Source organism: Streptomyces sp. NPDC058678, from assembly GCF_042714835.1.
Lineage (GTDB): Bacteria > Actinomycetota > Actinomycetes > Streptomycetales > Streptomycetaceae > Streptomyces.
Map to the genome: position 1 here is coordinate 1 of NZ_JBHXSG010000058.1, position 53,531 is coordinate 53,531.

At 72.1% G+C, this 53,531-nt stretch carries 62 protein-coding genes, 1 pseudogene and 1 riboswitch (1 of these 64 running past the window's edge); of the genes and pseudogenes, 32 read left to right on the top strand and 31 right to left on the bottom strand.

What is annotated here, in order from left to right:
• Positions 1 to 189 precede the first annotated feature (189 nt).
• Together ACFWWR_RS37010 and ACFWWR_RS37015 are read left to right on the top strand one after the other, a co-directional pair.
• Positions 190 to 972, top strand: coding sequence for an SGNH/GDSL hydrolase family protein (locus ACFWWR_RS37010; protein ID WP_383867101.1), 783 nt, complete (start codon positions 190 to 192; stop codon positions 970 to 972).
• A 96-nt stretch (positions 973 to 1,068) separates the two neighbouring features.
• Complete coding sequence (locus tag ACFWWR_RS37015; RefSeq protein WP_383867103.1) at positions 1,069 to 1,215, top strand: hypothetical protein; 147 nt, start codon at positions 1,069 to 1,071, stop codon at positions 1,213 to 1,215.
• Between the two features lie 136 nt (positions 1,216 to 1,351).
• Here the strand turns inward: ACFWWR_RS37015 and ACFWWR_RS37020 are convergent, their stop codons facing one another.
• Entirely contained in the window at positions 1,352 to 2,539 is a 1,188-nt protein-coding gene (locus ACFWWR_RS37020) for a tyrosine-type recombinase/integrase (RefSeq protein WP_384307970.1), read from the bottom strand.
• Positions 2,540 to 2,567: 28 nt separating this feature from the next.
• The gene (locus ACFWWR_RS37025) at positions 2,568 to 3,233 is read right to left on the bottom strand and encodes a helix-turn-helix domain-containing protein (protein ID WP_384307973.1); all 666 of its coding nucleotides are present in this window, start codon (positions 3,231 to 3,233) and stop codon (positions 2,568 to 2,570) included.
• A gap of 179 nt (positions 3,234 to 3,412) precedes the next feature.
• Between ACFWWR_RS37025 and ACFWWR_RS37030 the strand changes: the two genes are divergently transcribed.
• The 13 genes from ACFWWR_RS37030 (at position 3,413) to cutA (ending at position 10,484) form a co-directional block, all read left to right on the top strand.
• Complete coding sequence (locus tag ACFWWR_RS37030; RefSeq protein ID WP_384307975.1) at positions 3,413 to 3,613, top strand: DNA-binding protein; 201 nt, start codon at positions 3,413 to 3,415, stop codon at positions 3,611 to 3,613.
• 127 nt (positions 3,614 to 3,740) lie between these two features.
• On the top strand, positions 3,741 to 3,998 hold the full coding sequence (locus tag ACFWWR_RS37035; protein ID WP_384307978.1) for a hypothetical protein: 258 nt from the start codon (positions 3,741 to 3,743) through the stop codon (positions 3,996 to 3,998).
• 93 nt (positions 3,999 to 4,091) lie between these two features.
• Positions 4,092 to 4,886 (top strand): hypothetical protein, encoded by a 795-nt coding sequence (locus ACFWWR_RS37040; protein WP_384307980.1) that lies wholly within the window; start codon positions 4,092 to 4,094, stop codon positions 4,884 to 4,886.
• Positions 4,886 to 5,722 carry an ATP-binding protein gene (locus tag ACFWWR_RS37045; RefSeq protein WP_384307983.1) on the top strand — a complete coding sequence of 279 codons (837 nt, stop codon included), beginning with the start codon at positions 4,886 to 4,888 and terminating at the stop codon, positions 5,720 to 5,722. Before ACFWWR_RS37040 ends, ACFWWR_RS37045 begins: the two co-directional genes overlap by 1 nt.
• Positions 5,722 to 6,066: a hypothetical protein gene (locus ACFWWR_RS37050; RefSeq protein WP_384307986.1), complete on the top strand. Its 345-nt coding sequence runs from the start codon at positions 5,722 to 5,724 to the stop codon at positions 6,064 to 6,066. The genes ACFWWR_RS37045 and ACFWWR_RS37050 overlap by 1 nt, the downstream gene beginning before the upstream one ends.
• A gap of 82 nt (positions 6,067 to 6,148) precedes the next feature.
• Complete coding sequence (locus tag ACFWWR_RS37055; protein ID WP_384307988.1) at positions 6,149 to 6,532, top strand: hypothetical protein; 384 nt, start codon at positions 6,149 to 6,151, stop codon at positions 6,530 to 6,532.
• On the top strand, positions 6,519 to 6,971 hold the full coding sequence (locus tag ACFWWR_RS37060; RefSeq protein WP_384307991.1) for a hypothetical protein: 453 nt from the start codon (positions 6,519 to 6,521) through the stop codon (positions 6,969 to 6,971). The genes ACFWWR_RS37055 and ACFWWR_RS37060 overlap by 14 nt, the downstream gene beginning before the upstream one ends.
• Entirely contained in the window at positions 6,935 to 7,621 is a 687-nt protein-coding gene (locus ACFWWR_RS37065; RefSeq protein ID WP_384307994.1) for a hypothetical protein, read from the top strand. The genes ACFWWR_RS37060 and ACFWWR_RS37065 overlap by 37 nt, the downstream gene beginning before the upstream one ends.
• A gap of 2 nt (positions 7,622 to 7,623) precedes the next feature.
• Positions 7,624 to 8,310, top strand: coding sequence for a hypothetical protein (locus tag ACFWWR_RS37070; protein ID WP_384307997.1), 687 nt, complete (start codon positions 7,624 to 7,626; stop codon positions 8,308 to 8,310).
• 97 nt (positions 8,311 to 8,407) lie between these two features.
• Complete coding sequence (locus tag ACFWWR_RS37075) at positions 8,408 to 8,878, top strand: hypothetical protein (protein WP_384308000.1); 471 nt, start codon at positions 8,408 to 8,410, stop codon at positions 8,876 to 8,878.
• Between the two features lie 58 nt (positions 8,879 to 8,936).
• A complete protein-coding gene (locus tag ACFWWR_RS37080) occupies positions 8,937 to 9,455 on the top strand; it encodes an HNH endonuclease (RefSeq protein WP_384308003.1) in 519 nt (172 codons plus the stop codon).
• A gap of 100 nt (positions 9,456 to 9,555) precedes the next feature.
• Positions 9,556 to 10,086 carry a hypothetical protein gene (locus tag ACFWWR_RS37085; protein WP_384308006.1) on the top strand — a complete coding sequence of 177 codons (531 nt, stop codon included), beginning with the start codon at positions 9,556 to 9,558 and terminating at the stop codon, positions 10,084 to 10,086.
• A gap of 71 nt (positions 10,087 to 10,157) precedes the next feature.
• A complete protein-coding gene (gene cutA / locus ACFWWR_RS37090; protein WP_384308009.1) occupies positions 10,158 to 10,484 on the top strand; it encodes a divalent-cation tolerance protein CutA in 327 nt (108 codons plus the stop codon).
• 1 nt (position 10,485) lies between these two features.
• On the opposite strand, the gene ACFWWR_RS37095 is transcribed toward cutA, so the two are convergent.
• The gene (locus ACFWWR_RS37095; protein ID WP_384308012.1) at positions 10,486 to 11,784 is read right to left on the bottom strand and encodes an XRE family transcriptional regulator; all 1,299 of its coding nucleotides are present in this window, start codon (positions 11,782 to 11,784) and stop codon (positions 10,486 to 10,488) included.
• Between the two features lie 171 nt (positions 11,785 to 11,955).
• Between ACFWWR_RS37095 and ACFWWR_RS37100 the strand changes: the two genes are divergently transcribed.
• Positions 11,956 to 12,360 (top strand): DUF6415 family natural product biosynthesis protein, encoded by a 405-nt coding sequence (locus tag ACFWWR_RS37100; RefSeq protein WP_384308014.1) that lies wholly within the window; start codon positions 11,956 to 11,958, stop codon positions 12,358 to 12,360.
• Positions 12,361 to 13,004: 644 nt separating this feature from the next.
• On the opposite strand, the gene ACFWWR_RS37105 is transcribed toward ACFWWR_RS37100, so the two are convergent.
• The 5 genes from ACFWWR_RS37105 to ACFWWR_RS37125 are packed head-to-tail and all read right to left on the bottom strand — an operon-like array spanning position 13,005 to position 15,179.
• Positions 13,005 to 13,358 (bottom strand): hypothetical protein, encoded by a 354-nt coding sequence (locus tag ACFWWR_RS37105; protein ID WP_384308017.1) that lies wholly within the window; start codon positions 13,356 to 13,358, stop codon positions 13,005 to 13,007.
• The gene (locus ACFWWR_RS37110) at positions 13,358 to 13,870 is read right to left on the bottom strand and encodes a hypothetical protein (RefSeq protein ID WP_384308020.1); all 513 of its coding nucleotides are present in this window, start codon (positions 13,868 to 13,870) and stop codon (positions 13,358 to 13,360) included. The genes ACFWWR_RS37105 and ACFWWR_RS37110 overlap by 1 nt, the downstream gene beginning before the upstream one ends.
• 9 nt (positions 13,871 to 13,879) lie before the next feature.
• Positions 13,880 to 14,026, bottom strand: a complete 147-nt coding sequence (locus ACFWWR_RS37115) for a hypothetical protein (protein ID WP_384308023.1) — start codon at positions 14,024 to 14,026, stop codon at positions 13,880 to 13,882.
• Positions 14,023 to 14,817 carry a hypothetical protein gene (locus ACFWWR_RS37120; protein WP_384308026.1) on the bottom strand — a complete coding sequence of 265 codons (795 nt, stop codon included), beginning with the start codon at positions 14,815 to 14,817 and terminating at the stop codon, positions 14,023 to 14,025. The genes ACFWWR_RS37115 and ACFWWR_RS37120 overlap by 4 nt, the downstream gene beginning before the upstream one ends.
• A complete protein-coding gene (locus ACFWWR_RS37125) occupies positions 14,814 to 15,179 on the bottom strand; it encodes a DUF6907 domain-containing protein (protein ID WP_384308029.1) in 366 nt (121 codons plus the stop codon). The genes ACFWWR_RS37120 and ACFWWR_RS37125 overlap by 4 nt, the downstream gene beginning before the upstream one ends.
• A gap of 199 nt (positions 15,180 to 15,378) precedes the next feature.
• Here ACFWWR_RS37125 and purB point away from each other — a divergent pair, with 199 nt between their 5' ends.
• Positions 15,379 to 16,821: an adenylosuccinate lyase gene (gene purB, locus ACFWWR_RS37130; protein ID WP_383867104.1), complete on the top strand. Its 1,443-nt coding sequence runs from the start codon at positions 15,379 to 15,381 to the stop codon at positions 16,819 to 16,821.
• Complete coding sequence (gene mug, locus ACFWWR_RS37135) at positions 16,818 to 17,366, top strand: G/U mismatch-specific DNA glycosylase (RefSeq protein ID WP_384308060.1); 549 nt, start codon at positions 16,818 to 16,820, stop codon at positions 17,364 to 17,366. The genes purB and mug overlap by 4 nt, the downstream gene beginning before the upstream one ends.
• A 4-nt stretch (positions 17,367 to 17,370) precedes the next feature.
• On the opposite strand, the gene ACFWWR_RS37140 is transcribed toward mug, so the two are convergent.
• From ACFWWR_RS37140 to ACFWWR_RS37150, 3 genes are read right to left on the bottom strand one after another with little or no spacing between them, the layout of a single operon-like run.
• A complete protein-coding gene (locus ACFWWR_RS37140) occupies positions 17,371 to 17,817 on the bottom strand; it encodes a hypothetical protein (RefSeq protein WP_384308032.1) in 447 nt (148 codons plus the stop codon).
• 57 nt (positions 17,818 to 17,874) lie between these two features.
• The gene (locus ACFWWR_RS37145) at positions 17,875 to 18,600 is read right to left on the bottom strand and encodes an ABC transporter permease (RefSeq protein WP_384308035.1); all 726 of its coding nucleotides are present in this window, start codon (positions 18,598 to 18,600) and stop codon (positions 17,875 to 17,877) included.
• A 1-nt stretch (position 18,601) separates the two neighbouring features.
• Positions 18,602 to 19,537, bottom strand: coding sequence for an ABC transporter ATP-binding protein (locus ACFWWR_RS37150; protein WP_384308038.1), 936 nt, complete (start codon positions 19,535 to 19,537; stop codon positions 18,602 to 18,604).
• A gap of 108 nt (positions 19,538 to 19,645) precedes the next feature.
• On the opposite strand from ACFWWR_RS37150, the gene ACFWWR_RS37155 reads away from it, so the two are divergent.
• The 3 genes from ACFWWR_RS37155 (at position 19,646) to ACFWWR_RS37165 (ending at position 23,088) form a co-directional block, all read left to right on the top strand.
• Positions 19,646 to 20,815 (top strand): sensor histidine kinase, encoded by a 1,170-nt coding sequence (locus tag ACFWWR_RS37155; RefSeq protein ID WP_384308040.1) that lies wholly within the window; start codon positions 19,646 to 19,648, stop codon positions 20,813 to 20,815.
• A gap of 14 nt (positions 20,816 to 20,829) precedes the next feature.
• Positions 20,830 to 21,492, top strand: a complete 663-nt coding sequence (locus ACFWWR_RS37160; protein WP_383867114.1) for a response regulator — start codon at positions 20,830 to 20,832, stop codon at positions 21,490 to 21,492.
• A 438-nt stretch (positions 21,493 to 21,930) separates the two neighbouring features.
• Positions 21,931 to 23,088, top strand: a complete 1,158-nt coding sequence (locus ACFWWR_RS37165) for an ROK family protein (RefSeq protein ID WP_383867116.1) — start codon at positions 21,931 to 21,933, stop codon at positions 23,086 to 23,088.
• Between the two features lie 76 nt (positions 23,089 to 23,164).
• Here ACFWWR_RS37165 and ACFWWR_RS37170 read toward each other — a convergent pair whose 3' ends face one another.
• Positions 23,165 to 23,926, bottom strand: coding sequence for a GntR family transcriptional regulator (locus tag ACFWWR_RS37170; protein WP_383867118.1), 762 nt, complete (start codon positions 23,924 to 23,926; stop codon positions 23,165 to 23,167).
• A 193-nt stretch (positions 23,927 to 24,119) separates the two neighbouring features.
• The gene (locus ACFWWR_RS37175) at positions 24,120 to 25,004 is read right to left on the bottom strand and encodes an RNA polymerase sigma-70 factor (protein ID WP_383867119.1); all 885 of its coding nucleotides are present in this window, start codon (positions 25,002 to 25,004) and stop codon (positions 24,120 to 24,122) included.
• A 152-nt stretch (positions 25,005 to 25,156) separates the two neighbouring features.
• Between ACFWWR_RS37175 and ACFWWR_RS37180 the strand changes: the two genes are divergently transcribed.
• From ACFWWR_RS37180 to ACFWWR_RS37190, 3 genes are all read left to right on the top strand, one after another.
• Complete coding sequence (locus ACFWWR_RS37180) at positions 25,157 to 25,987, top strand: alpha/beta fold hydrolase (RefSeq protein ID WP_383867121.1); 831 nt, start codon at positions 25,157 to 25,159, stop codon at positions 25,985 to 25,987.
• Positions 25,988 to 26,274: 287 nt separating this feature from the next.
• Positions 26,275 to 27,849, top strand: a complete 1,575-nt coding sequence (locus ACFWWR_RS37185) for an alkaline phosphatase D family protein (RefSeq protein WP_383867123.1) — start codon at positions 26,275 to 26,277, stop codon at positions 27,847 to 27,849.
• A 129-nt stretch (positions 27,850 to 27,978) separates the two neighbouring features.
• Positions 27,979 to 29,433: a GNAT family N-acetyltransferase gene (locus tag ACFWWR_RS37190; protein ID WP_384308043.1), complete on the top strand. Its 1,455-nt coding sequence runs from the start codon at positions 27,979 to 27,981 to the stop codon at positions 29,431 to 29,433.
• Here the strand turns inward: ACFWWR_RS37190 and ACFWWR_RS37195 are convergent.
• The gene (locus ACFWWR_RS37195) at positions 29,430 to 30,647 is read right to left on the bottom strand and encodes a trans-sulfuration enzyme family protein (protein WP_383867127.1); all 1,218 of its coding nucleotides are present in this window, start codon (positions 30,645 to 30,647) and stop codon (positions 29,430 to 29,432) included. The genes ACFWWR_RS37190 and ACFWWR_RS37195 overlap by 4 nt on opposite strands.
• 59 nt (positions 30,648 to 30,706) lie before the next feature.
• Here ACFWWR_RS37195 and ACFWWR_RS37200 point away from each other — a divergent pair, with 59 nt between their 5' ends.
• Positions 30,707 to 31,201 carry an Lrp/AsnC family transcriptional regulator gene (locus tag ACFWWR_RS37200; RefSeq protein ID WP_383867128.1) on the top strand — a complete coding sequence of 165 codons (495 nt, stop codon included), beginning with the start codon at positions 30,707 to 30,709 and terminating at the stop codon, positions 31,199 to 31,201.
• 33 nt (positions 31,202 to 31,234) lie between these two features.
• Positions 31,235 to 32,926: a DUF885 domain-containing protein gene (locus ACFWWR_RS37205; RefSeq protein ID WP_383867130.1), complete on the top strand. Its 1,692-nt coding sequence runs from the start codon at positions 31,235 to 31,237 to the stop codon at positions 32,924 to 32,926.
• A gap of 137 nt (positions 32,927 to 33,063) precedes the next feature.
• Here the strand turns inward: ACFWWR_RS37205 and ACFWWR_RS37210 are convergent, their stop codons facing one another.
• Both ACFWWR_RS37210 and ACFWWR_RS37215 read right to left on the bottom strand, forming a co-directional pair.
• Complete coding sequence (locus ACFWWR_RS37210) at positions 33,064 to 33,579, bottom strand: immunity 21 family protein (RefSeq protein ID WP_384308045.1); 516 nt, start codon at positions 33,577 to 33,579, stop codon at positions 33,064 to 33,066.
• 43 nt (positions 33,580 to 33,622) lie between these two features.
• Positions 33,623 to 34,111: a rhodanese-like domain-containing protein gene (locus tag ACFWWR_RS37215; protein ID WP_383867134.1), complete on the bottom strand. Its 489-nt coding sequence runs from the start codon at positions 34,109 to 34,111 to the stop codon at positions 33,623 to 33,625.
• Positions 34,112 to 34,236: 125 nt separating this feature from the next.
• Between ACFWWR_RS37215 and ACFWWR_RS37220 the strand changes: the two genes are divergently transcribed.
• A complete protein-coding gene (locus ACFWWR_RS37220; protein WP_383867136.1) occupies positions 34,237 to 34,683 on the top strand; it encodes an Lrp/AsnC family transcriptional regulator in 447 nt (148 codons plus the stop codon).
• On the opposite strand, the gene ACFWWR_RS37225 is transcribed toward ACFWWR_RS37220, so the two are convergent.
• The 4 genes from ACFWWR_RS37225 to ACFWWR_RS37240 form a co-directional block, all read right to left on the bottom strand.
• On the bottom strand, positions 34,644 to 34,964 hold the full coding sequence (locus ACFWWR_RS37225) for a hypothetical protein (RefSeq protein ID WP_384308047.1): 321 nt from the start codon (positions 34,962 to 34,964) through the stop codon (positions 34,644 to 34,646). The two genes, ACFWWR_RS37220 and ACFWWR_RS37225, sit on opposite strands and share 40 nt — an antisense overlap.
• Before the next feature lie 46 nt (positions 34,965 to 35,010).
• A complete protein-coding gene (locus ACFWWR_RS37230; protein ID WP_383867140.1) occupies positions 35,011 to 38,154 on the bottom strand; it encodes an AAA family ATPase in 3,144 nt (1,047 codons plus the stop codon).
• Complete coding sequence (locus ACFWWR_RS37235) at positions 38,151 to 39,317, bottom strand: exonuclease SbcCD subunit D (protein ID WP_383867142.1); 1,167 nt, start codon at positions 39,315 to 39,317, stop codon at positions 38,151 to 38,153. Before ACFWWR_RS37235 ends, ACFWWR_RS37230 begins: the two co-directional genes overlap by 4 nt.
• A 558-nt stretch (positions 39,318 to 39,875) precedes the next feature.
• Positions 39,876 to 40,319, bottom strand: coding sequence for a hypothetical protein (locus ACFWWR_RS37240; RefSeq protein WP_383867144.1), 444 nt, complete (start codon positions 40,317 to 40,319; stop codon positions 39,876 to 39,878).
• A gap of 9 nt (positions 40,320 to 40,328) precedes the next feature.
• Between ACFWWR_RS37240 and ACFWWR_RS37245 the strand changes: the two are divergent.
• Positions 40,329 to 41,200 (top strand): annotated as a pseudogene (locus ACFWWR_RS37245) (helix-turn-helix transcriptional regulator).
• A gap of 21 nt (positions 41,201 to 41,221) precedes the next feature.
• Here the strand turns inward: ACFWWR_RS37245 and ACFWWR_RS37250 are convergent.
• The 7 genes from ACFWWR_RS37250 to ACFWWR_RS37280 form a co-directional block, all read right to left on the bottom strand.
• Entirely contained in the window at positions 41,222 to 42,202 is a 981-nt protein-coding gene (locus ACFWWR_RS37250; RefSeq protein WP_383867146.1) for an NADPH:quinone reductase, read from the bottom strand.
• A gap of 88 nt (positions 42,203 to 42,290) precedes the next feature.
• Positions 42,291 to 42,917 carry a YigZ family protein gene (locus ACFWWR_RS37255; RefSeq protein WP_383867147.1) on the bottom strand — a complete coding sequence of 209 codons (627 nt, stop codon included), beginning with the start codon at positions 42,915 to 42,917 and terminating at the stop codon, positions 42,291 to 42,293.
• 52 nt (positions 42,918 to 42,969) lie between these two features.
• The gene (locus ACFWWR_RS37260) at positions 42,970 to 43,512 is read right to left on the bottom strand and encodes a SixA phosphatase family protein (protein WP_383867149.1); all 543 of its coding nucleotides are present in this window, start codon (positions 43,510 to 43,512) and stop codon (positions 42,970 to 42,972) included.
• Complete coding sequence (locus ACFWWR_RS37265) at positions 43,509 to 44,231, bottom strand: hypothetical protein (RefSeq protein ID WP_383867151.1); 723 nt, start codon at positions 44,229 to 44,231, stop codon at positions 43,509 to 43,511. The genes ACFWWR_RS37260 and ACFWWR_RS37265 overlap by 4 nt, the downstream gene beginning before the upstream one ends.
• Positions 44,232 to 44,286: 55 nt before the next feature.
• A complete protein-coding gene (locus ACFWWR_RS37270; protein WP_383867153.1) occupies positions 44,287 to 45,105 on the bottom strand; it encodes an ABC transporter ATP-binding protein in 819 nt (272 codons plus the stop codon).
• Positions 45,102 to 46,115, bottom strand: a complete 1,014-nt coding sequence (locus ACFWWR_RS37275) for a FecCD family ABC transporter permease (protein WP_384308050.1) — start codon at positions 46,113 to 46,115, stop codon at positions 45,102 to 45,104. Before ACFWWR_RS37275 ends, ACFWWR_RS37270 begins: the two co-directional genes overlap by 4 nt.
• Entirely contained in the window at positions 46,112 to 47,128 is a 1,017-nt protein-coding gene (locus tag ACFWWR_RS37280; protein ID WP_383867156.1) for an ABC transporter substrate-binding protein, read from the bottom strand. Before ACFWWR_RS37280 ends, ACFWWR_RS37275 begins: the two co-directional genes overlap by 4 nt.
• A gap of 68 nt (positions 47,129 to 47,196) precedes the next feature.
• A riboswitch (cobalamin riboswitch) is annotated at positions 47,197 to 47,387 on the bottom strand.
• A 75-nt stretch (positions 47,388 to 47,462) separates the two neighbouring features.
• On the opposite strand from ACFWWR_RS37280, the gene ACFWWR_RS37285 reads away from it, so the two are divergent.
• Both ACFWWR_RS37285 and ACFWWR_RS37290 read left to right on the top strand, forming a co-directional pair.
• Positions 47,463 to 47,870, top strand: coding sequence for a CoA-binding protein (locus ACFWWR_RS37285; protein ID WP_383867158.1), 408 nt, complete (start codon positions 47,463 to 47,465; stop codon positions 47,868 to 47,870).
• 407 nt (positions 47,871 to 48,277) lie between these two features.
• The gene (locus ACFWWR_RS37290) at positions 48,278 to 49,495 is read left to right on the top strand and encodes a 4-hydroxybenzoate 3-monooxygenase (RefSeq protein ID WP_383867159.1); all 1,218 of its coding nucleotides are present in this window, start codon (positions 48,278 to 48,280) and stop codon (positions 49,493 to 49,495) included.
• 19 nt (positions 49,496 to 49,514) lie between these two features.
• On the opposite strand, the gene ACFWWR_RS37295 is transcribed toward ACFWWR_RS37290, so the two are convergent.
• The gene (locus ACFWWR_RS37295; RefSeq protein ID WP_383867161.1) at positions 49,515 to 49,874 is read right to left on the bottom strand and encodes an ArsR/SmtB family transcription factor; all 360 of its coding nucleotides are present in this window, start codon (positions 49,872 to 49,874) and stop codon (positions 49,515 to 49,517) included.
• A gap of 61 nt (positions 49,875 to 49,935) precedes the next feature.
• On the opposite strand from ACFWWR_RS37295, the gene ACFWWR_RS37300 reads away from it, so the two are divergent.
• Positions 49,936 to 51,084, top strand: coding sequence for a cation diffusion facilitator family transporter (locus ACFWWR_RS37300; RefSeq protein WP_384308053.1), 1,149 nt, complete (start codon positions 49,936 to 49,938; stop codon positions 51,082 to 51,084).
• Positions 51,085 to 51,087: 3 nt separating this feature from the next.
• Here the strand turns inward: ACFWWR_RS37300 and ACFWWR_RS37305 are convergent, their stop codons facing one another.
• Positions 51,088 to 51,645, bottom strand: coding sequence for a YbaK/EbsC family protein (locus ACFWWR_RS37305; protein WP_383867165.1), 558 nt, complete (start codon positions 51,643 to 51,645; stop codon positions 51,088 to 51,090).
• A 32-nt stretch (positions 51,646 to 51,677) separates the two neighbouring features.
• Positions 51,678 to 52,250, bottom strand: coding sequence for a helix-turn-helix domain-containing protein (locus tag ACFWWR_RS37310; protein ID WP_383867167.1), 573 nt, complete (start codon positions 52,248 to 52,250; stop codon positions 51,678 to 51,680).
• A 105-nt stretch (positions 52,251 to 52,355) separates the two neighbouring features.
• Here ACFWWR_RS37310 and ACFWWR_RS37315 point away from each other — a divergent pair, with 105 nt between their 5' ends.
• The gene (locus ACFWWR_RS37315) at positions 52,356 to 53,213 is read left to right on the top strand and encodes an EamA family transporter (protein ID WP_383867169.1); all 858 of its coding nucleotides are present in this window, start codon (positions 52,356 to 52,358) and stop codon (positions 53,211 to 53,213) included.
• Positions 53,214 to 53,221: 8 nt separating this feature from the next.
• Here the strand turns inward: ACFWWR_RS37315 and ACFWWR_RS37320 are convergent, their stop codons facing one another.
• Positions 53,222 to 53,531: the end of an acyltransferase gene (locus ACFWWR_RS37320; protein WP_383867171.1), read on the bottom strand. The gene runs 446 nt beyond the window's last position; only the last 310 of its 756 coding nucleotides appear in the window; its start codon lies beyond the right edge, outside the window; its stop codon occupies positions 53,222 to 53,224.

Consider the following 53,531-nt stretch of genomic DNA (forward strand, 5'->3'; position numbering starts at 1 on the left):
GCGGGTGCGGCGTCTGGGGGAGTGTGCGGTTGCGGGGGCAGCGGGCCTGAGCCGGTGCCGCGGCAGCGGGCCTGAGCCGGTGCCGCGGCAGCGGGCCTGAGCCGTTCTGTCGACCGGCGTGACCGGTGAGGTGGGGCGTCAGGGCCGACCGACCGACGGGTATGGACCCGGGTTACCATCGCTGACGCCATGCAGACGAACCCCACACACACCAGCCTGGTCGCGGTCGGCGACTCCTTCACCGAGGGCATGTCGGACCTGCTGCCGGACGGCACCTACCGGGGCTGGGCCGACCTGCTCGCCGGGCGGATGGCCGCCCACTCCCCCGGCTTCCGGTACGCCAACCTCGCGGTGCGCGGCAAGCTGATCGGGCAGATCGTCGCCGAGCAGATCGACGTGGCGGCGGCCATGCAGGCCGACGTGGTCACGCTGGTCGGCGGGCTCAACGACACGCTCCGCCCCAAGTGCGACATGGGGCGGGTCCGCGCCCTGCTGACGGAGGCCGTGGAGCGGCTCGCCCCGTCCTGCAAGCAGCTGGTGCTGATGCGCAGCCCGGGGCGCCAGGGCCCGGTCCTGGAGCGTTTCCGGCCGCGCATGGAGGAGCTGTTCGAGTGCGTCGACGCTCTCGCCGACAAGCACGGCGCTCTGGTCGTCGACCTGTACGGGGCGCCCTCGCTGGGCGACCCGCGGATGTGGGACGTGGACCGGCTGCACCTGACAGCGGAGGGCCACCGCCGGGTCGCCGAGGCGGTCTGGCAGTCGCTCGGCCACGAGCCCGAGGACACCGAGTGGCGCACTCCGCTGCCGCTCACCCTGCCGCCGGGCTGGGCCGCCCGACGGGCCGAGGACGTCCGGTTCGCCCGGCAGTACCTGCTGCCGTGGATCGGCCGCCGGCTGACGGGCCGCTCCTCGGGCGACGGACTGCCGCCGAAACGTCCGGACCTGCGGCCGTACGAGCGGTCGGCGGAGTAGCCCGCCCTGACCGGCGGGTGATCAACATCAGGTGCCGGACCCGCGAGTACGGCGCCGGCTCCGGCGAAGGGGCGGGACGGCACGAGGGCGGCGGTCGTGGCGAAGTACCGGGCCAGTCTGCTGGAGTGGCCGGAGCTCCTGGACCTGGTGCCGTCGTGGCGCCACAAGGCGCCGGCCTGCCGGTGTGCGCCGGAGTCGGACCACGTGGAGGGGCCGGCCGACCTCGTCGCGGCGCTCTCGTAGGTTCCGACGAACACACCCGCGGCGCTGGCCTGCAGGAATCGCCAGTAGAATCCGTACACTGTTCTACGTCGTTGCAGATATCCGCTGGTCAGCGGCCCTGTGAGTGATCTCCGGGGAGATCGTTTCTCACAAAATCTCACACAGGGGCTTTTCGATCACCCCCGTGGAAGCTGTCCCAAGCGGTCGCCGCAGCCCTCATGTCCTCGACATCGACCGTGACGTACTTCCGCTTGGTGAAGCTCGCGTTCGTGTGGCCGGCCCACGCGGCGAGGACGACATCAGGGACGCCGTTCACCGCGAGGTACGACAAGCACGAGTGCCGTGCGTCGTACAGCCGAACCCGCCGCATCTCCAGCTCGCGCATGAGCCGGTACGCGTGCTCGCGCAGATGCCGCGTGTTCCTCGGCATCCCGAGCTGGTCGACGACGACGTACCCGGAGTCGGTGTAGCCCTCGCCCGCGGCGAGCTTCTCCCGGGCCTGGACAGCGCGGAACTTCTTCAGGGCCTCCAGCACCGGGCCGGGCAGCGGCAGGACGCGTTCCCCCGCCTCGGTCTTGGTGTCCTTCTCCAGCACCTGCACGTTGCCGATCATCGTGCGGGTGTTGGCGGTCTCCAGCGTGGCCAGCTTCAGGTCAACGTCCGTCCAGCGGAAACCGACGACCTCGGCCGGCCGTAGGCCCATGAGGCTGAGCAGCAGCGGAGCGTACAGGCGGTCGCGCTCGATGCCCGCGATGAAGCGCTGCACCTCCGCTGCGGTCCACGGCTTGACCCTCGGCCGCTCGCGCTTGTCGGTCTTCTTGTCGGCGAGGCTGACCCGCACGAACTGCGCGGGACTCTCCGGGATCAGCTTGCGGACGGCTGCGCGCTTCAACGCCTCCCGGAGCCGGGTCAGGACGCCCTCAGCGGTCGACACGGCGAGGCGGGTGCCAGCCGTGCCGCCCTTGCGGCGGCCCTTGGTGACGATGTCGTCGATGCAGTCCTGCACCTGGTCCTCGGTGAGCTCCTGGAGCCGGACGTGCCCGATGCGGTCGCGGACGTGGACGAGGGCGAGACGGTACGTGCGGATCGTCGTCTCCTCGACGTCGCGCCGCTTGTACTCCAGCCACTGGTCAAGCCACTCCCCTACCGTGATCTTGCTGGGCAGGATGAGCGTGCCAGCGGAACGCTGGTGCTGGATGCGGCTGCACTCGGCCTTGACCTCGGTCTTGGTGTCGCGCGTGATGGTGATCTGCACCCGCTTGCCGTTCTCGTCGTGACCAGCGTCGACCACCGTGCGGTAGCGGACCTTGCCGCTCTGCAACGTGACCTTCTTGATCTCCGGCATACCTCCCCCTCTCCGACGGCGTGTACCTTCAGCCGTCCGCCGCCGGGCGCGCCTGCTGTTGCTCTTCCTTCCATCGGCGAGCCTCACGGGAGAGTTCGGAATGCTCCTTTGCGGCACGGTCCACCTCAGCGGACAGGCGGTCGAGCCAGGTCCGCACGGCGTCCAGGCGGTCACTGAACTCTTCATCAAGACGCTCGGTGCTGACTTCAGAGATGCCAATCAAGCGGTACACCTCGTCGTGCAGCACGTCGACGGCGCGCCCCGCAGGCTTCCGCTTGACGTAGCGCTGCTCCTGCGAGTGGCTGAGCAGTTCGTACGCCTCCTGCTTCTCCTGACTCGCCTTCTCCCCCGGCCGTTCTGGGAGAGCGTGCACCCCGGTAGCCCAGTCCCAAGCCTCGGCAAGAGTGGCGGTGACGCCGTCGGTCAAGGGGATGTACGGGTTTCCGTTCCCTCGAGGAGGGAGTAGGAGGGCGAGCGGGCTGACGTTCAGCGCGAGGGCGAACGCCACCAGGTCATCCACGTCGATGCGCCGTTCACCCCGCTCGACCTTGCTGACCACCGTGGCCAACAGGGGCCGGCCTGCCTTGCGGAGCCGGTCAGACACGTCCTTCTGCTTCAACTGGCGAGCCTTGCGCACCCGCTCGATGTTCCGAGCCACCTGAGCGGAGGTCGGTCCAGACTCCGAAATCGCCATGACATGGATTCTGCACCACGTACTAGCGAACGTCCAGCGGACTGCGCTACATTCTCCAAGACGGAGAATTCATTGCATAGATTGTGGATTCCCCGCCATGTCATAGCGACTTGATGAGACCCCGGAGGTCAACGTGAGACAGCCACGCACCGGTGGAGACGGTGATTCGTTTGATCGCTATGAGTGAGACACCCACCCTGAACGAGATCCGCAGTTGGCCAGCCACGGTCGACGTCACCACCGCGGCCCGCGCCATGGGCATCAGCAGGGCACAGCTCTACCGCCTGATCGCGACGGGCCAGGCACCGGTAAAGGTCCTCGACTTCGGCGCCAAGCGCGTCGTCACCGCGTCGCTCGTCCGGCTGCTCGAAGCCGCATGAGAACAGCCCCCAGCAGGCGCGCCAACGCCTGTAGCCGGGGGCCGGAAGCCACCAGCCATCCATCCCTGAACAGCCGAACGGCGGCGCGGGCCGTGAACCCGTTGCGCCGCCGTCGAAGGAGCTTCGTATGCAGAGTGCCACGATTCCCGCCGAGATCGCCACCGCGCGCACCGGTCGAGTGCCGTTCGCCGTCCAGGCCGTCGCCGCCGTGAGCGACCCCGTCGACCAGCTGGACGCCAGCACCCCCGCGGACCCGTTCGACGCCGCCCTCGACGCGATCGCCGCGGTCTTCGCCGCCTCCACGGACACCGACGGCGACTGGCTCGCCCTCCGCAGCGCGGTCAACCTCTACGCCGGCCGGGACGCCCGCACCGGCGAGAAATGACGACGCTCCGCACGTGACCCACCGTTCCGCCCCGGGAGCCCCCAGCAGCGCGCTGGGGGCCTCCGGAGTACCCGCACCAACGAGGGGCGCCTGATGCCTGGCCGATTTGAGTACGAGCGCGCGATCCGGCGCAGCGACCTGCCGCCGCCATCGCGCCATCTCGCACTCACCATCGCCACCTGGGCCGACATGGACACAGGCGTCATCCCCGACCGCTTCCAGCCCTCCTTGGGCACGCTGGTGGTCGCAACGGGCCTTGACCGTAAGACGGTTCGTCGCCACCTTGATCGACTGGAAGACGAGAAATGGGTTCGCCGCGACCGCCCGGACGCCGTCAAAGCCCGGACGGAGCACGAGCGTACGCACTACGCCTTGCTCATCCCGCCGGAGGCTAGGGGCACAGAGCCCCCAGCCTCAGATGGACCTAGGGGCACAGAGCCCCCAGACCTAGGGGATGAGGGCTCCCAGGCTGGAGGCACAGAGCCCCCAGGCAAGGGGCGCACGTCTCCCAGCCCTAGGGGCGGAGAGCCCCCCAAGAGTTCCAGTGCAGTCCCGAAGTCCCGTGAGTCCCAAAAGTCCCGTAAGGGTCCGGCGAAGCCGAACCCGCACCAGGTCGCTGACGATCTGACCGCCGCTTTCTGGGACCACCACAAGAGCCGCTGTACGCAGTCGTTCATCGCCGTACGCACGGTCATCCGCACCGCCATCGGCAACGGCATCGACCGTGACGACCTCGCGCACGCCCTGGACCGCGTCGCCAAGGAAGGCCGCCCCGTCTCCGGAGGCACTCTTCAAGTCGCCCTCCAGCCCCAGCAGACCACCGGGCCGAAGCCTCGCAACGAGCGCCGCCCGGACTCCGACTACCACGACGAAGGGCAACGATTCTGATGCCCCAGACCGACAACATCCCGACCCTGGAGCAGATTCAAGCGGCCATCGACCAGGCCGCGAACGACCCCCACGCCAGACCTACCCCACCGCGCCCCGAGCCGACCTCTCGCCGCGAGCCCCGCACCGTCGACGGCACCGGCGCCATGGAGCGCTTCCGCGAAGCCCTCGCCGCCCGCGGCCTCGACATGCCCGCCGGCCCCATCGACGACGACCCCACCCCCGACGAGCCCGGGCACCCGGAATACCACCGTCGCCAGCGCGCCACCGTCGCCCTGGCGCGACTGGAGACCGCGACCCCCAAGCGGTACCGCCAGGCCGCCGTCACCCACCCCGACGTCATCGCCTGGGCAGACCGAGCCATCGCCGACTTCGACACTGCCGGTGCCTTGCTGCTTTTCGGCGACGTCGGCACCGGCAAGACGCACCAGGCGTACGGCGCCCTCCGCCGCATCGCCGAAGCAGGCCTGCCCCACTTCCAGCTGATTGCCACCACGGCGGCCGACATGCACGGCGATCTACGCGTCCACCCCGGCGACCCTCATCACGACATCGAGCAGCAACTACGCCGCTACTGCCGCGTCCCTCTGCTCTTCCTCGACGACATCGACGTCTTCAAGGAGTCCGAGACCACCGAGCAGAACATGTTCCGGCTGTTCAACGACCGGTACAACGAGCAGCGGCCGCTGATCATGACCAGCAACCTCCTGGTGCGCGACGCCCACGGCGGCCGCGATCTCGCCGGAGTCCTCGGCGAACGCCTCACCTCTCGGCTCGCACAGATCGCCACCGTCGTGCCCATCAGCGGGCCCGACCTCCGCCGGGAGTTCCGGTGATGGACAACTGCCCCCGCTGCTGCGCCAGCACCGACCCCCAGGACCCGGCAGACGAGCCTCAGCGGTACATCTGCCGGTCCTGCGGCCACTACTGGACCACCAGCCGTAACCACACCGTGTGGGCGCCCCCAGCAGACGCCTACGCCACCTACGACGACCCCGACGCCTGGGAAGCCAACGACCCGTACGACACCTACGACCCCCACTGGGACGACTGGAACAACCAGGACCAGGCCCCCGACCAACCCGCCACCGACAACGACCTCATCGCCGCCATCCTCGCCCGCGAAAACCACACCACCTACACCGTCGAACGCGCCGACAACCCCCAACTCCCCCACTGACCAGACAGGCACCGGAGAACCGGTTCCCCGGGGTCGTGCTCATGACGCGCTCGCGCGCGACACCCCCACACAGGAGTCCCACATGTCCGACACCCCCACCGATCAGCCCGAACACTCCAAGCGCGGGGACGGCTTCCCCGGCCGGGACGACTGGAACCAGGTGCATGACCGGTTCCGCCGCCAGGTCTCCCGCCTGGCCCGCGACCCGGACCCCGAGACGGCTGCCGAGGCCGGCCGGATCGTGCACCGCGCGACGCAGATGCTGGCCTCGCTCACCACGAGGGCCGCCGAGGCGCAGGAGAAGGCCGACCAGGAGCGCGCACAGTTGGAGCGGGATAAGGCCCGTCTCGCGCGCCAGCTGCGCCGCGCGGGCAGCTCGGGCCGGCCGTTGTCTCCTGGCTTGCTCCAGCTGCTCGAGGGCGGAGCACGTCCGGAGCGGGCCGGGACGCCTGATGACGTCGCCTGAGCTGCACCAGGGGCCGCCTCCGGCCGTGATCGCCGCCGGGGGCGTCTTCCTGCCCGCCGACGTCTGCCACCCCCTGTGGCTCGTCCTGCGCAAGCACGTCGCGCACCGCCAGGCCGACGGCGTCCGCGTACGCCCCGAAGTCGCCGCCGCCATGGACGCGTTGCGCCTCGCCGCCCTCACACACATGTCCGCGCCCGGACACCCCGGACGGACATTCACGGACATCAGGCCACAGTCGGAACGCGATCTGATCAGCACTGAACAGCTCGCCGTCCGGCTCGGCGTGACTGAACGTCACGCCCGTCGCCTGGCTGAACAGGCAGGCGTCACCCCGGCCGCGCGCAACGCGTGGCACCCGGACGACGCCCAGTACCTCGTGAACAGCCGCAGGAAGGCCGACGGATGCCCGCCACGACCACGGAGCCACCCGACCCGCTGACGATGACCGACGCCGAGGTAGACGCCCTCGCCGCCGATGCTCGGCAAGCCGCTGACGAAGCCGCCCGCGCCCTGGCCGACGCCCTGGAAGTCCCCTCCAGCGTCAGCCCTGCCCGCCTCGCCGAACTGCGGGCAGTGGCCGAGCACTCCGCGCTCCTGGTCCCGGACGCCGAGCAGCGGCAGGCCACTGTCCGCGAGGCCCGCAGGCAGGCCCGGCGCGAGGAGATCAAGGCGCAGATCCGCGCCGAGGCCGCCGCCGATCTCGACGGAGCCGAGCAGCTCATCGCCGCCTACGACGCGTACGAGGCCGCAACGCGCGGCCTGTGCGAGGCCGTACAGGCCCACAACGCCCGCATCACCAAGTGGGGCCGGCAGATGGCCGCCGCTGGCATTCGCCCCATCCACGGCGAGGGCCGCGCACCCGACGCCCTCACGCACATGGTCGGCGGCGAGAACGTCACGATCGGCCACAAGGTCTACCGGCGCATGCGCGCTGGCACCCTGCTCGCCGCCGTCCTGCACCGCGTGCTCGCGGCCTACCCGCGCGAGATGCGCAAGTACAACGTCGACCAGGAGCTCGCCCACGACGGCGACCTGACCGACTCCAACGGCCGCGTGAACGTGCGCGCCCTGATCCAGAGGGACGCGTGACCATGACCATCCCCGCCCCGATGCCACACCCCAACGAAGACGTCGACCACCTCGCCGCGCGCACCTCGAAGACGACGTTCGTGGAGCAGGCCGACCCGATCCGCAGCAACCATGACGCATCCGCCCGCTGGAAGGCCCAGCAGGTATCCGACCTGTACGACGTGCACGTACGGGAGATCACGGAGGCGTACGAGCGGCTGACCGCCCGCCGCCGCGAACGCCTCGCTCACCTGGAGTCCCTGGTACCGGTCGGGGCAGGCATCGCCGAGGACGCCACCCCCGCGGACAAGGCCGTGTTGATGACCGCTTTCCGGGTCGCGTGGAAGGAGGCGCAGGCGACGGACCGCGCGGGCCGCATGCGGATGCTCGCCGAGGCCGAACGCTTCGGTGACGACGCGCAGCGCCGAGCGGTCCTCACGTTCGCCGTTGACCACGGTGAGGTGGACACCGTCCGCGCATGGACCGACTTCCACCTCGAGGAGAAGGGCATGGTCGACGAGGCGCAGTCGCTGCGCGAGGTCCTCGCCGGACGCGGTCCGAATCGTGGCTTTGAGCGGCAGGACTTCACGCCTGTGCCGAAGCCGCAGGAGGCGTACGACTGGCCGCTCATCGCGGACGACCCCCAGGCGCAACCGCGGGATACCGGACGCGAAGTGCGGCCCGGCGTCATCGAGTACGGCCGGCGCTGACCTGCCCCCGCCTGACAGATGCCCGGCACCCTCACCAGGGGCCGGGCATCTGTGTGTTCTATCGGCCAAATGGGTCACCAGCAGGCAAGGTGGGTGCATGAGAGAACTACCAGAGGATGATCAGCCGAGCGGCCAGGGCCTTGTGCCCGGCGATGACGAGGCCGCGATGGCGGACGCGGGGGATCTCAGCGACCCGCACAATCCGATGGCTGTCGCGTTCGCGTTCTACAACGCCGTGATGGACGATGGCGGCCCCGACATCAACGCCCTGCACCAGATATGCACCCCCGAGTCGTGGGGTGCGTGGGGTGACTTCACGCGGATCCGAGACATGATCGGCGAGCGAGGTCTAGCTACCCGCGCCGACGCCCCGGCGCTCGGCGAGCCGGACGTCCGGTACGCGAAGGTCGTAGCGCTCCCCGATCCGAACCAGACGGTGAGGTCGGACGGGTACGTGCCGGTGGGCGCGCACATCATCACCATGCAGTGGCGCCCGTCCGACGGCTACTGGCGCGTGCACGGCTTCGGCGACTACATCCGCCCAGAGGACCTACCGCCCGCCCGGTGAGAATCCCGGCGCGCCCGGCACTGATACGCGAAGGCCGGGCGCGCTGTACCGTGCGCCCGTGACACAGCAAAGACCTCCGGTGCCGGCGGCCCTGGCCCGAGCCGTCAAGGAAGAGGCGGGATTCGCGTGCGCCATCCCCACATGCCGGATGACCCCGGTGGAGATTGCCCACATCGAGTCGTGGTCGACGGTTCGGCAGCACACCTTCGACAACCTCATCGCGCTCTGCCCGAACCACCACACGCGCTATGACGTTGAGAAGCGCATTCCGAGAGCCTCCATGCTCAACTACAAGACGAACCTCGCCCTGCTGAACGGCAGGTACAGCACCCTGGAACGACGGCTGATCGAGCAAGCTGTCGACTGGCCGCCCAATACTGAGATCCCGATCCACATCGGCGTGCGCATCCTGATCAGCCGTTTCCTCGACGATGGCTTGTTGGCGGAAGCCGATGATCTCCAGTACCAGATCACCGGGTTCGAAGGCGGCATCAAGACCACCGAGCTCTACCGCTTCACGGAGAAGGGACGCGAGTTCGTCCGCCGCTGGAAGGACGCCGAGCCCCTCACGGACTGACGGCCGCCCACGTTCGGCCACTGTTTGCGGATTCCTCGAGCATGGTCGTAGCCTCCCGCTCCACCTCACCAGATATGCGGGGTGGAAAGGGAGAATTGGCATGGCAAGCACCGGTGATCCGTGGTGGCAAGACTGGCTCAAGTTTGTGCCCGGCTGGCTCGCATTCCTCGCAACCATCTACGCCCTCGTACGCGCGGGCATCAACCGCCGCCACCACCTGTCGATCGGACCGGATGCCGATGCGGTCCGCGAGCAGCTCACTGAGTGCCGCCGACTGTTCGGGGAGGTCGTAGCGACGGGGCGTCGCTCCGATTGGTTCCTCAAGGATGAGCGCAGAGACATTGCCGAGCGCCTCCGCGACCTGGCTGTACGCCGTACGGACAGACAGCTCAGAGCCGCTTTGGAGACAGTGGCCGAAACGTGGGACAAGTCTTTCGCCATGGCGCCGGGAACTACGGGAACCATCGGGCGCTGGTCAGACCAAGAACCGACGCCGCGAGAGAGGCAGAGGCGCGCTGAAGAGCAGCAGAGGTTCGAAGAGCAGGCGGACGTCGCCCGGGAAGGGGTCCAGCACGTCAGCGCTGCGCTGGCCCGTCTCAACGAATTGGAGCGGCATACGACGGGGCGGTAGTGCCGGCGCCCGGCATCCCTCCTCGAGGAGCCGGGCGCTGCCGCGTGTGCCAGGTAGCTAGGCTCGCGGGCATGACTGACTTCGTGCAGGTATCCACGGCAACCCCCACCCGCGACCAAGCCGTTGAGCTCGCCCGCTCCGTCGTCGCCGAACGGCTCGCCGCCGGCGCCCAGATCATCGGCCCCGTCACCTCCGCGTTCTGGCACGACGGCGAGTTCGGCACGGGCGAGGAATGGCAGCTGCTGCTGAAGACCACCCGGACCCGCTACCCGGAGTTGGAAGCCCACCTGTTGAAGCACCACCCCTGGCAGAACCCGGAGATCGCCGCCGTACCGATCCAGGCCGGATCGAAAGGCTGCCTCGACTGGATCACCGCGAACACCACCCCCGCCGAGTAGCTCAGCTGCGGGCCATCTCCAAGACCTCCGCGACTGCGGGCAGCGCCTGGTGCGCACCGAGCCGCTGGAGAACCGGCGCGAGCCGCTCCCGGGGCCGTACCGACGCCACCCCAGTGGAGAGGTTGAGCGCACGGCCCGTGACGGCTGCCGCCTGCTCGACCTCCCCCGCAGTCAGGTAGGAGTCTGCGAGCCACGACAGGTACAACGCCTTGTCCCGAGCGTGCGAGTCGTCGTACCGGCCCAGCGCGGCCTCAAGGACGGGCACCGCGCGGAGCGGGAGGCGGAGTTCCGTCCAGCACCGCCCGGACATGATCTGCAACTCGGTCTCGTCGACCCACGCCGCCCAATCCGGCTGAGGCTCGCCGTCGGCCTCGGCGAGCGCCCCATGAGCGGCTTCCAGGGCACGTTCCGTCTCGTCGGCCTGGCCCGCCACCGCGTGCGCCCACGCGAGCCGCTCGTACAGCAGCGCACGAACCCCCGGCGCAGCGTCCGGGCCGACGGTCGCGCACGACCGGGCGGCGGTCTGCACTGCGTCCTGCCGGGCCTGCCGGTCACCCCGTAGTCCCTGATACGCCAGGAAGGCGAGCGCGTTCCCGGCGAGCTCTGCATCCCCCGCATCCACCGCGGCTTTGCGGCTCGCCTCATACAGGCCGCGCGCCTCGGCATGCCGGCCACCGTCGAACGCCGCCCAACCGGCCTGCTGCGCCTGCTCGGCGAGCACCGACAGCAGCCCGCGCCCTGTCTCCTCCGCGTACGCGCGGTGGCGCAGTAGCGACCTGGTGGCCTGGTACTCGCCGAGGTAAGTGCGGTAGGTGTCGCCGCCGCCGAGGACGTCGTCGAGGCGCCGCAGACGAGCCGTGCGCTGCCGCAGCTTCTCGGGGAGGTCGCTACCGACCTGGCCGCCCGTCGAGGGGCGGGAGAGCTCGGGGAGACCGACGGCGAGGCTCGCCGCCGCGGAGGCCTTGAGGAACTCCCGGCGAGGTGCAGCGCCGGCCGACCCGTCGCGGGGTGTCTCCCACGGTCGCGGGGCGAGCCCCACCATGTGGCCGGGGATCCGGAACGTGTCGGCGATACAGACGATCTTCTCGAACGTCGTCACCCTGCCGTTGCCCTTGGCCAGCGTCCCCACGCGCTCCGGCTTGATGCCACACTCCGCCGCGATCATCGAGTAGCTGATGCCCGCCTCGGAGCGGGCGACGTAAAACACGGTGCCGAAGTCATGGGTGGCGAGCGCGGCTCTCACGTCGGGGCGCTCAAGCAGCTCGCGGGGGAGCGCGGTTGGCGGTTCGTGACCGGTCATGAGGTGCCCCGTCGCGCTTGGTGATGGCGTGGTCTGACAGTGAGGGTACCCACGATGGGTACCCCTCGGCGGGAAGTCAGAAGCCGTATGCGCTCGCAAGGTTGAGCCTTCAGACCCCGGCGAGGTGGTGGCCTCCCGGGGCGTGGCCAACGCTTCGAGGGAGCGCCAACAGTGACCACTTCTACCACCCACCCGCCAGCCGCCGAAGAGCAGAACCACGCACCACCGGACATCGAGACGATGCGCGCAACCGCGCTCCGCCTACTCGGCCCGGACGACGGGCCGGACGTCCTCCCGCCGGCCGCCGACGAGCTGGACACGCTGACGCTTGCACTGCGCGGGCACTTGGAGCTCCTCGGCCCTGAGGTCGAACGGATGGCTGGTCGGCTCGACAGAGAGAGCATCCCCCGCTACTGCGCCCTGGCCTGCGTGGGCGAGGCGCGCGGGAAACTACGTGCCCGGCCCGGCCGGGGCCCGCACGGGCCGGTCGCCTACGCCCGCCGCCTGGCCCGCGTCCTCAACGCCCTGTGCGACCATCACGAGAAGCTGCCCCAGTCCGGGGGCAGCCGTGGCTGACCTGCCGGTACCGCCCCCTTTCATGTGGGCCTGCCTCCGCTGCACCCACCTTCTCGTCGACTTGGCCGACGCGTTCGGCATGCTCGCCTTCTCTGACCTGTATGAGGGGGCTCTCCGGTGCCAGATGATGTTGGCCAGTCACATCGCCCATGAACATCTCGCCGAGGTACCCGAGCCACACGAGGACTGCGAGCGCTGCGGCTTCTACCGGAAATGCGCTGGCAGTCAGGGCATCGACGATTTATGGGCGGAGCATCGCGCAAGGGACCTGTTCCTCCCGGCGTCTGTTGCCCGCCGTATGTAGCCCTCATAGCCCCCGCTACCGGATCGCACGTCGACCGCACCGGTAGCGGGATGACGGCCGCTCCGACGCCCCGTATCGGGCGGCCAAACGGGGCCCGCCGCCGACGCCCGAGTCTCCGCGCCGGCGGCGGGTCACCCCAAGCGCGCGGGCAGCGTGATTGTGCGTCCGCTGCCTCCGCAAGGCGCTCGCCCAAGTTGGCTGAGCGCCGCCGCCCCGCCCTCCTCCCGGAAGGCGGGGCGGTCCCGTTTCACAGCGGCCTAGTCCTGCGGGTGGCCGCAGTCCTTCACCCACCATCCGCAGACCTTGCAGTAGTCGTAGGTCGCGGCGATCAGGCGACGGATCATGCCTCGTTCACCTCCCCGGCGAGGTGGACGTGCGTGTGGTTCGGCCGGTCAGGGAGAACGAAGCTGTAGAACAACATCCCCTTCTGGGCCTCGATGCGGGCAGGCTCGTGACCTGCGCATTCACGACAGGAGGGGTGCTCCACCTCCGGTGGGGGAGCGGGGTTAGCTGTACGGCGCACGGACCGCCACAGCAGCACCACGCCGACCACCCACAGAGTGAGCACACCGGCCACGTCGGAGGCCGCGAACACCGCCGCGGCAGCCGTCCCGCCGAGCACCACGAGCACGCACGCCCCTGCCGCCCGGCTCGACTCCTCCGGCTCCTCGGCCGGCGCCCTCTTGCGGCCCATCAGACGGCCGCGTACAGGGTGTTGCCGCACCAGTTCGCCGCCTGCGCGAGCGGCACCGCAGCGAACCCCGCCACGCCCGCCGAGGTGCCCAGGCAGATTCCGCACCAGGCGCCGAGCTTCAGGGTCTTCGAGTTCTCCTCGCTGGCCTTCTTCACCGCCGCGATGAACACGGCCGTGGCGATGAGCACGAGGGCCGCCCCGGGGCCGGACAGGGGGATGAAGGTCTTCGCCCCGGCCTGCTGGCCGACGGACTCGCCGACACCCCAGACGAGGGCCGCGTCGCCGAGCCAGTTGGACAGGCCCAGGATGCTGCTGGACGCGATGCCGATCAGGCCGCCGATACCGAGGGTGGTCAGGCACCCGTACGCCCAAGAGGTGAGGAACGGGAGCAGCTTGGACGCGTGCTTGACGGGGTCCTTCATCAGCTGCTTGCGGCCGGGCCACCAGCTCATGAGCTGGTAGCCGAGGATGCACAGGCCGACGGTCACGCCGCCGAAGGTGACGTAGTTCAAGGTGTGTCCTCAGCGGAGGATGGCCACGCCGAGCGCGGCGAGGGTGAGCATGAGGGCGACGGTCCCGGAGATCTTGGGGACGTCGTGGAGCGCGACAGCGCACAGGCCGAAGAGGCCGAGCAGGGCGGACAGCCCGAACAGCACGGGGAGGATCACGAGCCCTCGCGGGCCGTCCGGAGGAGGCGCCGGCCGTATCCGTCGGACACGCCGAGCCTGGTTCCGATCTCGGTTCCGGTCAGTTCCGGTTCCTGGCGGAGCCACTCGCGTACGACGCCGACACGGGCCGCGAAGGTCGTGTTGCTGCTGTCGATCGTCTCGATGTCAGCGGCGCCGGTTCCGGTGGGCGGAACTGTGGGCGGAACTGGTTCCGGTGCTGGCTCCGCCACGGGCTCGAAGCCGGTCGGCAGCGTCTCGAACCACTCAGAGAACGGCACGTCAGGGCCGGGTCCGGCCTCGGTTCCGCTGGTTCCGCCCGCGAGTTCCGCCACTGGCGTCCACGGGTCGAGGACGGGGCCCACGGGGGCCGCGTCGACCTGCTCGGGTGCCCGCTGCACGGTGATCGGTTCCGCCAGTTCCGCCGGGGCGGAACTCGGCTCCGGTGCCAGTTCCGCTGACCGCTCAGCAGCCGCAAGTTTGCCGAGCCGGTGGACGCGCAGCAGCACGAACGGGGCGATCGCGGACACCGCGACGACGAGGAGCACCGACACAGGTAGTAGGCCAACCTCGACGAGGTGGCTCGCCGCGTTCACCGCGATCAGCACGGCGACGACGAGGGGGACGTCCCGGCCGGCCCTGAGCGCGGCCACGGCGTAGATGTCCAGCGCGGCCGGCACGCCCGCCGCGACGTAGGTACCGAAGCCGCAGGCGACCGCAAGGGAGTACTCCGCGGAGGCGAGGACGACGAGGACCGCGACCAAAGCGGCCCACAGGAGCGGGTCTCGGTTCACTGGCCACCGCCGAGGATCGCAGTCAGCTGGTCGGCGATGCTGCGCAGCTGGTCCGCGCCCGTGTCCATGGCGGCCGCCAGGTCGTACAGGTCGCTCGGGTTAAGGCCGGACAGTCCGGGCTCGTAGTCGAGGTGGACGGAGGCGCGGGGCTCGCTGGCGCCGATGGTGGCGTAGGGGGCCTGGAAGAGGACGGCGGTCCCGACGCGCAGACCTTCGAAGGCGAGCGAGGTCTCCGGGCTGATGTGGGTGAGGTCTGCTCGGCTGCCGGGGCGGTGGCCATCGTGGCCAGCACACCAAGCGGGCTCGGCGAGCGTCACCGGACCATAGTCAAGAGTGGGCAGGGTGACGGTACGGTTCGGCACAGGTCTGTCTCCTGGTCAGTTCAGGGGTCCGGACTCAGGCCCTGGCCGGTGGTTGAGTCACCGAGCCGGGGCCGCCCCGTCTCACACGACGTCTCACAGACGAGACGACCCGGGACGGGGGCAGTGCGACTGACCTTGGATTTCTGAGACCACAGAGACGGGTCGGAGGGGCCAGATACAGCCGGTATGCTCCGTACACGTGACTTCCGCTGCCGCCAAGCCCCGCATCCCGAACGTCCTCGCCGGACGTTACGCCTCGACCGAGCTCGCCACGCTCTGGTCGCCCGAGCAGAAGGTGAGGCTGGAGCGTCAGCTCTGGCTCGCCGTGCTGCGGGCCCAGAAGGACCTCGGGATCGAGGTGCCGGACGCAGCGATCGCCGATTACGAGCGTGTCCTGGACCAGGTCGACCTGGCCTCGATCGCCGAGCGCGAGAAGGTCACGCGGCACGACGTGAAGGCGCGGATCGAGGAGTTCAACGACCTCGCCGGGCACGAGCAGGTGCACAAGGGCATGACATCGCGCGACCTGACCGAGAACGTGGAGCAGCTGCAGATCCGGCTGTCGCTGGAGCTGGTGCGCGACCGTGCGGTGGCCGTGCTGGCGCGGCTCGGGAAGCTGGCGGGCGAGTACGGCGAGCTGGTCATGGCCGGCCGCTCGCACAACGTGGCGGCGCAGGCGACCACCCTCGGCAAGCGGTTCGCGACCGCGGCCGACGAGCTGCTCGTGGCGTACGGCCGGGTCGAGGAACTCCTCGGCCGCTACCCGCTGCGCGGCATCAAGGGCCCGGTCGGTACGGCACAGGACATGCTGGACCTGCTGGGCGGGGACGCGGGCAAGCTCGCGGAGCTGGAGCAACGGATCGCCGGGCACCTGGGCTTCTCCCAGGCGTTCACCTCGGTGGGCCAGGTCTACCCGCGCTCGCTGGACTACGAGGTCGTGACCTCGCTGGTGCAGCTGGCGGCGGCGCCCTCGTCGCTGGCCAAGACGATCCGTCTGATGGCCGGGCACGAGCTGGTCACCGAGGGCTTCAAGCCGGGCCAGGTCGGCTCGTCCGCGATGCCGCACAAGATGAACACCCGTTCCTGCGAGCGCGTCAACGGCCTGATGGTCATCCTGCGCGGCTACGCGTCGATGACCGGCGAGCTGGCGGGCGACCAGTGGAACGAGGGCGACGTGTCCTGCTCGGTGGTGCGCCGGGTCGCGCTGCCGGACGCGTTCTTCGCCCTCGACGGCCTCCTGGAGACGTTCCTGACGGTGCTCGACGAGTTCGGCGCCTTCCCGGCGGTCGTCGCGCGTGAGCTGGACCGCTACCTGCCGTTCCTCGCCACCACCAAGGTCCTGATGGGCGCGGTGCGCGCGGGCGTCGGCCGGGAGCTCGCGCACGAGGCGATCAAGGAGAACGCGGTGGCCTCCGCGCTGGCGATGCGCGAGCGGGGCGCCGAGCGCAACGAACTCCTCGACAAGCTGGCCACCGACGAGCGCATCCCGCTCGACCGTGCCCAGCTGGACGCGCTGATGGCGGACAAGCTGTCCTTCACGGGCGCCGCCGCCGACCAGGTCGCCACGGTCGTCGGCCGCATCGAGGAGATCGTGAAGCAGCGCCCGGAGGCCGCGGGCTACACCCCCGGAGCGATCCTCTGACGCGCTTCACTCCCGAGGAGTTGGAGGCCTCCCGCGACCGTCTGGTACCGGACGTCGTCGCGGACGGTCTGCGCGTGCTGTTCTGCGGTATCAACCCCGGTCTGATGACGGCCGCGACGGGCCACCACTTCGCCCGCCCCGGCAACCGGTTCTGGCCGGTGCTGCATCTGTCCGGGTTCACGCCGAGACTGCTGAAGCCGTCCGAGCAGCAGGAGTTGCTGTCGTACGGGCTCGGCATCACGAACGTCGTGGCCCGGGCGAGCGCGCGGGCCGACGAGCTGAGCACGGAGGAGTACCAGGAGGGCGGTCGGCTTCTGGCGCACAAGGTGGCGCGGCTGCGCCCGCGTTGGCTGGCCGTGGTCGGCGTCACCGCCTACCGGGCCGCCTTCGACGACCGCAGGGCCGGGGTGGGACCACAGGAGCGGATGATCGGGGACACGCGCGTGTGGGTGCTGCCGAATCCGAGCGGGCTGAACGCGCACTGGACGGCGGCGACGATGGCGGAGGAGTTCGCGCGGTTGCGGGCCGCGGCGGAGAGCAGCTAGCCGGTCAGGGCGGGTCCGTGTCCGAGGCGACGGCGAGGACATGGACCTCGTCGGCGTCGTCCTTGTCCGCCACGCCCAGGGCGATCCAGCGTTCCGTGCCCACCGGCTGCCACAGGTCCAGCTCCTCCACCAGGATGCTCATGGTGGCCCACGGCTCCGGTATCTCCTCTCCACGCTCGGCGCGCACCCTGAGCGTCACCATCCCCCAGGTGGGCCGCTGCTCGCCCCAGCGATGGTGCATCTCCTGTGCGAGGCGGTCCTTGAAAGCCTGGACGTCCTCCGCCGTCTCCACCCGCAGCGAAGCATCGCTCGTTCGCAGCCCGTGGCTCACCGCTAACGACACGACGCGGTACCCGGGCCCCGCCATGAAGAGGTCCGACCCGCCGCGCGCCTCGGAAAGGTCCTCGGTGCACAGCGAGTCGAGCTTCGCGACGTACTTCGCACTGTCCATGAGATCCAGTAAACCGGCCGCCACTGACAATTGGCGTGGCGTCAGAAGGCCCCGGCCTCAGGCGTCCCGCCGACGTACGCTCCACGCCCCCGCCGCCAGCGCCGCCGCGGTCCACAGCGCGGTCACGGCAAGCCCTGACCAGGGTCCCAACGTGCCGTCGTACGTCTGGTGGAGCACCACCTGGCCGGCCCTGTCCGGCAGGAAGTCGGCGACCGTGCCGGCGGCGTCCCCGACGACGAACGACACGACGAGGACGAGCGGGATCAGCAGGGACAGCGTGGCCACCCCGCTGCGCAGCAGGGCCGCGAGTCCGGCCGCGAGCGAGGCCATCAGCATCAGGTAGATCCCGCAGCCCACGACCCCCCGCACCTGCTCGCCGGCGCTGAGCCCGCTCGCCGCGTCGCCGAGGCCGGCCCGCGCCACGACGAGGGCGGCGAAGGCGGTGATCAGTCCCACGAGCAGGGCGGGTACGGCGACCGCTGTCACCTTGGCCGCGAACCACCGTCCGCGCTGCGGCACCGCGGCGAGGGCCGGCCTGAACCCGCCGCTGTGGAGCTCGGACGACACGGCCAGGGCGCCGAAGGAGATGGCCGCGATCTGGCCGGGTGCCGCCCCGGACAGCGCCATGAACAGCGGGTCGAACTCGGGGTCGGACGTCTCGGACACCCCGGCGACGGCGGAGAACGCGGTGGTCGCGGCGAACACCGCCAGCAGCGCTCCCCACAGCGAACGAAGTGTGCGGATCTTCAGCCACTCGGCGCGGAGGACGGGTGCGAACGACATGTCAGGCCTCCTGCGGCTGCGTCGCGGACGGTGGGGCGGCGAACTCGGTTTCCAAGGCCGTGAGATCGAGGTAGGCCTGTTCCAACGTGGCCTCCTCCGCCGCGAGCTCGAGGACCGGCACGCCCGCGGCGGACGCCAGGCGCCCGATGTCGTCCACGCGCGCGTGGTGCACGGTCCAGTGCCCGTCGTCGTGCTGTTCGGCGTCATGGCCGTGCTGTGCGAGGACGCTTTTGAGCGCGCTGGGGTCCGACGTGCGGATGCGTACGCGGGGCCGCACGCGAGCATGGATGAACTCCCGCATCGGGGTGTCGGCGAGCAGACGGCCCCGGCCGAGGACCACGAGGTGGTCGGCGAAGGACGCCGTCTCGTTCATCAGATGGCTGGAGACCAGGACCGTGCGTCCCTCGGCCGCGAGCCGCCGCAGCAACTCGCGGATCCAGATGATGCCTTCGGGGTCGAGACCGTTCGACGGCTCGTCGAGCATGACCACCTCGGGGTCGCCGAGCAGGGCGGCCGCGATGCCCAGCCGCTGGCGCATGCCCAGCGAGTACGTCTTCACCCGGCGGCGGGCCACCGAGGAGAGCCCGGTCTCCTCCAGCACGTCGTCGACCCGGCGGTCCGGGATGCTGTTGCCGGCCGCCAGGGTGCGCAGATGGTCGCGACCGGTACGGGAGCCGTGCGCGGCCTGCGCGTCGAGCAGGGCGCCCACGTGGTGCAGGGGTTCACGGAGGGTGGCGTAGGCACGGCCGCCGATCGTGGCGGAGCCGGAGGTCGGCCGGTCGAGGCCGAGCACCAGCCGCATGGTGGTGGACTTTCCGGCGCCGTTGGGGCCGAGGAAGCCGGTGACTCGACCGGGGAGGACACGGAAGGTGAGGTGGTCCACGGCGCGCCGGGTGCCGTACTTTTTGGTGAGGTCCTGGACGTCGATGCTGGTCATGGCAGCAGCCTGGCCGCGCGAGGGCGGTCGGCGCCTCCCCCGCGCGTGGAGATCGTCTCCCCCGTGCGGGGGAGGTCCGTTGTCAGTGGCGGCTGGCACGATGACGAAATGGCCCGCATGCTGCGCCCGTTCGGTCGGGCGGTGACCTACACACGACTGCTGCATCTGTTCATCGCCGTCGTGTGGCCGAGCATGTGGCTGTTCATCGAGGAAGCGTGGTGGACCTGGGTGGTGGCGGCCGCGGTGCTCGCCCCGGCCGGGCTGGTGCCCGCGATGCGCACCGTGGAGGGACTGCAGGCCAGGCTGCTGCTGACCGGTCACCGGCACGACAGTGAGAGCGCCGACATCGTCGTCGCGCCGTCCGCGACCTGGGGCGACCGGGGACGGCTCGTCGTCTGGCTGGAGTTGCGGCTGCTGCTCGGCTGCGCGACCTCGATGCTCACGATGCAACTGCTTCTCACGACGGCGGACTTGGTGTCGTCGGCGTTCGGGCGTGACGTCGAGGAGGGTCTGCTGTTACTCCTCGACGGCCACCAGTGGTGGCACGTCCTGCTCGTGCCCCTGGTGCTGGTCGCGCTGGCGGTGACCGTGGTCGCCTCCGGCCACCTCATCACCGCACTCGCCCACCGCCTCCTCGGTCCCTCCCCCGCCGAGCGGCTCGCCGCCATGGAGGAGCGCACCGAACAACTCCTGGAGCGCACCCGCATCGCCCGCGAACTGCACGACTCCATCGGCCACGCGCTGACCGTGGCCGTGGTGCAGGCGGGTGCCGCGCGCACGGCCGGCGATCCCGCGTTCACGGATCGGGCCCTGGTCGCGATCGAGGAGACCGGCCGGGCGGCCCTGGAGGATCTGGAGCGGGTGCTCGGCGTCCTGCGGGAGTCGGAGCGTCCTGTCAGCAGCCGTCCGACGCTCACCGACGCCGACCGTCTGCTGGAGTCGGCCCGCGCCTCCGGGGCGAAGGTCGACGTCGACGTGACCGGGCCCCTGGACACCGTGCCGGGACCGGTCTCCCGCGAGGGCTACCGCATCCTCCAGGAGTCGCTGACCAACGTGTTGCGGCACGCGGGAGCCGTCCCCGTCCGGGTCCGCATCGAGGTCGGCGACAGCAGTCTCGGCCTGGAGGTCCGCAATCCGCTCACCGCCGACATACCCGGCCCCGGGCGGGGCAGCGGTCTGCGCGGCATACGCGAGCGCGCGGCCCTGCTCGGCGGCCGTGCGCACACCGGGCCGGACCTGGGTGACTGGCAGGTGCACGTCGAACTGCCGTTGAGCTGATCTACGCTGGCCGGATGCCGGTCACCGTTCTCCTCGTCGACGACGAACCCCTCGTGCGTGCCGGTCTGCGGGCGGTGCTGGAGGCACAGCCCGACATCGAGGTCGTCGGGGAGGCGGCCGACGGGGCGGCGGTGATCCCGCTGGTGCGGCAGCTGCGGCCCGACGTGGTCGCCATGGACGTACGGATGCCCCTCCTGGACGGCATCGAGGCCACGCGCGCGGTGCTGCGGACGGTCGCCGAGCCGCCGAAGATCCTCGTGGTGACGACGTTCGAGAACGACGAGTACGTGTACGAGGCGCTGCGCGCCGGTGCCGACGGGTTCCTGCTGAAGCGGGCGCGGCCCGCCGAGATCGTGCACGCGGTGCGGCTGGTCGCCGAGGGCGAGTCACTGCTGTTCCCGGCCTCGGTGCGGCAGCTCGCCGCCGAGTACGGCGACGACGGCGGCAACCGCGCGGCCCGAGCGGCGATGGAGCGCGCCCAGCTGACCGAGCGGGAGGCCGAGGTGCTGCGGCTGATGGCCCGGGGGCTGTCGAACGCGGAGATCGCCGCCCGGCTGGTCGTGGGGACGGAGACGGTGAAGTCGCACGTGAGCGCCGTACTGGCGAAGCTGGGCGCGCGGGATCGTACGCAGGCCGTGATCGCGGCGTACGAGTCGGGGTTCGTGGCACCCGGCTGACCGGAACCCGCCGGTGGACGAGGCGGACGACCGGGACCAACCCGCCGGTGTGCCCGAGCTGCCGACCGACCACAACCCGACGGAGGCCCCAACGCCCGGCCGACCGCAACCCGGCCGAGCTACCTGAACCCGTCGGGAAGCCCCAGCCCCGACCGACCACGACCCGCCGGAGGCCACAACGCCCGGCCGACCGGAACCCCTCAGTGGACGAGGCGGACGACCGGGATCAACCCGTCGGTGGGCCGAGTTGTCGACCGACCTGACCCCGTCGGAAGGCCGCAGCCCCGACCGACCACAACCCGCCGGAGGTGCCAGCGCCCGGCTGACCGGAACCCGTCGGTGGGGCCGGGCGGGCGGCTCGCGCGGCCCGGCACTCGCCGGGGTGCGCCGCGCCGAGTACGATCCGGCCAACACGCGCACGAGCTGGGAGGACGGACGTTGGGGCGGCTGACCGGCGGGGATCCCTCGCTGCTGCGAAGGATCAATTCCGCGGTGGTGCTGCACGCGCTGCGCGCCACCGACTGCGCGACGCTGACCGAGATCACCCGGGTGACCGGACTGTCGCGGCCGACCGTCGAGGGTGTCGTCGAAGGGCTCATCGAGGCGGGTTACGTCGTCGAGAAGGCGGCCGACGAGAGCGTCGTACGACGGCAGGGGCGGCCGGCGCGCCGGTTCCGGTTCCGCGCCGAGGCCGGTCATCTGCTGGGCCTGGAGATCGGAGCGCACCGCATCGCCGTGCTCCTCTCCGACCTGGACGGCCGGATCATCGGGGCGCAGGCCAAGGACGTCGACGAGACGGCCTCGGCGGACGAGCGCCTGGAGCGCGTGCGTACCGCGGTGGCCGAGCTGCTGCGCCGGGCCGGGATCGCGCGAGGCTCCCTGCGGGCCGTGGGGGTCGCAACGCCGGGGATCGTCGAGGCGGACGGAACGGTTCGGCTGGGGACCGCGCTGCCCGAGTGGACGGGGCTGCGCCTGGGCGAGCGGCTGAGCCGTTCCTTCAAGTGCCCGGTCCTGGTCGAGAACGACGCCAACGCCGCGGCGGTCGCCGAGCACTGGAAGGGCTCCGCCATCGAGTCCGACGACGTCGTGTTCGTGCTGGCCGGGCTGAGCCCGGGTGCCGGCGCCCTGATCGGCGGGCAGCTGCACCGGGGTTACGGCGGAGCGGCCGGCGAGATCGGTGCCCTGCACCTGCTGGGCCGCGAGGTCACCCCGGAGACGCTGCTGTCCACCACGGACAAGCCTCTGCACCCCCTGGACGAGCAGGCCGTCGCCAAGGTCTTCGCGCAGGCCCGCGAGGGCGACCAGCGGGCCCGCGCGGCGGTCGACCGCTTCATCCAGCGGCTCGTCCACGACGTGGCGGCGCTCGTGCTGGCCCTCGATCCGGAACTGGTCGTCGTCGGCGGCTGGGCCGCCGGTCTGGACGGCGTACTGGAACCCCTGCGACGCGAGTTGGCGCGCTACTGTCTGCGGCCCCCGAAGGTGGCCCTGTCCCTCCTGGGCGAGGCCGCCGTGGCGACGGGCGCACTGCGGCTGGCGCTCGACCACGTGGAGGAGCAGTTGTTCGCGGTGGAGGGCACGGTGACGGCGCGCCGCTGAGGGCCGCCGTCATGGAACAGCGCCCCGGAAACGGTTCCGGGGCGCTCGACGCGGGGCAACACGGGGCACTACGGGGTCAGGACGCCCGGCGCTCCGGGCCCTGGTGGATCTCCACGCCGCCGGAGTCCCCGAAGGTCAGCCGGCAGGTGTCCGCGCGGTACGTGGCGACGGAGACCGCGGCCGTGCGGCCCTTGGCGATGTAACGGGTGGTGACCACCAGGACGGGCGCCCCGGGGAGCCGGTCCAGCTGCCGGGCGTCGTCCGCGCGGGCGGAGCCCAGCTCGACGGCGCTCTCCTGGCCGTCCAGCTCCAGTCGCTGCAGCTCGCGCAGCACGGCACGCGCGCGTGCCGCTCCGGCGGGCGCGTCTATGGCGGAGAGGTCGGGCACCGCCGATTCCGCGACGTAGAGCAGTTCGGCGGCCACGGGCTGGCCGTGGGTCGTACGGGAGCGGCGCACCACGTGGACGGTCTGGTCGGCCGCGGTCTCCAGCGCGGCGGCGACGGCCGCGGGCGGCACCTCGGGGGTGGAGTCGACGGGCTGCCAGTCGTCGCCGGCCGCGCCCGGCCAGGCGTGCTGTTCGGTGCCGACGGCCACGCCCACGCGCGGCGGGGCGACCGTCGTACCGACTCCGCGACGGCGCTGGAGGCGGCCTTCCAGTTCCAGCTGTTCCAGAGCCTGACGGAGCGTGGCGCGGGCCACGCCGAAGCGGGCTGCGAGGTCGCGCTCGTTGGGCAGGATCTCGCCCACCGTGAACTCGGTGTCCAGTGCCTCACTGAGTACGGTCTTGAGATGCCAATACTTCGGTTCCGGCACCGTTTCCAACTGCGTGGTCCCCACCCTGTCCTCCGCAATCGCCGTGATCCGGCGGCGTTTCAGCGCCCTTGTTTATTAAAGGTTGTTGCACTTCTCTGCGACCATAAGACGGCCCCCACCCTTGGTCAAGACCAATCCTCGATCCCCGGCCCAACGGATGACGGCGTCGCCGCACAGCGTTCACAAGGCGTTCGTACGGCGGGCCGGGTGCCGAGTGTCAGAGTGCCGCCAGCGATCGCAGTTTGTCGGGGTTGCGGATGATGTAGACGGACTGGATGCGTCCGTCCAGGACGTCCAGCTGGAAGACGGAATCGGGCTTGCCCCCCGACCCGACCAGGATCGCGGGGCCCGCGTTGAGCTCCAGGAGGCGGAAGGACACGTCGGGGACGCCCTTCTGGGCGGCGCCGAGGAGGAAGCGGCCCACCTTGTCGGCCGTCTCCAGGACCCGCAGCGGGGCCTTCGACTTGCCGCCGCTGTCGCCCACGAGGCGGACGTCCGGGGCGAGCAGCGACATCAGCCCCTCCAGGTCGCCCTCACCGGCGGCGGCGAGGAACCGCTCGGTGAGGTCGCGGCGCTGGACGGGATCGACCTCGTAGCGCGGCCGGCGCTCCTCGACGTGTCTGCGGGCCCGCCCGGCGAGCTGCCGCACGGCAGGTTCGCCGCGCTCCAGCATGGCGGCGATGTCGGCGTACGGGTACCCGAAGGCCTCCCGCAGGACGAACACCGCGCGCTCCAGCGGCGACAGCGACTCCAGGACGACGAGGACGGCCAGGGAGACGGAGTCGGCGAGCACCGCCCGCTCCGCGGTGTCGGGCACGGTGTCCCCGAAGTCGGTGACGTACGGCTCCGGCAGCCACGGGCCGACGTACGTCTCACCGCGCGCCTTGACCTGGCGCAGCCGGTCGATGGCGAGGCGGGTGGTGACGCGCACCAGGTAGGCGCGCGGTTCGCGCACCTCGGTGCGGTCGGCGCCCGACCAGCGCAGCCATGCCTCCTGCACCACGTCCTCCGCGTCGGCCACCCGCCCGAGCATGCGGTAGGCGACGCCCAGAAGGACGGGGCGGTGCTCTTCGAAGACGTCGGTCACGGTGTCGGCGGTCACGGCTCCATCCCAGCGGACGCCCGCGGTCGTGTCCAGGCGGCCGCGGTGGCGCGCCGCCCAGGGACCCCAAGGGGCTACCCGCCGGTAGCAATTGCTGACAAGCTGTCTACCCCGCGTTCCACCAACGAGCCCCACCGTCGAGGAGCAGACCCATGTCCACCACCGTCTCCTTCAAAGTGCCCTCGCCCCATGGCCCCCAGCCCGTCACCGTGTCCTACACGCGCGCGGGCCGTGGCGAACCGCTGCTCCTGCTGCACGGCATCGGGCACCACCGACAGGCCTGGGACCCGGTGGTGGACATCCTCGCGACCGAGCGCGACGTGATCGCCGTGGACCTGCCCGGGTTCGGGGTCTCACCCGGCCTGCCCGAGGGCCTCTCGTACGACCTGCCCACGACCACCTCGGTGTTCGGCGCCTTCTGTGAGGCGCTGGAGCTCGACCGGCCGCACGTGGCGGGCAATTCGCTCGGCGGTCTGCTCGCCCTGGAGCTCGGCCGCGACCGGCTCGTGCGGTCGGTCACCGCCCTTTCCCCGGCCGGGTTCTGGTCGCAGGCCGAGCGGCGCTACGCCTTCGGCGTGCTCCTCGCGATGCGGCGGATCGCCGAGCGGATGCCGCTCCCGATGGTCGAGCGGCTGGCGCGCACGGCCGCCGGTCGCGCGGCCCTGACGAGCACCATCTACGCCCGCCCGACCCGCCGCTCCCCGGAGGCCGTCGTCGCCGAGACGCTCGCGCTGGCGCGGGCGACGGGGTTCGCCGAGACCCTCCGGGCCGGCGCCGCCGTCCAGTTCACCGACGACGTGCCCGGCGTCCCCGTCACCCTCGCCTGGGGCACGAAGGACCGCCTCCTCATCCGGCGCCAGGGCGTACGCGCCAAGCAGATCATCCCTCGGGCACGGCTGGTGCGGCTGCCCGGCTGCGGCCACTGCCCGATGAACGACGACCCGGCCCTGGTCGCTCGCGTCATCCTCGACGGCAGCCGCTGAGGCGCTCGGTTTCATTCCCTTACGCCGGGAGACGGACCGCCGCCCGGCCGCACCGCGCGAACCGCCCGGCTTCCACCCACCGAGGCCGGGCAGGCACGGACGGGGTGCGACTCTCCGCGAAGCGGGGCCCCTTGCTCCGCGTCCGCGTCCTGCCGGTTGCCGGCGGCGCCGGTCCCCGTCCGGCGGTCAGTTGTCCACGTGTTCACTCGCGGTTTCCGTGTGGGCTGCGCCGTACCAGTAGTTGTGTCACTGCACACTGGCCGGAACCCGTCCCCGGAGGCGCAACCATGACACACCGTCCGTTCCCGGGCCGCCGCAGCGTCCTGCGCGGCTCGCTCGCCGCCTCGGCGGCCCTGACCCTGCCCGCCGCCGCCGGCGCGGCGCCCGCCTTCGCGTTGTCCGGGCGCCCGGGGGCGGGCTGGGGCGTGCAGACGGGAGACGTCACCAGCGACTCGGGGCTCGTGTGGGTTCGCTCGGACCGTCCGGCGCGGATGGTCGTGGAGACGTCCGCCACCGAGTCGTTCCGCAACGCGCGCAGATGGCACGGGCCGCTGCTCGGCGCGGGCACCGACTTCGCGGGGACGACCCGGCTGCGCGGGCTGCCGGCGGGCGAACAGATCCACTACCGGGTGCTGCTCGCCGACCCGGACGACCCGCGCCGCACCGGCGAGCCGGTGACCGGTACCTTCCGTACGGCGTCCGACAGGCGACGCGACGGCGTGCGGTTCGTCTGGTCCGGCGATCTGGCCGGACAGGGCTGGGGCATCAACCCGGAGCTCGGCGGCTACCGGATCTACGAGGCCATGGGCGCCCTCGACCCGGACTTCTTCCTCTGCAGCGGCGACAACATCTACGCCGACGGCCCGCTCACCGAGACCGTGGCCCTGCCGGACGGGCGGACCTGGCGGAACATCACCACCGAGGAGAAGTCGAAGGTCGCCGAGACACTGGCGGAGTTCCGCGGCAACTTCCGCTACAACCTGCTCGACGAGAACCTCAGGCGGTTCAACGCCCGGGTCCCCTCCGTCATCCAGTGGGACGACCACGAGGTCACCAACAACTGGTTCCCGGGGGAGATCCTCGCCGACCCCCGGTACAAAGAGAAGAACGTCGACGTGCTCGCCGCCCGCGCCCGGCAGGCGTTCTCGGAGTACTTCCCGATCTCGACACTGCGCCGCCCGGACGGCCGGGTCCACCGGGTGCAGAATCACGGCCCGCTCCTGGACGTCTTCGTCCTGGACATGCGCACGTACCGCGACGCGAACTCGCCGGACGAGCAGACCACCGACCCGCAGGGCATCCTCGGCCGCGAGCAGCTGGAGTGGCTCAAGCGCGAGCTGGCCCGCTCCCGGGCCGTGTGGAAGGTGATCGCCTCCGACATGCCGCTCGGCCTGGTCGTGCCGGACGGCACGGACGGGAAGCCGAACTTCGAGGCGGTCGCGCAGGGCGACCCCGGCGCGCCGCTCGGCCGGGAACTGCAGATCGCCGAGCTGCTGCGGTTCGTCAAGCACCGGCGGATCACCGGCACGGTCTGGCTCACGGCCGACGTCCACTACACCTCGGCCCAGCACTACGACCCGTCGCGGGCCGCGTTCAAGGACTTCGCGCCGTTCTGGGAGTTCGTCTCCGGACCGCTCAACGCGGGCGCCTTCCCGGCGAACACGCTGGACGGCACCTTCGGCCCGGACCGCGTCTTCGTCAAGGCGCCCACCACGGCCAACGTCTCTCCGGCGGGCGGGTACCAGTTCTTCGGCGAGGTCGACATCGACGGGGACAGCGGAGAGATGACGGTACGGCTGCGGGAACAGGACGGCACCGTGTTGTTCACACAGGTGCTCCAGCCGGGCCGGGTCGGCCAGTAACGGCCATCTTCAGCCGGCAACGACCACGTCAGAATCGTATAAAGAAAAACAAAAGGTACGGAACTATCTTTTACCGATCAGTCACAAAGCGTTCGTGATCACGCAACACCGTTCCTCCACAGTGGCTGCATGATTCGAAAAGTGTCCGACGTGACACGCACCAAGAACGGTCGCCCCGTCCACCACTGGCGGCGCGACGTGATCGAACTCGCTGCCCTGTTCACGGCCGTGGCGGTGGCGGACGCCGTGGCGAACCTGGTCGGGCACGGGCCCGACGGCCCCGCGCTGCTGACGGTCTCGGCGATCGTCCTGATCGCCACGGCGGGGTTCCACACATGGTGGGCACGCCGCCACGGTCACGCACCCCCGACGGGCGATATCGGTGCCCGGCCGCTGCCCACGGAGCAGCAGGCCGGGCCGTCCGACCAGGCGTCGGAGACATCGGACCCGGTGGCCGGGGAGAGCACGCTGTGGCGGATGCGGACCACGGTGAAGGACGCCCCGGGCTCGCTGGCCGCCCTGTGCACGGCCCTCGCCGGGCAGCGGGTCGACATCCTCAGCCTGCAGACGCACCCGCTGGCCGACGGCACCGTGGACGAGTTCCTGCTGCGCGCCCCCGGCGACGTCGCGGGCGGCGAGATCACCCGCGCGGTCGCGCTGGCCGGCGGCAGCGACACCTGGATCGAGCGGGCGGACGCCCACGACCTGGTGGACGCCCCGACCCGGGTCCTCGGCCTCGCCGCCCGTACCGCCCTGGACGCGGCGGAACTGCCGCTCGCGCTGCGGCAGTTGCTGGGCCGGTGCACCATCCGCTCGCTGCCCGCGAAGCCGGTGGCCGGTGGCGGCGAAGGACCGGAGGCGGTGCCCGCGGAGGGTGTCCTGGAGGACACCGTGATGCGGCTCCGGGCGCCGGAAGGCGGAGTGATCACCGTGGAGCGGCCGTACCTGCCGTTCACGCCGACCGAGTTCGCGCGCGTGCGCGCCCTGGTGGAGCTGGACGCGCGGCTCGGCCCCCGGGTGCCGCGCAGCCACGACGTGCTGACGCTCCCCGAGGGCAGCGACATCACCGTGCGCCGGGCCGACACGGGCGACCTGGAGGGCGCGAGGGCGATGCACGAGCGGTGCTCGCAGCGGACCCTCGGCATGCGGTACCACGGCCCGGTCGGTGACGCCGACCGCTACCTCAACCACCTGCTCAGCCCCCGCTTCGGCCGGACGCTCGCCGTGCACACCGCCTCCGGGCGCGTCGTCGGCCTCGGTCATCTGCTGTGGGACGGGGACGAGACAGAGGTCGCGCTGCTCATCGAGGACGCCTGGCAGCGGCGCGGCATCGGCGGCGAACTCCTCGGCCGGCTGGTGGCGATGGCCGTCGAGGCCGGCTGCGCGAGCGTGTACGCGGTGACGCAGGCGTCCAACACCGGCATGGTCGCCGCGATGCGGAGCCTGGGGCTCCCCCTCGACTACCAGATCGAGGAGGGCACCCTGGTGATCACGGCCCGCCTGGACACGGCTTCGTTCGTGGCTGGGCCGGCGTACGAGCAGGAGCAGGAGCGGGAGTTCAGCGAGGAGACCGTCCGGGACTAGGCGCCGCGGACCTCTCCGGCCGGGTGAACGGTTCGACCGACGGTGCCGAACCGTTCACCCAGCGCCCGGTCCAGGTCCTCCCACAGGTCCTCGACGTCCTCGAGGCCCACCGACAGCCGCAGCAGGCGGTCGCTCACGCCGGCGCCACGCCGGTCCTCGGCGGCCACGATGCGGTGGCTGATGGACGCCGGGTGCTGGATGAGGGTGTCGACGCTGCCGAGGCTCACGGCCGGAGTGATCAGGCGGACGCCGCCGATGACCTCGTGCGGGTCGCCCTGCACCTCGAAGGCGATCATCGCGCCGCCGATGCGCGGATAGTGGACGCGGCCGACGCGCGGGTCGGCCGCGAGGCGCCGGGCGAGTTCGCCGGCGTTCGCGGACGCGGCCCGTACCCGCACCGGCAGGGTCGCGAGGCCGCGCAGCAGCAGATAGCCGGCCAGCGGATGCAGCACACCGCCCGTGGCGAACCGGACCTGGCGCAGTCGCCCGGCGAACTCCTCGTCGCAGCCCACGACCCCGGCCATGACGTCCCCGTGCCCGCCGAGGTACTTCGTCGCGCTGTGCAGCACCAGCCTGGCGCCGTGCTCGGCGGGTCGCTGGAGCACGGGCGTGGCGAAGGTGTTGTCCGCGAGCAGCGGCACGGAGCCGCAGGCGTGCGCGACGGCCCTCAGGTCCACCTCGGCGAGGGTGGGATTGGCCGGGGACTCCACCATCACCAGGCCGGTGTCCGGCCGCAGCGCGTCCGCGATCCCCGCCGGGTCGGTCCACGTCACCTCGGAGCCGAGCAGCCCCGCGGTGAGCAGGTGGTCGCTGCAGCCGTACAGCGGGCGTACGGCCACGACGTGGCGCAGGCCCAGGGACGACCGTACGAGAAGGACGGCGCTCAGCGCGGCCATCCCGCTGGCGAACGCCACCGCGGCCTCGGTGCCCTCCAGACGGGCCAGGGCGGTCTCGAAGCGGGCGACGGTCGGGTTGCCGAGCCGCCCGTAGACGGGCGGGCCGTCCGGCTCGGCGCCCGTGGTCGCGAAGGCGTCGATGCGGGCGGCCTCACCACGGCTGTCGTACGAGGGATAGGTGGTGGACAGGTCGATCGGCGGGGCGTGCAGTCCCTGCCGGGCGAGGTCGTCGCGGCCGGCGTGGACGGCCTCGGTGGCCAGTGCTCTCGTGGCGGTGCGTACGGCGTCGTACGACGCCTCCCTGCTCGCTGTGTCCATGACGGAAGGGTGAACACCGCGCGGGTCACCGGGGTGGATCCCCGTGCTACGTTCGGCCGATGCCCGAATCTGTCGTACTGGATCCGGTGGACCTGCATCTGCTGCGGCTGTTGCAGAACGACGCCCGGACCACCTACCGGGACCTCGCCGCGCAGGTCGGCGTCGCCCCGTCGACCTGTCTGGACCGGGTGACCCGGCTGCGCCGCGCGGGCGTCATCCTCGGCCATCAGCTCCGGCTCGACCCCGCCAAGCTGGGCCGTGGCCTGGAGGCGCTGCTGTCCGTGCAGGTCAGGCCGCACCGGCGGGAGTTGGTGGGCCCGTTCGTGGAGCGGATCCGGGCGCTTGCGGAGTCCCGGACCGTCTTCCACCTCACCGGCCCGGACGACTACCTCGTCCATGTGGCCGTCGCGGACATGACCGACCTGCAACGCCTGGTCATCGACGAGTTCACGTCCCGGCGCGAAGTGGCCCGCGTGGAGACCCGGTTGATCTTCCAGCAGTGGGACTGCGGGCCCCTGCTCCCGCCCGCTACGCCCTCGGCTCAATCCGGGTGACGTGCGGCGGCCCGTCGTACGAGGATGGTCCCCATGTCTGAGACCAAGAGCCCGCTGCCCCGTGAGGTCGCCGACGCCTACGTCGACGAGCTCGTCGCCCTCGACCCGGTCACCGGTACGTATCTCGGCGTGAAGGAGAGTTCCAGCCGACTGCCCGACCTCTCGCCCGCGGGCCAGGAGGCACTCGCGGAGCTGAACCGGGCCACGCTGGCGCGGCTCGACGAGGCCGAGCGGCAGCCCGGTGCGGACAGTGACATCGAGCGCCGGTGTGCGCGGCTGCTGCGTGAGCGGCTCAGTGCGGAGCTTGCCGTGCACGAGGCGGACGAGGGACTGCGCGCGGTCGGCAACCTGGGCACGGTCGCGCACTCGGTGCGCGAGGTCTTCACGGTCACGCCGACGGACACCGACGAGGACTGGGCGGCCGTCGCCGAGCGGCTGCGCGCGGTGCCCACCGCCCTGGCGGGCTACCGCGAGTCCCTCACGCTGGGCCTGGAGCGCAAGCTGTACGCGAGCCCGCGGCCGACGGCCACCTTCGTCGAGCAGCTCACCGAGTGGGCCGACACGGACGGCAAGGGCCGCGGCTGGTTCGAGGACTTCGCGTCGGCCGGCCCCGACCCGCTGCGCACCGAGCTCGACGCGGCCGCCCGCGCGGCGACCGCGGCCGTGGCCGAGCTGCGGGACTGGATGCGCGAGGTGTACGCGCCGGCCATCGAGGGCGCCCCGAACACGGTGGGCCGGGAGCGCTACGCCCGCTGGTCCCGCTACTACAACGGCACCGACCTCGACCTCGACGAGGCGTACGCGTACGGCTGGGCCGAGTACCACCGGCTGCTCACCGAGATGAAGCAGGAGGCCGAGAAGATCCTGCCCGGCGCCGAGACGCCGTGGGTGGCGCTCGCCCACCTCGACGAGCACGGCAAGCACATCGAGGGCGTCGACGAGGTCCGCGACTGGTTGCAGGGCCTGATGGACCAGGCCATCGAGTCGCTCGACGGCACGCACTTCGAACTCGCCGAGCGGGTCCGGAAGGTGGAGTCCCGGATCGCCCCGCCGGGCGGCGCGGCGGCCCCCTACTACACGCCCCCGTCGGAGGACTTCTCGCGCCCCGGCCGCACCTGGCTGCCGACGATGGGCCAGACCCGCTTCCCGGTCTACGACCTCGTCTCGACCTGGTACCACGAGGGCGTCCCGGGCCATCACCTCCAGCTCGCGCAGTGGGTGCACGTCGCCGGGAGCCTCTCCCGCTACCAGGCGTCCGTCGGCATGGTCAGCGCCAACGCGGAGGGCTGGGCCCTGTACGCGGAGCGGCTCATGGACGAGCTCGGCTTCCTCACGGACGCGGAGCAGCGGCTCGGCTACCTCGACGCGCAGATGATGCGGGCCGCCCGGGTCATCGTGGACATCGGCATGCACCTGGAGCTGGAGATCCCCGCCAACTCCCCGTTCCATCCGGGCGAGCGCTGGACGCCCGAACTGGCGCAGGAGTTCTTCGGCGCGCACAGCAGCCGTCCGGCGGACTTCGTGGAGAGCGAGCTGACCCGCTATCTGACGATCCCGGGGCAGGCCATCGGCTACAAGCTCGGCGAGCGGGCCTGGCTGCTCGGCCGGGAGAACGCCCGCGCGCGGCACGGCGACGCCTTCGACCTCAAGTCCTGGCACATGGCGGCTCTTTCGCAGGGCTCGCTGGGCCTCGACGACCTGGTGGACGAGCTGTCTCAGCTGTAGCCCGTCAAGGCGTCAGCGCCGTGGGCAGCCCACCGAGTCGATCACGTTGCCGGTGATCCGGCCCGCCTCGTCCGTCGCAAGCGACGCGATGAGGCGGGCGACGGTGTCCAGTCGAGGGGCCGGGCCCCGCCCCCGGGTCAGTCCGGCAACCGCCGCAGCTGGACGAGTCCGAGCCACGTCTCAGGTCCCGGCCGCACCTGGGCCGCGCGCACGGAGTACCGGCCCGGTTCGAGTACGACCCTGACGTGGTCGGTGTGTGCGGAGCCGGTGCCGGGCCAGGCCGCGTCGAACAGGAGCACCGCGCCCGGCACGTTCCAGAGCACCTCCGGCTCCCATGCCGCAGCGTCGAGCGCCGTCGGCACCTCCGCGAGGAGCGCGGCCTCGGAGTCGGCCGCGGACCACCGTACGAAGGTCTGGTGCTCCGCCAGATAGGTGGTGGAGGCGGGATCGTCGCCGAACACCAGCGCGGCGCTGTCCCCGACGGGCAGCAGCCCGATGAAGCCGTCCACCTCGCACGCCCGGTCGTAGTCGGACGCCGTCTCGTCCCCGTCGGCTCCTGCCCAGAACGGCAGGACCGTCTCCGGCACCGCTATGAGCGGACCGCCGCCCGACTCCACCCACTCCACCGTGCCCGGCTCCGCGTATCGCACCATGCGCCAGAACCTACACTCCCGCAAAGTCCAACGGACTGCGGCCTCAACAGCCGCAGTTCGCCGCGTCCGCCGGCGCGGTCAGCGGATCGGCGCCGCGCCGCTCGCGGCCCTGCCAGGTCTCGAACTCGAAGCCCTCACGCACCCAGTACTCGAAGCCGCCGAGCATCTCCTTGACGTGGTAGCCGAGTTCGGCGAGGGCGAGGGCGGCCCGGGTGGCGCCGTTGCAACCGGGACCCCAGCAATACGTCACGACCGGCACGGACTTGTCGAGGAGCTGCTCGGCCTGCTCGGGGACGAGCGCGGTCGGCAGGTGGACCGCGCCCGGCACGTGGCCCTGGTCCCAGGACTCGGTGGAGCGGGAGTCGAGGACGACGAAGCCGGGGTCGCCGTCGGCCGCGAGCGCGGCGGCGACGTCGGACACGTCGGCGTGGAAGACGAGGCTCGCCCGGAAGTAGGCGGCGGCAGCGGCAGGAGCGGCGGGGGCGACGCGCAGAACGGGGTTCACGGCGGTCGGCGTGGGGGTGGTGGTCATGTCGAGGCCCTTTTCTGTGGTCGTTCTCCGTGACCAGAAATCTACGGCCGGTGATCCACGACCTGAAGTGGCATTCCACGGCGTAAGCCTTGCTGGGCCGGGGATTCCCCTGCTATCTCTCGGACATGAGCGTGTATTCCCCGGACGCCACCGACTGGCGCATCCTCGATGTCCTCCAGCGGGAGGGCCGGGCCAGTTTCGCCGAGCTGGCCCGTGCCGTGTCCATGTCGCCGAGCGCGGTGACCGAGCGGGTACGGCGGCTGGAGGAGGCCGGCGTCATCAAGGGGTACGCGGCCGTCGTGGACCCCGAGCGGCTCGGTCTGCCGATCCTGGCCTTCGTCCGGCTGCGCTACCCGAACGGCAACTACAAGCCCTTTCACGATCTGGTCGCGGCGACGCCGGAGATCCTGGAGGCGCACCATGTGACGGGCGACGACTGCTTCGTCATCAAGGTCACGGCGAGTTCGATGCGCCATCTGGAAGAGGTGTCGGGCAAGATCGGCACCCTGGGTTCGGTGACCACGAGCGTCGTCTACTCCTCGCCGCTGCCCCGGCGGCCTCTGGGCCGCTGACGTCGGCACCCTGCGCGGGTGGACCGATCGATCACGAAGTGGGCGGTGAGCTGTTTCGGGCGTGGCGGTGAGCGGCCCGTCGGTCGTGGTCGCCCCTCCCCGTGCCGCCGGATGGTCGTCGTGTCCTTCGGGTGGGCCGGCCCGGCTCCGTTCAGCGTCTCGCCGGTGCCCTCCAGGTCCTGGCCGAGCGCTTCGGGTCGGCGGAACACCTCGGCACGCTCCTCGGCGGTCATCGCGTCGGTCGCCGCCGGATCGGCGTACATCAGCACCACGTTCTTCATGTCCCCGGCCTGGCACCGAATCCGGTGCGGGGACGCTGTCACCGCGTTATCCGACACCCCGCTGCCGCAGCACCGACCCCGAGCGCCCCTTCACGACCTCCAGCTGGGCGTGGATGCGGCGGCGCAGGTCGGCGACATGGCTGACGATGCCCACGCTGCGGTCGCGTTCGCGCAGCGAGTCGAGGACGTCGAGGACCTCGTCGAGGGTCTGGTCGTCGAGGCTGCCGAAGCCCTCGTCGATGAAGAGGGTGTCCAGGCGGACCCCGCCCGCCTCGTCGGTGACGACGTCCGCGAGGCCGAGGGCGAGGGCGAGGGAGGCGAAGAAGGTCTCGCCGCCGGAGAGTGTCGCCGTGTCCCGCTCCCGGCCGGTCCAGGCGTCGACGACGTGCAGTCCGAGGCCGCTGCGTCCGCGTCCGCTGCGGTCGTCGGAGTGCACGAGGGTGTAGCGGCCGGACGACATGCGCCGCAGCCGTGCGGTCGCGGCGGCGGCCACCTGTTCCAGCCGGGCAGCCAGCACGTACGACTCCAGCCGCATCTTGCGTTCGTTGTCCGCCGAGGTGCCGGCGGCGAGGCCGGCCAGGCGGGCCACGCGGTCGTACTCCTCGCGCAGCGGCGCGAGGCGTCGTACGCCCGCGGCGGCTCGCGCGGACAGACGGTCGAGTTCGGTGCAGCGGCGGGCCGCGGCGTCGCGCGCGGAGGCGGCGTCGCGCAGTCGCCGGTCCGCGGCGGCCGCGGTCCGCTCCGCCGCGGTGAGGTCGGCTGCGGGCTGCTGGGCGGCGGCCGCGGTGTCGGCCTCGGCGAGGACGGCGCGTACGGCCGCTTCCTCGGACTGCCAGGCGTCCAGTCGCCGTTGCAGCTCGCGGTGGGCCGCGTCGTCGAGGAGGGCGGCGGCCGCGGCCTGCGGGGTGTCGAACCCGGCGCGGAAGGCGGCGTCCGCGAGACGGGCGTCGGCGTCCTTAAGGCGCTGGGCGGTGTCCTCGGCGGCGCGTGCGGTGTCGGCGGCGTCGGTGAGCAGCGTGACCCGCTGCTCCAGCTGCGCGGCCCGCGCGGTCACGCTGTCGGCGGCGCCGCGCGCCTGCGCCAACTCCTCTTCCAGGGTTGCCTTTTCGCGGTCGAGCCGCTCGCGATGGCCGACCCGGGAGGCGGCTCGGACCGCCGCCTGCTGCTGGGCGGCGGTCCGCTGCTCGTGCTCGGCCAGGGCCCGGCGCAGCTCCTCGTGCGCGGGGTGCAGCACGGAGGCATCCCGGCGGGCCTGCCCGTAGAGCCGCTCCAACTCCTCCGCCTCTTCGGCGAGTTGGTCGGTGGGCGTGTCACCGGCCTCCGCGGTGGCGGCGGCCAGTGCCTCGCGCACGACGCCCAGGCGCCGTTCGTCCTCGGCGCGCCGTTCGTCGGCGCTCTGGTAGGCGGCGAGCGCGCTCTCCTCCGCCTCGCGGCCCACGTGCCCGGCGATCTTGCGGGCGGGGGCTGGGTGTTCGGTGGCTCCGCAGACGGCGCACGGCTCGCCGTCGGCGAGGTTCGCGGCCAGTTCGGCGGCGATACCGTTCAGACGCTGTTCCTTGAGGTCGAGCCAGCGCGTGCGGGCCTGTACGGCCAGTTCGGCCGAGGCGAGTGCCCGGCGCTGCGCGGCGTCGGTGTCGACCGCGAACTGGTCGCGCTGCCGGGCCGCGCGGAGCCGCTTCTGTGCGGGTTCGCGCTGGACGGCGAGCTGTTCGGCCCTGGCAGCGGCGTCCTGCGCGGACTCGATACGGCTCTGCAGTGCGGCCCGGGTCGCCTCCCACCCCGCGAGCCAGGTCTCGGCCTCCTGCCGGACGTCCTCGTCGTCCCGCTCCTGACGCTCCAACGCGGCCCGTTCCGCGACGAGTTCCGCCAGCCGGCGCTCACCGCGGCGGGCGGACTCCAGCCCGCCCAGCTCCTCGGCGGCCCGCCGTGCGGCGGCGGCGAGTCCGGCGGCACCGGCGTCGGCGAAGGCGACCGGCCGCCGGGCAAGCGCGCACAGGTCCGCACCGGCCTCCCGCGGTCCGGCATGCGCCTGCCCACCGGCCTCCTCCGGTCCCGCATTCTCCTGCTCTTCGCCGAGAACGGCGCCGGGCGGGAGGCCCGCCTGCCCGTCTCCGAGGGCAGCCGGCAGCAGGGCACGCGCGCGCGCCTCCGCCGCCGCGGCCCGCCGGTGTTCGGTGTCCGCCGCCTCCCGCAGGTCCAGCGCGGGTGCCACCGCCTCCGCCTTGCGGGCCCGGTGCATGCGCTCCTGCGCCTGGTGGTAGCCGTCGGCGCGCTCCTCCAGCAGCGCGGCCCGCTCCCGCGCGTCGGCGAACCGCCGCTGCAACCGGGCAAGTTCGCGTACGTCGGCCAGCGCGCGGTCGGCCGCCGCCTGGGCGGACTCGGCGGCCGTGAGGCGGCAGTGGGCGATCGTCAGCTGTTCGCGGACGGTGCTGCGGGCGATCGCGGCCGCACCCAGGACGGCGTCGGCCAGGCCGGGTTCGCCCGCCGTCAGGTCCGGCAGTTCCATGGCGGCACCGGCGGCCTGCTGCATGCGGTGCGCGTCGGCCAGCAGCTCGGAGTCCCCGTCACGCACCTGGGTCTCGGTGGCCCGGCGGCGTTCGGCGAGCCGCTTCTCGACCTCGGCGAAGCGGTGGGTGTCGAAGAGACGGCCGAGCAGCCTGCCGCGCGCCTCGGCGTCGGCGCGCAGGAACCGCGCGAAGTCGCCCTGGGGCAACAGGACGACCTGGCAGAACTGCTCGCGGCTCATGCCGAGCAGCTGGGTGACCTCCTCGCCGATCTCCTGGTGGGAGCGGCTCAGGTCCTTCCAGGCCCCGGCCGCCGCGTCGTACTCGCGCAGCCAGCTCTGGGCCTTGTCGAGCGTCGTGCCCGAGCCGCGCTTCTTGGGCCGCTCCCAGGGCGGCTGCCGGGTGATCTCCAACCGGCGCCCGGCGACGGTGAGTTCGAGACGCACCTCGGTGCGGGTACCGGCCGCGGCGTGGTCGCTGCGCAGGGTCATCCCCTGACCGGACTGCCGGGCGCCCGGCACGGAGCCGTACAGCGCGTAGCACACGGCGTCCAGGACGGAGGTCTTGCCGGCGCCGGTCGGCCCGTGCAGCAGGAAGATCCCGGCTGCCGACAGGTCGTCGAAGTCGACGGTCTGGGCCCCGCCGAAGGGCCCGAACGCGGTGATCTCGAGCTGGTGCAGCCTCATCGCGCCACCTCTCGCACGGCCTCGTCCGCACGCGCCGCGTCGAACGCGTCCCGCAGCACCACCTGCTCGTGCTCGTCGGGTCCGGCGCCACGCACGTGGGCCACGAAGTCCTCCGCGATCTGCTGGTCGGTGCGCCCGGCGAGCCGCCTGGCGTACGACACGGCGGGGTCGTCCGCTGCCCGCTCGGGGTCGAAGGCGAGGCTGAGCGTGTGCGGGAAGCGCTCGCTGAGCCGGGCCATGGGGTCGGCGGGGCGGACCGGGTCGGTGAGGGTCGCCTCGATCCAGGCCTCCTCGTGCCGGCCGAGGTCCGGGTCGACGAGCAGTTCCTCCAGGTGTCCCCGGATGCGGGCCAGCGCGCGCGGGACCGGGCAGTCGACGCGCTCGGCGGTGACGGAACCGTCGGCGTCCAGGTCGACGAGCCACATGGTCTTGCGATGCTCGGCCTCCGAGAAGGAGTACGGCAGCGGGGAGCCGGAGTAGCGCACGCGCTCGGTGATGGTCTGGCAGCCGTGCAGGTGCCCGAGTGCCGCGTAGTCGACGCCGTCGAAGACACCTGCGGGCACGGCGGCCACTCCCCCGACCGTGATGTCCCGCTCGCTGTCGCTGGCCTCGCCCCCGGTCACGAAGGCGTGCGCGAGAACGACGGAACGGGTGCCGGGCGCGCGCGTGGCGAGGTCCGCGCGGACACGGTCCATGGCGGCCGCGAGCACGGCCTCGTGCCCGGCCCCCCTGTCCACTCCGAACTCGTCCTTCACCAGGGCGGGTTCGAGGTACGGCAGGCCGTAGAAGGCCACGTCACCGTGGGCGTCGGACAGCACCACCGGCGTGCCGCACGCCGACGGATCGGTCCTCAGATGGATGCCCGCGCGGTCGATGAGGCCCGCGCCCACGCCCAGCCGACGGGCCGAGTCGTGGTTCCCGGAGATCATCACCGTGGGCGCGCCGAGGTCGGCGAGTCGGTGCAGGGCGTCGTCGAACAGCTCGACCGCGGCGAGCGGCGGCACCGCGCGGTCGTACACGTCCCCCGACACGACGACGGCGTCCACGCCGCGCTCGCGCACGGTCGTGACGAGGTGGCCGATGAACTCCGCCTGGGCCCCGAGCATGTTCACCCGGTGGAAGGCCCGGCCGAGATGCCAGTCGGAAGTGTGCAGCAATCTCACAAACCCGCTCCGACCCGCATATCTCCCCCTACAACACCCCTGGAACCAGCACGAACCAACACAAGCTCGCCGTCAGCATCCACCACGCTAACGCCTGCCGGTACCTGATCCACCACGAACCTCTGTCCGTCACCCCATCCGACGGCACATGACCGTGAATGTCCTTGATGCGCCGATTGGCGAAGTGACCGGTGGGACCGGCGAGTCGCCGACTGCACGCCCTCGCTCGGGGAACGACCGCGTCCCGCCCATGGGTTCGCCCCTCGGTGACGACGACTCGGCGGAACCACGCGCGGGCCCAACACGAGCCCGACGCCCCGCGGAGGACGAGGGAGGCGCCGGCGAAGAGCGAGCTTTTGCTGTGCGGGGGCAAGGTGGCGCCCCCGCACCCGGCCCGTGCGATGGTCACCGGCCGGGGCGACGCAGCAGGTCATGGTGGCGGCGGGCGGACGAGGACTCGCCCTGCAAGACGATCGACGCGTTGACTCAGGCCGACCCGCCGCCCGGCGCGAGCGACCGCCTTCCGCCCGAAGGCGGGGCATCGTGCACGCGGCCGGTTCAGGCCGACGGGCGGTTGCCCGGTTCGCCGTGCCCTTGCCGAAACCGTGCGAGTCCGACGAGGGCAACTCCCGCCGCGGCCACGGCGATCAGCATGATCAGAGCCATCGGCAGTGAGCTGTCCTCCCCGAAGAGACCGACCAGCGGCGAGGCGAGGGCCCCGAAGAAGAACTGGAGGCCGCCGAGGAGCGCGGAGGCCGCACCCGGCGCGGTCCGGCCCACGGCCTGCCCGATGCTCATGCCCGCCGGAAAGACCAGGCCGACCCCGCCGACCGTCACGAAGAGGGTGATCCAGGTGCCGGCCAGCGTCTCGCCCACGGCCACGACCAGCAGGACCTGCGCCAGCGCGCCCAGCGCGGAGACCCCGACGCCGGTCGCGAGCAGGGTGTTCAGCCGTACGCCCCGTCCGGCCAGCCGGGAGAAGACGGCTCCGGCGGCCAGCATGCCGACCGCATTTTGGGGCGGTTGCTGCGGGCCCGACGGGCGCGGGTGACCCCCGCCGACGCCGGTCTCCCCGAGGGCCCGGGACTGCGCCGCACCCCCGGCCTGCGGCGCGAGGAGCTGGCCACCCTCGCCGGGGTCAGCATCGACTACTACACCCGGATGGAGCGCGGCAGGGAGACCAACCCCAGTCCCTCCGTCGTCGACGCCCTCGCCGCCGCGCTGCTGCTGGACGGCGACGAACGCGAGCACCTGCGTGATCTCGTCGCCCGCGCCGCCCGTACCCGGTCCGGGCCTTCCGAGGCGCCCGGCCGGGCCCTCGCACCCGGCGTCGAACGGCTGCTGGAGAGCATGCGCCCCCGCCCCCATCCCGCCCACGTGGTCGACCGCACGATGGAGCTGCTCGCCTGGAACCCCGGCGGACTGCGCCTGATGGCCGGGATGGCGGAGTGGCCCCCGGGCAGCGCAACATCGTCCGCTACCTCTTCCTGCACCCCGCCGCCCGCGCGCTGTTCGAGGACTGGGAGAACCAGATCCGCGGCTGCGTCGCCCGTCTGCGCACCCTCGCCGGCACCGAACCGGACGCCCCGGACCTCACCGGCCTCGTGGAGGAACTCCTGAGGAAGAGCCCGGACTTCGCGCGGCTGTGGGAGGACTACGACGTCTTGGGCAACACCACCGGCCGCAAGACCTTCCACCACCCCGAGGCCGGCGAGGTCACCTTCGGCTACCAGGGCATGGAGCTGGAAGGCACCCGCGGTCACCGCCTGGTCGCCTATCACGCCGAGCCCGGCACCGCGGAGTACGACGCCATGCTCCTGCTGGACGCGACCGCCAACGAGCCCGCCGCCGTCAGGAAACCGGAATCCCGCACTTCACGCTGACGACCGGGATCCGCGCACGCCTCAGTCGGGCACCGTGACCAGCACGCGGCCCCGGCTGCCGCCGTCGACGTGGTCGTGGGCCTTCGCGATCTCAAGCAACGGGTACAGCTCGCCGATGTCGGCCTTCAGGGCGCCGACGGCGGCCGCGGCGGTGAGGTCGCGGGCCGCCTGCCGCTTCGCCACGGCGGGGAAGTCGTCGCTGCCGAGCAGGCGCAGGGTGACGTTGGCGAACAGCAACGGCCAGAACCGCAGTTGAGGCCGGTCGTCGCGGGTGGCATAGGCGGCGATGACGGCGTCGTTCGCGACGACCGCGGTGTCGAGGTCCGCGTTGTCGGACAGGGAGACCTCGATGACACGGTCCACGCCGTTCGGGGCGTGCGACCGGATCGCTCCGGCGGGGTCGTCCTGGTCGAGGGCGACGGCGTGGGCGACCACGGCCGGGTCGACGCGGTCCAGGTCGCTCCAGCGGGTCACGGTGCCGATCACGGTCGCCCCGCCCCAGCGCGCGAGCTGCGCGGCCATCGAGCCGACGCCACCGAGCACGCCCTGCACGAGAACGATCCGGCCGTCGACGGGGCCGTCCGCGAAGACGGTGCGGTGGGCGGTGATCCCGGGGATGCCCAGGCTCGCGCCGAGGGTGTCGTCGAGGTGGTCGGGCAGGGGGACGGCCAGGTCACCGGGGACGACGGTGTACTGGGCTGCGGTGCCGAACGGCCGGTAGGACTGCGCGCCGTGGATCCACACCCGCTGTCCGAGGCGGCGGCGGTCGACGCCGTCGCCGACGGCGTCGACGACCCCGGCCGCGTCGCTGTGCGGGATCACCCGCGGGAAGGGCATGGACGAACCGAGCCAGCCGCGGCGCTTCTTCGTGTCGCCCGGATTCACCCCGCACACCCGGACCCGCACGCGCACCTCACCGGGATCGGGCCGCGGGTCGGGGAGTTCGCCCACCTGAAGCACTTCGGCGGCCGGCCCCTGCCGGTCGTACCAGGACGCGAGCATGCGCGACTCCTGTTCTCTCACGACGGACGTGCTCGTCGAGCCTATGCGGGCCGCGGGTGGGCGGCATGCGCGGAGTGCGGCTGCGGGATCAGACGTCCCCGTACGCCTCCCCGCCCAGTTCCAACGCGGCCGTTCCCGCGGTCGCGTCCGCGAGCCAGGCCCGGAAGGCCTCGACGTCGGCGTCCGGCAGGCCGATCTCGATCGTGACCGCCTCGCCGTAGCGCACGTCCCGCACCTGGCGGCCAGTCGCCCGCAGGTCGTTCTGCACCTTGCCGGCGCGCTGGTGGTCGACCGTCACCGTGGCCAGTCGGAAGCGGCGGCGGGTAAGGGTGCCGAGGGTGTCCAGGGCCTCGCCGACCGCTCCGCCGTAGGCCCGGATGAGCCCGCCGGCGCCGAGTTTGACGCCGCCGTAGTAGCGGGTGACGACGGCGACGACGTACCGCATGTCGCGGCGCAGCAGCATCTGGAGCATGGGGACACCCGCGGTGCCGCCGGGTTCGCCGTCGTCGCTCGCCTTCTGGATGGCGGCGTCGGCGCCGATGACGTAGGCGAAGCAGTTGTGCGTGGCGTCCGCGTGCCGCTTCCGGATGCCCGCGACGAAGTCCTGGGCCTCCTGCTCGGTGGCCGCCGGGGCGAGGGCGCACAGGAAGCGGGAGCGGTTGACCTCGGTCTCGTGCACGCCCGCGCGGGCCACTGTGCGGTACTCGTCCTGCATCGGGCCACCCTATGCGGGCTGATCCGCTTCCCGGTCCTCGGCCGACTCTCGGTCACTTCTCCCTGCCGCGCGCGACGATCACGTCCGTCAGCAGGGCCGTGCCCGGGGCGAGGTCCGACCAGGCGGCGCCGCGCCAGGCGAGCACGGCGGTCGCCGAGGTCGGGAACTTTCGTCGGACCTGGTCCAGAGCGTCGTCGAGGCTGTCCCCGGCGAGGTCGAGGACCAGTTCCTCCAGGCCGGGGTTGTGCCCGACGAGCAGGAGCGTGTCGACCTGTGCGGGCACCGCGTGCACGACGGCCAGCAGATCGGACACGTCCGCCGCGTACACCCCCGCCTCGAACCGCACCGGCGGCGGTGTCCCCCACTGCGCGGAGGCCAGCTCCCAGGTCTGCCGGGCGCGTACGGCGGTGGAGCACACGGCGAGGTCCGGCAGCAGGTCGGCCTCGGCGAGGGCCCGGCCGGCGGCCGGGGCGTCACGGCGGCCGCGCGGGGCGAGGGGGCGTTCGTGGTCGGGGACGCCCTCCGGCCAGGCGGACTTGGCGTGCCGCAGGACGAGCAGGTGACGCAGCGGGCCCGCTCCCGCCCGCGCGATCATGCCGGGGATCCCACGTCGCGGGTGAGTTCGAGACCCAGCAGCCGATCGGCGTAGGCGTACGTCTCGAAGCGGGCGCCTTCCGGCAGGTCCGAGGTCTCCACCCCACGCAGCACCCGGAGTACCGCGAGAATGTCCAGGTCGTCCTCCCAGGCGGTACGGAGCTCTCCGCGCACCTCCTCGGGAATCGCCCGCGACGGCGTGCGCGCCCAGTCGGCGACCGCACGCCGCCACCGTGCGAGGGTCTCGCGGGCCTCCCCCAGCGCGTCCGCGTCGAGCCGCACGGGCTCGCTCCGGGGCCGGGAGAGCAGCGCGAGGCGCACCTCGGCGGGGTCGGCGCCCTCCGGGATCGCGCCGGACGCGTGGTCCACGGGGCCGACGCGGATGCGGACCCCGTCGGGGGCGGTCCCGTTCTCGGCCACCACGTGGATGACCTGGGCCTCCCCGAGCCCTGACGAGACCTGCCGGCTGTCCTCGAACGGCCGGATGCCGAGGGCCGCCGCGGCCGCCCGCAGTTCGGCCTGCTGCCGCTCCCCCGTCAGCAGCGCCCAGACGGGCGTGCCGCCGAGTTCGAGGGCCCGGAACAGGACGTCGGCGACGAGCAGCACGCGCAGGGCGGTGGTGTCGCAGCCCGCCGCATGGGCCTGGACACGGGTCAGACCCCGGCGGGCGGGGGCGGGGTCGACGGGCTCGCCGGTTCGGGCGTCGATGATGCGCAGCACGAGGTGAGCGTAGGCGGGCGGACAGCACCGCGCCACCGCCTGACCGAACACGCGTTCAGGTCAGCGTGCCCAGAAACCGCACATGGGGCCGCTCCTCGGGCCCTTCCCGGGTCACGGCGGCCCGCACTCCGTACACCTCGGCGATGAGCCGCTCGGTCAGGACGTCGCCCGGGGTACCGCTCGCCACGACCCGGCCGGTGTGCAGGACGACCACCCGGTCGCAGTACATCGCGGCGAGGTTGAGGTCGTGCAGGGCGACGACGGTGGTGACCGGGAGGGCCGTGACCAGGGACAGCAGGTCGAGCTGGTGGTGGATGTCGAGGTGGTTGGTGGGTTCGTCGAGGAGGAGTTCGCGGGGTTCCTGGGCGAGCGCGCGGGCGATCTGGACCCGCTGGCGTTCACCGCCCGACAGGGTGTGCCAGGGCTGGTCGGCGCGGTCGGTGAGCCCGGCGCGGTCCAGGGCCGACCGTACGGCCGCCTCGTCGTGCGCGGCGGCGGGCGTCCAGGCGCGGCGGTGCGGGACGCGTCCGAGCCGTACCACGTCCAGGACCGTCAACTCGACCTGGGTGTCGGCCTGTTGCTCGACCACGGCGAGCCGTCGGGCGACCTCGCGGCGGGGCAGGCCGGCCAGAGGGGTGCCGTCGAGCGTGACGACGCCGGCGCTCGGGCCGAGCAGGCCGGCCAGCAGGCGCAGCAGGGTGGACTTGCCGGAGCCGTTGGGGCCGAGCAGGCCGACGGTGGAGCCCTGGTCGGGCGCGAGGGTGACGCCGTCCAGGATGAGGCGGCCGTCGGCTCGGCGGCTCACCCGGTCGGCGCGCAGGCCCTCGGCTGTGGCGGCGGGCGCGTCGGACTCCGTGCGCAGGGTCTCCTTCACCGCACCCTCCGCGTCCGGTACAGCACCGCCACGAAGGCCGGCACTCCGATCAGGGACGTCACGACCCCCACCGGCACCTCCTGCGGGTCGAGGACCGTGCGGGCCAGCGTGTCGACCCACACCAGGAAGACCGCCCCGGCCAGCGCGGTGACCGGCAGCAGCCGGGCGTGGCCCGGCCCGACCAGGGCGCGGGCGGCGTGCGGCAGCACCAGGCCAACGAAGCCGATGGCCCCCGCCGAGCTGACCAGCGCGGCCGTGAGCAGGGCCGTGACGCACAGCAGCGCCAGACGGGTGCGGGCCACCGACACCCCGAGGGCCGCCGCCGCGTCCTGCCCGAAGGCGAAGGCGTCGAGGGTGCGGGCGTACGACAGGCACACCACCAGGGCCACGGCCAGAACGGCGAAGCACACCCACACGTCGGTCCAGCCCGCCCCGCCGAGCGAGCCGAGGAGCCAGAAGAGGACGCCCCGGGTGGTCTCGGCGTCGGCCGCGGTCATCACGACGAACGAGGTCAGCGCGGAGAAGAGCTGCATGGCGGCGACCCCGGCGAGGACGACCAGGTCGGTGCTGCCGCCGAGGGTGTGGCTGAGGAAGAGCACGAGCGCGAAGGACACCAGGGCGCCGAGGAAGGCGCCCGCCGGGACGGACACCGCGCCCCCGCCGACGCCCAGCACGACCACCAGCACGGCCCCGGTCGACGCGCCCGAGGACACCCCGAGGACGAAGGGGTCGGCGAGCGGGTTGCGCAGCAGCGACTGCATCACCGCCCCGCACACGGCGAGTCCGGCGCCGCACACGGCCGCGAGGAGCGTGCGCGGCAGCCTGAGCTGCCACACGATGCCGTCCCGGATCGGCGTCAACCCCGAGGTACCGAGGCCCAGATGGGCCGCGACGACGGACCACACGTCTGCGACCCGGATGTCGGCCGGGCCGATGGTGATGGCGACGGCGAGGGAGCAGCACAACAGGAGCGTCCCGGCCGCACCGAGCAGGACCGCCCGGGCGGTCACTTCACGAGCCCGAACTCGCGCAGGCCCGCCGCGACCCGCTCCACGCCCTCGATCGTGCGGATGGTCGGGTTCATGGCCTGCCCGCTGAGCAGGACGTACCGCCGGTGCCGGACGGCGGTCATGTTCCTGGTGACCGGGTCGGACTCCAGGAAGGCGATCTTCTTCCGGGCCGACTCGGCGGTCTGCGACCTGCGGGTCAGGTCGCCGATGACGAGGACGTCGGGGTCGCGGTCGGCGACCGTCTCCCAGTTGATCTGCGGCCATTCGTCGTGCGTGTCGTCGAAGACGTTCTTGGCGCCCAGGGTGCGCGTGATGACACCGGGAGCGCCGCAGCAGCCCGCCATGTAGGGCGACTCGGAGTTGGCGAACCAGTACAGAAGAGTCACGTCGGAGGCGTCGATGCCGGACGTGGCCCTCGCCATCCTCGCCTTGAGGTCTCCGACGAGCTTCTCGCCCCGCTCCTCCACCCCGAACACGGCGGCCAGGTCACGTACTTCGCCGTAGACGGCGTCGGCGGTGAGGGGCTCGGACCGTGCGCCGTCCCCGTCGCCGGAGTTGTCCTTGCCTGCGCAGTCGGACGGGGAGACGTACGTGGGCACGCCGAGCTTCTCGAACTGCTCCCGCGAGGCCACGCCCCCCTTGCCCAGCGTGGAGACGAAGGAGGCGGCGACGAAGTCCGGCTCGGCGTCCAGGACGCGCTCGAAGGAGGGGTTGTTGTCGGCGATCCGCTCCACCTGCGCGTTCGCCTTCTCCAGCCCCTTCATCACGGGGTCGGTCCAGGTCGCCGTCCCCGCCATACGGTCGGCGAGGCCGAGGGAGAGCATGATCTCGGTGGTGCCCTGGTTGAGGGAGACGGCACGCTCGGGCGGGGCCTCGACACGTACCGTACGGCCGCAGTTGTCGAGGCTGACCGCGGCCTTCGCGGCGGATGTGCCGGCGTCGCCGCAGCCGGCCAGGAGCAGGGTTCCGGCGGCGAGCAGGGCGGAGGGACGGGCAAGACGTGCTGTTTGCACGGAAGTTGGTCCTCGATCGTCGAGGGCTCGAACGCGGAGCCCGGTCGTACGGTGCTCCCCCGCCGTACGTCACCGCGAGGGCCGCCAGCAGGTCTTCGGACTCGGGATCATCCGGTCGGGGCGCCTTCCCAGACGACATACGCGTCGTCCAGTGGCCGAGGCTCCGCCCGTCACCCTCACCGCTGCGCGTCAGCTCCGGATTCGCACCGGATTCCCTGACCCACGTGTCATGGGTTCGACTGGCCTCGGCAAGCTATCACGGCGGGGAATCCCCGGTCGCGGCGCGCTGTTGTGCCAGAGGTCAGGGCGTTCGCGAACCCTTAGGAGACCCACGGTGTACGGCGACGAGGCAACGGTCCGCAAGATCCTCACCGGGCTGGGCGACACCTGGGCCGTGGTCGGCCTGTCGTCGAACCGGCAGCGCGCCGCGTACGGCGTGGCCGAGGTGCTCCAGCGCTACGGCAAGCGGGTCGTGCCGGTGCACCCCAAGGCGGAGACGGTGCACGGGGAGCAGGGGTACGCCTCGCTCGCGGACATCCCCTTCGACGTGGACGTCGTCGACGTGTTCGTGAACAGCGACCTCGCCGGGGCGGTCGCCGACGAGGCGGTGGCGAGGGGCGCGCAGGCGGTCTGGTTCCAGCTCGGGGTCATCGACGAGGCCGCGTACGACCGCACCCGGGCCGCGGGCCTGGAGATGGTGATGGACCGGTGCCCGGCGATCGAGATCCCCCGCCTGGGCTGACGGAAGGGCTCGCCACCGGCGCGCTGCCGCATAACGACGTCAGGCGGCCGGGCCGGGCAACTGCCACGGCTCGCCGTACGGCACCGACCGGGTCGGGCGGCGCCACGAAGGACACCGTGCTGCTGCCCGGCAGCGCGTTCATGTGGGACCGAGGGGTTCGCAGGGGACGGCGAGGAGCCGGTGCGGGCGGTGCGGCTCGACGCGTTCCGCATCGACGTGTACGCGGTCACCGACAACACCGCCCGCGTCATCCGCGGTGGCTGCCACATGTGCCACGCGTCCTGCTGAAACCACTACCGCGTGGCCGGCAGGAGTGCCCACACCCCTGACACCTTCCGTGGTCACGCGGGTTTCCGCTGCGTCCGGATTCCTGCGACTCTCCGGGAACTCACCGACATAATGTTCGGGTGACCTCCACCGCTGCTCCCAACTCCGTTGCCCCGCAACGCTTTCCGGTCGTCGTCGTGGGCGCCGGGCCCGCCGGGCTCACCGTCGGCAACATCCTGCGGGCCGCCGGCGTCGACTGTCTCGTGCTGGAGACGGAGACGCGCGAGTTCATCGAGCAGCGGCCGCGGGCGGGCGTCATCGAGGAGTGGGCCGTGCGCGGGCTTCAGCAGCGTGGCCTCGCGGACGTCCTGTTGGAGCGGGCACAGCTGCACACCGAGTGCGAGTTCCGGTTCGGCGGTGAGCGCTTCCGGTTCTCGTACGTGGAGCTGACGGGGACGCACCACTTCGTCTACCCACAGCCGTTGCTGGTGACGGACCTGGTGCGCGAGTACGCGGACGTGCGGGGCGGCGAGGTGCGGTTCGGCGTGCGGGACGTCCAGCTGCACGACCTGGACACCGACCGGCCCTCGGTGTCGTACGTCCGCGCGGAGACGGGCGAGCGGGAGGTCGTCGAGTGCGACTTCGTCGCGGGCTGCGACGGGGGACGCGGGGTGACCCGTGGCGCCCTTCCCCAACACGCGCACATCTCCCGGCACGACTACGGCATCGGCTGGCTGGCGCTGCTCGCCGAGGCCCCTCCGTCCAACGACTGTGTCGTGTTCGGCATCCACCCGAACGGCTTCGCCGGGCACATGGCCCGCAGCCCCGAGGTGACCCGGTACTACCTGGAGTGCCCGCCCGGCGACGACCCGGAGAACTGGTCGCACGAACGCGTCTGGTCGCAGCTCCAGGAGCGGCTCGCGGCCACCGGCGTCGGTCCGCTCACCGAGGGACGGTTGATCGAGAAGCGCGTCCTGGACATGCACAGCTACGTCGTCGAACCCATGGTGTTCGGCCGGCTCTTCCTGGCCGGGGACGCCGCCCACCTGACCGCCCCCATCGCGGCGAAGGGCATGAACCTCGCCCTGCACGACGCCTTCCTCCTCGGCGACGCCCTCGCCGGGTACCTCACGAAGGGCGACGAGACCGGTCTGGACGGTTATTCGGAGGCGTGCCTGCGGCGGGTGTGGGACTACCAGGAGTTCTCGCAGTGGCTCTCCGAGGTCTACCACGGCACCTCGTCGGGCGACGCCTACCGTGCGGGCACCACCTTCGCCCGACTCCGCCGCCTGTTCACCTCGCCCGCCGCCGGGGCGGCCTTCGCCGAGCAGTACCTCGGTACGGCCACCGCGTACTGACCCGTTCCGGCCGGGCGCGTCAGTCGTGCGGCGGCCGGTCGCTGAGCCGGTGGTCCGCCACGTTCAGCGCCTCGTCCACCAGTCGGCGCAGATGGCCGTCGGGCAGCGAGTAGACCACCCGGCGGCCCTCCTTGCGGGTGTTCACCAGCCCCGCCAGCCGCAGCCTGGCCAGGTGCTGGCTGACGGCCGGCCGGGCCGCCCCGCACGCCTCCGTGAGCGTCGTGACGTCGGCCTCTCCCGCGGCCAGCGCGTGCAGCAGGGTGAGCCGGGTCCGGTCGCCGAGCAGGGCGAGCAGTTCGGCGGCGAGCGCGAACTGTTCCTCGCCCGGGGTGCGCGGGTGCGCATCGTTCGCAGGTGATAGGTGCATGCGTGCGCTCATACGCACATAATGGCCTCGTGGGCGTCGCGCGTCCACTCCCGGCGCATGGAAGGGGATCCACGTGAGCGACCGGCACGACCATGAACACGGGCACGGACACGGGCACGGGCACAGGCACAGGCAGGAGGCTGGGCGCGGACATGGACATGAACGCGGCCACGACCACGGGCATGCCCGCCCGCACGACCCTCACGAGCACCCACACCCACACCCCCATCCCTCACGCCGACTGCGCCACCGCCTCACCCACCTCCTCACCCCCCACTCCCACGAGACCGCCGACAAGCTCGACTCAGCCCTGGAGTCCTCGGCACGCGGCATGCGGGCCTTGTGGATCTCGCTGGCGGTGCTGGGCGCGACGGCCCTGGCGCAGGCGTTCGTGGTGGCAGTCTCCGGTTCGGTCGCGCTGCTCGGCGACACGGTGCACAACACCGCGGACGCGCTGACCGCCGTACCGCTCGGGATCGCGTTCGTGCTGGGCCGGCGCGCGGCGACCCGCCGCTTCACCTACGGCTACGGCCGCGCCGAGGACCTCGCGGGCATCGCGATCGTGCTGACGATCGCCGCGTCGGCGGCCTTCGCGGGATGGGTGGCGGTGGACCGGCTGCTCGATCCGCGGCCCGTCGAGCACGTGTCGGCGGTCGCGGTGGCCGCACTGGTCGGTTTCGCGGGCAACGAGTGGGTGGCCCGCTACCGGATCCGGGTAGGCCGCGACATCGGCTCGGCCGCGCTGGTCGCGGACGGGCTGCACGCCCGGACGGACGGTTTCACGTCCCTGGCCGTCCTGCTGGGCGCGGGCGGCTCGGCCCTCGGGTGGCAACTGGCCGACCCCGTCGTGGGGTTGGCGATCACGGCCGCCATCACGCTGGTGCTGCGGGACGCGGCGCGCGAGGTGTTCCGGCGGGTGATGGACGCCGTCGACCCGGCCCTCGTGGACCGGGCCGAGCAGGCCCTGCGGGAGGTGGCAGGGGTGCGGGAGGTGGGCGAGCTGCGGCTGCGCTGGATCGGGCACCGGCTGCGCGCCGAGGTGGCGGTCGTGGTGGACGGCGAGGCGACCGTACGCCAGGCGCACGGCATCGCCGTGGAGGCCGAACACGCCCTGCTGCACGCCGTCCCGCGCCTCACCGCGGCCCTGGTGCACGCCGATCCGGCACCGGTGCCGGGCGAGGCGGATCCTCACCACGCCCTCGCCCACCACGGGGCGGCCTGAGCGTCAGGCGACCCCCAGCCCTTCCAGTACCACGGCACCCGGCACCTCCGCGAACGCCTTCCCCGGCACCAGCAGCTTGCCGCGCCGCCGTCCGCTGCCCACCAGGACGTACGGCAGGTCGACGACGGCGGAGTCCACCAACACGGGCCAGTCCTCGGGCAGTCCGATCGGAGTGATGCCGCCGTACTCCATGCCGGTCTCCCCCGTCGCCGTGTCCATCGAGGCGAACGAGGCCTTGCGGGCACCGAGTTGGCGGCGGACGACGCCGTTGACGTCGACCCGGGTGGTGGAGAGCACCACGCACGCGGCCAGGGTGCTCTCGCCGCCGCGCTTGCCCGCGACGACGACGCAGTTCGCCGACTGCTCCAGCAGTTCGCGGCCGTAGTGCTCCACGAAGACGGCGGTGTCGGCCCACTGCGGGTCGGTGTCGACGTAGACGATCTGCTCGGCGGGGACGCTGCCGTTCCAGCGGCGTACGGCGTCGGCGACCGGGTGGGTCAGCTCGTCGAGGCAGTCGGGGGCCGGGGTGGCACGGTCGAAGTGTCCGATGGGTGCGTCCATGCCCGCACGCTAACAAAACCGACCGGGCCGTCTCAGTGCACGGGCGGGACGGAGACGGCCATCAGCATCCGCATCGGAACGTCGCCCTGATTGCCGTACGTGTGCGGGGTGTTGGCCTCGAAAGAGGCGGTCGCGCCCGCCGGGACGCGGTACTCCACACCGTCCACGGTGAGCGTCAGCTCACCCTCGGTGACGTGGAGCAGCTCGGCGGTGCCGGTGGGGTGCGGGTCGGAGGAGCTGTTCTCGCCCGGCATCAGCCGCCAGTCCCACAGCTCCAGCGGGCCGGGGGCCTCGGTTCCGGCGAGGAGGAGGTTGTAGCTGCCGGCGTCGGTGTGCCACAGCCGTACGGCCTGCTCGGCGGGGACGACCCGGACCTTCGGCCCCTGTTCGTAGTCAAGCAGGGTGGTGATGCTGATCCCCAGCGCGTCGCCGATCTTCACGACCGTGCCGAGGCTGGGGTTGGTGCGGGACTGCTCGATCTGGATGAGCATGCCGCGGCTGACTCCGGCCCGGGCGGCGAGCACGTCGAGGGTGAAGCCGCGCACCGCGCGCCAGTGCTTGACGTTGCGCGCCAGGGACTGGGTCAGCAGGTCGAGGTCCGACACGTTCCGTCCAACATCTAGTCCAATATTATGAATGACAGAGTTCAGTTCACTGAACTACCTTGGGGGTGCACCCGATCGTTCACCGAACTGTACTGCGAGGTCACCGTGACAGCACTCTTCGCCCTGGCCACCAGCCTGTTGTGGGGCGTGGCCGACTTCGGCGGCGGACTGCTGACCCGGCGCACCCCGGCGCTGACGGTGGTGGTCGTCTCACAGAGCGTCGCGGCGGCCGTGCTCGGCGCGGTCGTCGTGGCCACCGGCGGCTGGAGCGAGACCGGTCCGCGTCTGTGGTTCGCGGTCGCCGCCGGCGTGGTGGGGCCGGTCGCCCTGCTCTGCTTCTACAAGGCGCTCGCGCTCGGCCCGATGGGCGTCGTCTCCCCGCTCGCCACCCTGAGCGTCGCCGTTCCCGTGGGCGTGGGCCTCTTCCTCGGCGAGCGTCCGGGGGTCGTACAGGTCGCGGGCATCGCGGTCGCCGTGGCCGGTGTCGTCCTCGCGGGCGGACCGCAGCTGCGGGGCGCGCCCGTACAGCGTCGCACCATCCTCCTGACCCTGGTCGCCGCGCTCGGTTTCGGCACGGTCTTCGCGCTCATCGCGGAGGCCTCGACGACCGTCACGGGCCTGTTCCTCGCCCTGTTCGTGCAGCGCGTGACCAATGTGGCCGTGGGCGGCGCCGCCCTGTACGTCTCCGTGAAGCGTGGTGCCGACGCCCTCCCGGAGGGCGGCTTCCCCTGGGCCTCACTGCCGGCGCTCGCCTTCGTCGGCCTCGCGGACGTCGCGGCGAACGGTACGTACTCCGTCGCCGCCCAGCACGGCCCGGTCACCGTGGCCGCCGTCCTCGCCTCGCTCTACCCGGTGGTGACCGCCCTGGCCGCGCGCGGCTTCCTCCGCGAACGACTGCGGGCTGTCCAGGCGGCGGGAGCGGGACTGGCCCTGGTGGGCACGCTGCTCCTGGCGACGGGCTGAGTCCTCGGTCAGTCCAGCTCGGCGAGCTTCGCCGCCGTCTCGTCGTCCAGGCCCGCCAGTCTGCGCAGCTGTTCCGGGGTGACTCCCTCGGGAATCGGCACCGGTGCCGGCGTCCTGAGCGGCGGCTGCCAGCCGTCGCCGGGAGTCCAGCGCCGTACGACCCGGGCGGGCGCCCCCGCCACGACGGCGTGGTCGGGCACCACACCGCGGACCACCGCTCCGGCGGCGACGACCACGTTCCGCCCGATCCGCGCGCCGGGCAGGATCACCGCCCCCGTCCCGATCCAGCAGCCCGGCCCGATCTCCACCGGCTCCATC

What these genes read in the sequence shown, in the direction of transcription:
- ACFWWR_RS37010 (WP_383867101.1), top strand. Translation starts at nt 190, where the DNA reads ATGCAGACGAACCCCACACACACCAGCCTGGTCGCGGTCGGCGACTCC.
- ACFWWR_RS37020 (WP_384307970.1), bottom strand. Translation starts at nt 2,539, where the DNA reads ATGCCGGAGATCAAGAAGGTCACGTTGCAGAGCGGCAAGGTCCGCTAC.
- ACFWWR_RS37025 (WP_384307973.1), bottom strand. Translation starts at nt 3,233, where the DNA reads ATGGCGATTTCGGAGTCTGGACCGACCTCCGCTCAGGTGGCTCGGAAC.
- ACFWWR_RS37030 (WP_384307975.1), top strand. Translation starts at nt 3,413, where the DNA reads ATGAGTGAGACACCCACCCTGAACGAGATCCGCAGTTGGCCAGCCACG.
- ACFWWR_RS37035 (WP_384307978.1), top strand. Translation starts at nt 3,741, where the DNA reads ATGCAGAGTGCCACGATTCCCGCCGAGATCGCCACCGCGCGCACCGGT.
- ACFWWR_RS37040 (WP_384307980.1), top strand. Translation starts at nt 4,092, where the DNA reads ATGCCTGGCCGATTTGAGTACGAGCGCGCGATCCGGCGCAGCGACCTG.
- ACFWWR_RS37045 (WP_384307983.1), top strand. Translation starts at nt 4,886, where the DNA reads ATGCCCCAGACCGACAACATCCCGACCCTGGAGCAGATTCAAGCGGCC.
- ACFWWR_RS37050 (WP_384307986.1), top strand. Translation starts at nt 5,722, where the DNA reads ATGGACAACTGCCCCCGCTGCTGCGCCAGCACCGACCCCCAGGACCCG.
- ACFWWR_RS37055 (WP_384307988.1), top strand. Translation starts at nt 6,149, where the DNA reads ATGTCCGACACCCCCACCGATCAGCCCGAACACTCCAAGCGCGGGGAC.
- ACFWWR_RS37060 (WP_384307991.1), top strand. Translation starts at nt 6,519, where the DNA reads ATGACGTCGCCTGAGCTGCACCAGGGGCCGCCTCCGGCCGTGATCGCC.
- ACFWWR_RS37065 (WP_384307994.1), top strand. Translation starts at nt 6,935, where the DNA reads ATGCCCGCCACGACCACGGAGCCACCCGACCCGCTGACGATGACCGAC.
- ACFWWR_RS37070 (WP_384307997.1), top strand. Translation starts at nt 7,624, where the DNA reads ATGACCATCCCCGCCCCGATGCCACACCCCAACGAAGACGTCGACCAC.
- ACFWWR_RS37075 (WP_384308000.1), top strand. Translation starts at nt 8,408, where the DNA reads ATGAGAGAACTACCAGAGGATGATCAGCCGAGCGGCCAGGGCCTTGTG.
- ACFWWR_RS37085 (WP_384308006.1), top strand. Translation starts at nt 9,556, where the DNA reads ATGGCAAGCACCGGTGATCCGTGGTGGCAAGACTGGCTCAAGTTTGTG.
- cutA (WP_384308009.1), top strand. Translation starts at nt 10,158, where the DNA reads ATGACTGACTTCGTGCAGGTATCCACGGCAACCCCCACCCGCGACCAA.
- ACFWWR_RS37095 (WP_384308012.1), bottom strand. Translation starts at nt 11,784, where the DNA reads ATGACCGGTCACGAACCGCCAACCGCGCTCCCCCGCGAGCTGCTTGAG.
- ACFWWR_RS37105 (WP_384308017.1), bottom strand. Translation starts at nt 13,358, where the DNA reads ATGGGCCGCAAGAGGGCGCCGGCCGAGGAGCCGGAGGAGTCGAGCCGG.
- ACFWWR_RS37140 (WP_384308032.1), bottom strand. Translation starts at nt 17,817, where the DNA reads ATGGACAGTGCGAAGTACGTCGCGAAGCTCGACTCGCTGTGCACCGAG.
- ACFWWR_RS37145 (WP_384308035.1), bottom strand. Translation starts at nt 18,600, where the DNA reads ATGTCGTTCGCACCCGTCCTCCGCGCCGAGTGGCTGAAGATCCGCACA.
- ACFWWR_RS37150 (WP_384308038.1), bottom strand. Translation starts at nt 19,537, where the DNA reads ATGACCAGCATCGACGTCCAGGACCTCACCAAAAAGTACGGCACCCGG.
- ACFWWR_RS37155 (WP_384308040.1), top strand. Translation starts at nt 19,646, where the DNA reads ATGGCCCGCATGCTGCGCCCGTTCGGTCGGGCGGTGACCTACACACGA.
- ACFWWR_RS37160 (WP_383867114.1), top strand. Translation starts at nt 20,830, where the DNA reads ATGCCGGTCACCGTTCTCCTCGTCGACGACGAACCCCTCGTGCGTGCC.
- ACFWWR_RS37180 (WP_383867121.1), top strand. Translation starts at nt 25,157, where the DNA reads ATGTCCACCACCGTCTCCTTCAAAGTGCCCTCGCCCCATGGCCCCCAG.
- ACFWWR_RS37185 (WP_383867123.1), top strand. Translation starts at nt 26,275, where the DNA reads ATGACACACCGTCCGTTCCCGGGCCGCCGCAGCGTCCTGCGCGGCTCG.
- ACFWWR_RS37190 (WP_384308043.1), top strand. Translation starts at nt 27,979, where the DNA reads ATGATTCGAAAAGTGTCCGACGTGACACGCACCAAGAACGGTCGCCCC.
- ACFWWR_RS37195 (WP_383867127.1), bottom strand. Translation starts at nt 30,647, where the DNA reads ATGGACACAGCGAGCAGGGAGGCGTCGTACGACGCCGTACGCACCGCC.
- ACFWWR_RS37200 (WP_383867128.1), top strand. Translation starts at nt 30,707, where the DNA reads ATGCCCGAATCTGTCGTACTGGATCCGGTGGACCTGCATCTGCTGCGG.
- ACFWWR_RS37205 (WP_383867130.1), top strand. Translation starts at nt 31,235, where the DNA reads ATGTCTGAGACCAAGAGCCCGCTGCCCCGTGAGGTCGCCGACGCCTAC.
- ACFWWR_RS37210 (WP_384308045.1), bottom strand. Translation starts at nt 33,579, where the DNA reads ATGGTGCGATACGCGGAGCCGGGCACGGTGGAGTGGGTGGAGTCGGGC.
- ACFWWR_RS37215 (WP_383867134.1), bottom strand. Translation starts at nt 34,111, where the DNA reads ATGACCACCACCCCCACGCCGACCGCCGTGAACCCCGTTCTGCGCGTC.
- ACFWWR_RS37220 (WP_383867136.1), top strand. Translation starts at nt 34,237, where the DNA reads ATGAGCGTGTATTCCCCGGACGCCACCGACTGGCGCATCCTCGATGTC.
- ACFWWR_RS37225 (WP_384308047.1), bottom strand. Translation starts at nt 34,964, where the DNA reads ATGAAGAACGTGGTGCTGATGTACGCCGATCCGGCGGCGACCGACGCG.
- ACFWWR_RS37230 (WP_383867140.1), bottom strand. Translation starts at nt 38,154, where the DNA reads ATGAGGCTGCACCAGCTCGAGATCACCGCGTTCGGGCCCTTCGGCGGG.
- ACFWWR_RS37240 (WP_383867144.1), bottom strand. Translation starts at nt 40,319, where the DNA reads ATGCTGGCCGCCGGAGCCGTCTTCTCCCGGCTGGCCGGACGGGGCGTA.
- ACFWWR_RS37250 (WP_383867146.1), bottom strand. Translation starts at nt 42,202, where the DNA reads ATGCTCGCGTCCTGGTACGACCGGCAGGGGCCGGCCGCCGAAGTGCTT.
- ACFWWR_RS37255 (WP_383867147.1), bottom strand. Translation starts at nt 42,917, where the DNA reads ATGCAGGACGAGTACCGCACAGTGGCCCGCGCGGGCGTGCACGAGACC.
- ACFWWR_RS37260 (WP_383867149.1), bottom strand. Translation starts at nt 43,512, where the DNA reads ATGATCGCGCGGGCGGGAGCGGGCCCGCTGCGTCACCTGCTCGTCCTG.
- ACFWWR_RS37295 (WP_383867161.1), bottom strand. Translation starts at nt 49,874, where the DNA reads ATGAGCGCACGCATGCACCTATCACCTGCGAACGATGCGCACCCGCGC.
- ACFWWR_RS37305 (WP_383867165.1), bottom strand. Translation starts at nt 51,645, where the DNA reads ATGGACGCACCCATCGGACACTTCGACCGTGCCACCCCGGCCCCCGAC.